Source organism: Burkholderia sp. AU4i (assembly GCF_000466765.1).
GTDB classification, from domain to species: Bacteria; Pseudomonadota; Gammaproteobacteria; order Burkholderiales; family Burkholderiaceae; genus Burkholderia; species Burkholderia cepacia.
Genome location: NZ_ASSI01000035.1, coordinates 1 through 55274 on the forward strand (window position 1 = coordinate 1; position 55274 = coordinate 55274).

The following is a 55274-nucleotide window of genomic DNA, read 5'->3' on the forward strand; positions in this document are numbered from 1 at the left end:
TTGACGATCTCGTCGGCAACGGTGTTCGCGCCGTCCTGGTTCAGGTCGGCGATCGCGACGGCCGCGCCCGCTTTCGCGAGCTCGAGTGCGATTTCCTTGCCGATGCCGCTCGCGGCGCCCGTGACGACTGCGGTCTTGCCATTCAGGTTGCTCATGTTCGAATTCCCGTGGTGAAAGGTTTGACAGGGAGAAAGGACTGCGGACGTGTTACTGAGCCAGGTAATCGTAGACGACTTCGCCGAGGCCGAGCGTCAAATCCGCGACGATGTGCCGGGCTTCGACGATTTCGAGCACGGGGAGGTCGGCTACCGGCGCGAGCGCGTGCGGCGCCAGCTCGAGCGATGCGGGGCCCGTCCACGCGCCCTTCATCTTGATGTCCTGCATGTAGTAGCGCACCAGTTCGCAGACGCGCGCGGTGCCGTCGACGTGCGGGATGATCTTCAGCAGGAAATTGGGGCCGGCAAGACGCTTGGTCTGCTCGTCGATGTCGAGTTCCTTGTGCTTGTAGCCCATCGTGCCGGTCGCGACGCGCACCTTGCCGTAGTCGAGCGTGCCGAGGAGGTGGTCGGTGTTCACGTGCAGCGTGGGCGATGCGAGTTTCTTCGGGAAGCCCCACAGTTCGCGGCCGCCGGCGATCGGCGGGTGATCGTCGAGATACATCGCGAGCGTATAGCCGCCCGGCTGGCCGTTGTATTCGACGGGAATGACCTGGCCGCTTTCGGTGTAATCGCCGAAGCCGGTCGAATCGGCCATGCGGATGAATTCGTAATGCACGAGCGGCTCGGTAACCTGCAGCGGCTCGGGGACGATTTCGCGGAGACGATCCGGATCGGTGCGATACGTGATGATCAGGAACTCACGATCGACGAAACGGTAAGGGCCCATCGGGAAGGCAGGGCTGGTCAACGGCATCGCAAACGCTTTCGATCGGACATCGCTGGGTTTCATGCGGACTCCTTGTTGTTGATCGCTTCGTGGATGAGTGCTCGTAAGCTCGTAATCCTATGCCTGTGCGTTGCCGTTGTGCGATGCCGCATATGGAATTAATTGTTGCCGATTTCGTAGAATTCGACGCGTAAATATTGAGATGAATGATGCAAACGGCCTGGACGGCACCCGGCGTCCCGATATTCGCATGCATCGATGACGTCACGATGTGAAAAAGGTGAGCCTTTCCGGGATGGTAGGTGAGCTTTTCCGGGAGGCTGTCGCTCGGGAATATGACAATTGTGTGAACTTGTGCTGCAGTGCAGGCTCTAAGTGCGTTCGCCGCGGCGGGCTTCGTCGCGTGCGTCTGCCGCATTAAGCATCGCTTAAGCGGGAGCGCCCTAGCATCGTTCGTATCAGGCCGGGCAACCGGCCGAGTTTTTACGCCCCACGCAACCGGATTCATGCAGACCCTCAATCTCACCCTTTTTTCCGCCATCAACGCCGGGGTTGCGCCGCAGCCGGGCGTTGCCCGCCTCGCCATCTTCGCCGCCGACTGGCTCGTCTATGCGCTGCCCGCGATGCTGCTGCTGACCTGGATCTTCGGCGCACGCACGACGCGGCGCCAGGCGATCGAAGCCGGCGTCGGCGTGTGCGTGGCGATCGCGCTCGCGCAGGTCATCGGGCATTTCTGGTTCTCGCCGCGTCCGTTCATGGCCGGCGTCGGCACGCAACTGATTCCGCATGCGCCGGACAGCTCGTTCCCGAGCGACCACATGACGTTCGCGTGGAGCATGGCAGTCGGGTTGATGCTCGGCGGCACGACCCGGCTCACCGGGTTCGTGATGGCCGCGTTGGCCGCGGCGATTGCATGGGGGCGTATCTATGCGGGCGTGCACTGGCCGTTCGACATGGCGGGCGGCGTACTGGTCGGCACGGCCGGCGCGCTGGCCGCGCACCTGTACGGACAACGCGCGACCGCGCTGCTCGAACGGCTCGGCGATTCGGTGCATGCAGTCGTGATGGGGCGCCGGCACGCGCCGTAAGCGGGGGGATCGGGCCGGACGCCGTCAGCCGGGTGTCCTGGCCGGTTCAGCCGATGCGGATGGTCCGCCGCCCGCATCGTGCAGTTCGGGCGTATCGGCCGGATGTTGCGCGGCGTCGCGGTCGAGCGCGCTTTCCTTCAGGATCGCGCACATCGCGACGAACAGCGCAAGTACCACCGCGGCAAGGCCGCAATAGCCGGCGATCTTCAGGTTGCGAAGGAAAGGCGAAGCGGGGCTTTCTTTTGTCATGACCGGACGCTCCTGGGCAGGCTGCGACGGCTGTCGCCCGACAGCGGCGTCGCACACACAGATATATACCAGTCGCGATAGCGGTGCCAAGCCCGCTGGTGCGCCGACGCGACGATTGTGTCATCCGCCGGTCAACCGGGTACGCCTTTGACGGCTACCCGCATCCGTCAGTCTTCCAGGGTTTCGTGCACGGCCGCCGCGCCGCGCTTCCAGTAGGCCGCCGCGCGGATGCGCGATTTGTCGACGCCGCGCTCGCCGGTCAGGTGCTGGCGTACCGCGCGTATCGACAGCGCTTCGCCTGCCGCCCACACGTAGCCGTCGCCGGACGGCGGCAGCGGCAGGTCGCGCACAGCATTCAGCAGTACGTCGCCGTTCGCGGCGTCGGCTTCGGCGCGGAAGCGCCAGATTTCATGCACGTCGGCGCGCGTGTCGAACGCGATCTGCGCGGTGCGATCCGCGACTTCCATCACGACGACCGCACGCGCACCGGCCGGCAATTCCTCGAGGCGCCGCGCGATAGCCGGCAGCGCCGTATCGTCGCCGATCAGCAGGTGCCAGTCGAAACCGGTCGGGACAACGAACGAACCGCGCGGGCCGCCGATGCCGAGCCATTGGCCGACGCGTGCCTGGGCGGCCCACTGCGACGCAGGGCCCGGATGGTTCAGCACGAATTCCAGGTCGAGTTCGCGGGCGGCGCGGTCGAAGCGGCGCGGCGTGAAGTCGCGCGCGACCGGCCTCGGTTCGCCTTCCGGAAACTCCGGACCGTTCGCGCCGAGCGTCGGCATCGCAGGCCGTTCGGCGCCGGGCGGCGGGAAAAATACCTTCACGTGATCGTCGAACGACGCGGATTCGAAATCCGCGAGATCGGGGCCGCCGAGCGTGACGCGCAGCAGGTGCGGCGTCACGGCATGCACGCGCAGGACCTGCAGCAAGCGGAACTTGAGGGTGTGGCGCACGCGGGTCACGGTGCGCTCGGATGTGTTCTGCATCAATCCGTTCTCCTGAGGTTTGACGGGGCGGCGCGGATCACGCGCCGGTGCCCCCTTCGATTTCGCCCGTCGCGCGGCGCAAGATGGTCGCGACGCGGCGCTGTTCATCCGGGCCGGCTGCGCTCTTGTGCAGCAACGCGCGCTTGAGTGCGAGGCGCGCCTCGACGAACTCCGGCAGCCAGCCTGCTTGCGTTTCGTCCTGCGTTTCGTTGCCCGCCGATTCCCCGGCGAACGCACGGCGCATGAACTCCATCTTGCGCGCGAGGTGCGTGAGGCGTGCGAACAGCGTGTCGACCCGTTCGCGCTGGGCGTCGAGATGGGTGCGGCCGGCGTCGGTCAGTGCATAACGCTTGCGGTTGCCTTCCGCCTGCGACGCGACGAAGCCGACTTCTTCGAGATACGTGAGCGCCGGATACACCATGCCGGGGCTCGGGCTGTAGAAACCGTTCGAACGCGTGTCGAGCGCCTTGATCAGCTCGTAACCGTGACTCGGCTGCTCGGCGACGAGCGCAAGCAACAGCAACTGGAGATCGTCGGAGCTGAACTGGCGGCCGCGTGGCATGCCGTCGTCGCCGAAATCGCCAAAGCCGCCGCGCCCGCCGCGGCCGCCGAACGGGCCGCCGCCACCGAACGGATCGTGGCCGCGACGGTGGCGGCCGATCGCGTACCAGAGACCGGCGAACCAGTCAGGGCGGGCATGCGCACCATGACCGTCGCTTCGGGCATGGCCGCGGGAAGGGTTGTGTCGCATGATCGTGTCCTATATGTCGGAAAACATATCTAAAGATATATATCGAAAGATAGGCCGTCAAGGGGATTTATTGGGGATGGATGGTGGGGGCCGGCTAAAAGGTGACCTCTTTTGTAGGTTGGCAAAAAAGGTGATCTCTTTTGCGGTATTTGAACAAAACTATCAAATTATTATTTTCAATAGTCTAAATTCGAGCGGGCGAGTCCGGTTGCCAAGGCATCGAACATCTGTCGATCCGCTTGCCTGTCTCGGTAGACGAGCGTGCCGACATAGTCGACTCGACGCTCTGAGCACGCTTGCTGGAGCAATCCACGATTAGGAGGGCCTATGCAGAATTGGGTGTTACGGTAAAGTTGCGAAGAGCAAATTCAGCCCCTCGGAAATGAGGGGATGCGCGATGATTGCATCGCGAACGGCCATATAAGGCAGTCCGCCGAGCATCGCCATTTGCACGGCTGTCGTCACGTCACCAGCGCCGGTACCCAGCATCGTGAATCCGAGGATCCTGCCGGTATCTGGCTCGACCAGCGCCTTCATGAAACCCCGAGTTTTTCCGTCGGTACGCGCGCGCGGCACCGACGTCATCGGCAGCTTCGCCACACGGACGTCGATCTTCAGGGCATCTGCTTCTGATTCGTTCAAGCCGACGCGGCCCAGTTCCGGATCGATAAACAGCGCATAGGGGATGATGCGCTTTTCGGTACTCGCCGGACGGCCTTCGATACCCGCCTTGAGAACGCGGTAGTCGTCGAACGACGCGTGCGTGAACATCGGCGTGCCGGCGACCTCGCCGATTGCCCAGGTGCGCTCGGCTGTGGTTGCAAGCCGGTGGTCGACCTTGATTAAGCCTCGTGCATCTGTCTCGACGCCCGCGAGATCCAGCCCGATCGCATCCGTCTGAGGCTTGCGCCCGGCGGCCACAAGCAGGTGCGTACCGGTCACGGAGCTTCCGTCGGCGAAATCAACCGTGACGCTCGCACCGCTTCTGCCGTGGACCGCAACAATCTTCGTGCCGAGCCTAAGCTCGATGCCGTCCTCGAGAAGCGTCTGCTGGATCACCACGCTGACATCCTCGTCTTCGCGCATCGCGACGCGCGGCGTATCGCTGAGCAGGGTGACCCGGCTGCCAAGACGACGAAACGCCTGGGCCATCTCGAGGCCGATGTAGCCGCCGCCCAGCACCACGAGGTGTTCGGGTAGCACGTCGAGGCGCAATGCTTCGACATGGGTGAGCGGATGCGCATCGCGCAGCCCGGTGATATCGGGCATGGCCGCCACGGTGCCGGTGTTGATGTAGACGTTTTCGCCTTTGTAGACGGTTTCGGCCCCGTCGTCGGACCGCACCACGATCGTACGCGGTCCGACAAAGCGGCCGGCGCCGATGACGAGGTCGAGGCCCGACTGCTCGAACGCGCGACGATTGATCTCGATCATGCCGCCCACCACGGACCTAACGCTTTCGGACACGCGCTCCATATTCGCCGACAACTCCGGTTGCTTCGAAGCTTCCCGCCACACCTGCATCGAGCGCGCCGCATGAATAAGCGCCTTGCTCGGGATACAGGCGACGTTGATGCAGGATCCCCCAATCATGCCGCGCTCGATTACCGCAACCCGTTTACCTTGGCGTGCCATATCCATCGCGAGCGATTTGCCGCCTTTTCCGCCACCGAGAAACAGATAGTCGTATCGTTTGGTTTCTGCCATTTCGAGATCCTTTTCGTTTCAATGAACGCTGGAGCGTGCGCGATCGAATCGGCAGATCGCCCGCACGCAGTTTCCGGTGTCCCGTGCCGGCGAAGCACGGACTTCCGCCGGCACGGAGTTGCCTCGCCGCATCAGCGCGAGCCGAGTTTCTCGATTGCGTCGCGAACGCCTGCCCCGTAGGCCGGGTCCACACGATGGAAGTGGTCGAGCTGGCGCTGGACGATTTCCACGGGAACGCCGGCGATATGCCGGGCGATGTTGTCGAACAGCCGCGCACGCTGCCCGGCATCGAACAGGCGGAAGAGCGCGGCCGGCTGGCTGTAGTAATCGTCGTCCTCGCGATGGTCGTAGCGGTCCACCGCGCCAGCCGCGAGCGGCGGCTCGGGCGCGTTGCGGTCCTGCGCGAATTCGCCGAAGCTGTTCGGCTCGTAGTTCACCGTGCTGCCCAAATTGCCGTCAACGCGCATCGCGCCGTCGCGATGAAACGAATGGACCGGGCACTTCGGCGCGTTCACCGGAATCTGATGGTGATTCACGCCCAGCCGGTAACGCTGCGTGTCGCCGTACGAAAAGAGGCGGCCCTGCAACAGCCGGTCGGGCGAGAAGCCGATGCCGGGCACCACGTTCGCCGGCGTGAACGCGGCCTGCTCCACGTCGGCGAAGTAGTTTTGTGGATTGCGGTTCAGCTCGATCACGCCGACGTCAATCAGCGGGTAGTCCGCATGCGGCCACACCTTCGTGATGTCGAACGGGTTGTACGGCACCTTAGCCGCATCGGCCTCGGGCATCACCTGGATACGGAACGCCCAGCGCGGGAAATTGCCATGATCGATGTTCTCGACGAGGTCGCGCTGTGCGCTCTCACGGTCGTGCGCGACGACCTGAGCAGCTTCGTTGTTCGTATAGTGCTCGACACCATTGAGCGACTTGAAATGGAACTTCACCCAGAAACGTTCGTCGTTCTCGTTGACGAGCGAATAGGTATGCGAGCCGAAGCCATGCATTTGCCGGTAGTTCTTCGGAATGCCGCGATCGCTCATCAGGATGGTGACCTGATGCAGTGACTCGGGGTGGCGCGACCAGAAATCCCACGCGGCGATGTTGCTGCGCAGGTTCGTGTGCGGGTCGCGTTTCTGTGTGTGGATGAAATCGGGAAACTTGAGCGGATCGCGAATGAAGAAGACCGGCGTGTTGTTGCCGACGACGTCCCAGTTCCCGTCTTCGGTGTAGAACTTGATCGAGAAGCCGCGCACGTCGCGCTCGGCATCGGCGGCGCCGCGTTCGCCGGCCACCGTGGAGAAACGGATGAACAGCGGTGTCTCGGTGCCGACTCGCGAAAACACCTTCGCCTTCGTGTATTGCGTGATGTCGCGCGTCACCGTGAGGGTGCCGAACGCGCCGGAGCCCTTTGCGTGCACGCGGCGCTCCGGGATCACCTCACGGTCGAAGTGGGCGAGCTTTTCAAGCAGCCATACGTCCTGGAGCATCACGGGGCCGCGCGAACCGGCGGTCATCGAGTTCTGGTTGTCCGCGACGGGCGAGCCGGCGGCATTCGTGAGAAGGTTGGAATTCATGATCCGATGTCGACGCGCAGGTCGAAGGAGAAGGTAGGAAAAGCTGGCCTACGCCGCGGGAGCGGCGTACCTGGCAGAGCGCCGTCGACGTCGTCGCGCGCCGGCCAAACGCCGCGTGTTACGACTGCAGGAAAGCGAGCAGGTCGGCGTTGACCTGATCCGCATTCACCACGCACATTCCGTGCGATCCGCCCGCGTAGACCTTCAGCGTCGCGTTCTTTACGATCCCGGCCGACAGCCGGCCCGAGTCTTCGATCGGCACAATCTGGTCGTCGTCGCCGTGCAGGATCAGCGTCGGCACGTCGATCTTCTTCAGGTCTTCGGTGTAATCCACTTCCGAAAACTCGCGGATGCACTGGTATTGGCCGTGAATGCCACCGGTCATGCCCTGCGCCCAGAACGCGTCGATTGTGCCTTGCGACACCTGGGCATCGGCGCGATTGAAGCCGAAGAACGGGATCGCGAGATCCTTGTAGAACTGTGAGCGGTTGTCGGCGACGCCCTTGCGGATTCCGTCGAATGCGTCGAGCGGCAGGCCGCCCGGATTCGCGTCGGTCTTCAGCATGATCGGCGGCACGGCACCGATCAGCACCGCCTTCGCGACGCGATTCGTGCCGTGCCTGCCGATGTAGTGAGCGACTTCCCCACCGCCCGTCGAATGGCCCACCAGCGTCGCTTCACGCAGATCCAGCGCGTCCAGCAGCGCGGCGAGATCGTCGGCGTAAGTGTCCATGTCGTTGCCTTGCGACGGCTGGTCCGAACGTCCGTGACCGCGGCGGTCGTGTGCGATCACGCGATACCCGTGTTGCAACAGGAACAGCATCTGCGCGTCCCACGCATCTGCGTTGAGCGGCCAGCCGTGGGAGAATACGACCGGACGGCCTGCGCCCCAGTCCTTGTAGAAAATTTGCGTGCCGTCTTGTGTGGTGATGGTGCTCATGGTCTTCCCGGAATGAGTGAGGAATGCGTCGAGGGGCCTCAGAAGCCTTCCAGCACGATCTTGCCCTTTGCGCGGCCGGCTTCGAGCAATGCGTGCGCACGGCGCAGGTTGGCGGCGTCGATCCTGCCGAGGTGTTCGCCGACGGTGCTCTTCAGCACGCCGTCGTCGATCAGCGTGGCGACGCGCTCGAGCAGCGCGTGCTGGCGAATCATGTCAGGCGTGCGATACATCGACCGCGTAAACATGAATTCCCAGTGGAGAGAAATCGACTTGCGCTTCAGCGGCATCGCATCGAGCGTCGCCGGATCGTCGATCAGCGCAAGCTGGCCTTCGGGCTTCAGGATCTCGACGATTTGCGCGTAGTACGTGTCGGTATGGGTGAGGCTGATCACGTGATCGACCTGCTCAATACCGGCTACGGCCAGTTGCGACTTGAGCGGCTTTGCATGGTCGATGACGTGATGCGCGCCTAGCCCGGCGACCCACGCCTGCGTTTCCGGCCGCGACGCCGTACCGACGACCGTCAGCGCGGTCAGCTTGCGCGCTAGCTGGATCAGGATCGAGCCGACGCCGCCGCCAGCACCGATCACGAGCAGGCTTTGCCCGGCTCCGCCGCCCTCCGCGACATGCAGGCGATCGAACAGCAACTCCCACGCGGTAATGGCGGTCAGCGGCAGCGCAGCAGCGTCGGCCGCCGATAGCGTAGCCGGCCGGCGGCTCGCGATGCGCTCGTCCACGAGGCCGTATTCCGCATAGCTGCCCGGCCGCGTGATGTCGCCCGCATACCAGACCCGGTCGCCCGGCGCGAACAGTTCGACGCTGCCGCCGACCGCCTCTACCGTGCCCGCCGCGTCCCACCCGAGAATCCGAGGCTCGCCCGGCTGCACGCCCTGACGCAGTTTCAGGTCGACGGGATTGACCGCGATGGCGTCGATCCGCACGAGCAGATCGCGGGGCCCCGGTTCCGGCTTGGGCAGTTCGGCTTCGTACAGCGACTGCGGATCATCGATCGGCAGGCCGGCCGTGGCGTAAACGATGGCTTTCATGAAGCAGTCCTCATGATGGAAGATGGGTGGCGGCGCTCATGCGCCATCCAGAAACACGCGCACGTGCGATACGTACGCAGATGCGTACTGAAACAGCGCGCCGTGGCCGGAATTCGGATAGACGATCAAGGTCGCATTCGGCAAGCCATCGGCGAGCAGGAGCGAGTTCTTCGTCGGAATCATGATGTCGTTGTCGCCGTTGGTCACGAGCACCGGATGCGCGATGCCCGCCAGTTTCCCGCGCACGTCGCCACGCCAGTTCGCCCAGGCGATCATCGCCTGCAGTTGTGCCGTAGCCACCCGAGCGCCCGCCGGCGTGTCGCGCTCGGTGCCGCGCGTCTCGAGGCGGTCGATAAACGCCGCGGCGGCGACCTGGGCGTCGGCGGTGGCGGGGAAGAACAGGCGCTTGAGCTTCTCGTTCATCGGCATGTCACCGTCCGTGTAGATCGCGACGAGCTCGGGGCGGTCCATGCCCGCGCCTTCTCCGCCTTCGGGTGCGCTGCCTGAAAGGATCAGGCGGCCGATGGCGGCCGGCCGCGCGAGCGCGATTTCCTGCGCGACGAAGCCGCCCAGCGAAAACCCGAGAATGTGCAGCCTCGTCAGGCCGATCGCGTCGATGAAACGCATCGCATGCTCGGCCATTCCGGCGACCGTCGTCGGCACTTCGCCGCCCGACGCGCCGACGCCTGCGTTGTCGAACAGGATCACCTCGCGATCCTCGGCGAGCGCATCGACGATCGCCGGATCCCAGTTGTCGAGCGTGCCCGTGAAGTGTTGCAGACAGAGGAGCGGCACGCGGCCGCTGCGACCAAACCGGCGAAACGCGTAGCGCACGCCCGCCGCGTCCACATATTGCGTCGGCGCGTTGGCGGCCCGAATCGTAGAATTCATGGTTGCAAGTCCTTTCGACGCGCGTCGCGCGTTCGTCGATGTCAAAGTAGCGTGATGTCGTGCAGGTCGATCGACACGACGAGCGGTTGCTCGACCGAGGTGCCGTCTTGCTGGCGTGGATAGATCCGCCGGCGGGTCGGGATGCGAATCCCGGAGACCGTGGTATAGCCGTCGACGTAGTGCGCGCCCGGTGTGCTGCCGGCAATCTCGACGTCGTAGTCGAGGCGCCGGACCAGATGGTCGGATCCGACGTAGATCGCCTGGACCTTGCTGAACACTTCGAGCGAAGCCGGATAACGCACGACGATCTTTCGCCAGGTCTCGCCGCGTTCATGCCATTGCCCTGCGTCCTCGGACTCGACGCCGTCCCAGGCAAGAAGAAACGGCGTGTTCAGATACGTCCACATCGCGCAGCCGGCGAAAAACGCGAGCTGCAATGCGTCCCAGCCGGTTTCCAGCACGTGGCCGGCGAACGACGCGCGGGGCTGGTCGCGTGCATCCAGGATGTGCTCGTTACCGTCGAGCAGCGCAACGTGCCCGCCCGTGAAATCGCTGCGTGCGGCGAGGGTTCCGAACGGCGCGTGCGAAGCCCACTGGCGGTCGGTCGCCACGGTCACGGACGTACGGTCAAGCACACCGGCTTGCCCCTTCAACGGCCACAGGACGCCGCCCTGCACCAGGTTCGCGCGAACGCGGGTGAACTTGCGCCACTGGGCCAGCCCGCCATGTGCGTCGATGATCGTTTGAGCGAGTGTGTTCATGCTGCGGCTCCGTTGGGTTCGTCATTCATCACGAGGACCGCGCGAAAGCGGACTTCCGCGCGCATCATCCGGTCATACGCCAGTTGTGCGTGGTCGAGCGGGAACGTTTCGACGAGCGGCCGCACGTTCTGCAGCTGCGCGAACGACAACGTCTCCTCGTTGTCGGCGACCGTGCCGGTCAACGCGCCCGCCACGGAGCGGCCGCCGAACACGAGATCGAGCGCGTTCAACGTGATCGGCTCGCCCGGTACCGCCACGACGACGAGCTTGCCGCGCGGTGACAGCCCTGGCACCACGTCAGACATGCCCTTGCCGGTCGGCGCGGTGCCCAGGATGACCTTGGCGCCACCTAGCGCGCGCAGCGCGCCCGGGACGTCTTCGACGCTCGCGTCGATATAGCGGCGCGCGCCGAGTTCCAGCGCAAGCGCGCGCTTGTCGGCACCGCGTGCAATCGCGACGGTATGAAAGCCCATGCGGTTCGCGAACTGGACCGCGAGATGCCCGAGCCCGCCGATTCCATGAATCGCGACGACGTCGCCCGCGCGGGCGCCCGCGTTGCGCAGTGCGTTGAACGTGGTCAACCCCGCGCACAGTAGTGGCGCGGCCTCTGCTGCATCCAGTTCCTCGGGCACGCGGACGAGACCGCGGGCCTCGGCCAGCATCATTTCGGCGTAGCCGCCATCGACCGTCATGCCCGTGATGACCGGATTCTCGCAATTGACGGCGTCGCCATGCCGGCACGACGGGCATACGCGATCCTCGCCACCGAGAAAGCCGACACCGACGCGCTGGCCGATTTCCCAGCCGGCAACGCCTTCACCGATCGCGTCGATGCGCCCGACGACTTCGTGGCCAGGCACGCGCTGAGCCGCACCGTCCTGCGTCGCACGCTCGACGGTCGCGCTGTCGGAATGACAGACGCCGCAAGCCTCGACGCGAATGCGAACCTGCCCATATGCCGGGCGCTGCACCAGCCGATCGACGATGCTCAATCGGCCGGGGCCCGTTACGACTGCGGCGCGGTAAGTCGTTTGCTGTTCCATGTGCCCTCCGTTATTCGAAGCGAAAATCGGACAGATCGACGCCGACGATCAACGGCTCGGGCAGCGCGACGTTCTCGGGCGTACGCGGGTAGATGCGAAAGCGGGTCGGCATCCGGATGCCCTGCACCTCGACGTAATCGCCGACGTAGCGAGCCGCGGCATTGCGCCCCTGGATGTCGACTTCATAGTCGTGACGGCGCAGCAGGCCGTCGGCATCGAAATAGAACGTCTGGGTCGCGCTGTGGGTCGCGATGGACGGCGCGAATTCGACTCGCAGCCGCCGCCACGTGAGCCCATCGACGGTCCACGGGTCGATTTCGTGCGCGTCGATACCGTCGTGTCGAAGCAGGAACGGCGACGTCAGGTAAGTCCACATCGTGTAGCCGGCGAAATAGGCGAGTTGCGGATTCGACCACGGTGTCTCCATCTCGTACCCGTCGAACGACGCGCGAGGCTGCTCGAGCGTCTCGATGACGCTCCCGTTCGGACGCCGGATCTCGACGCGAGACGGCGTATAGACGGAATGGGCGTCGGTCGGCGCGAACGGTTCGTGCGACACGCGCTGCTCGTGAAGATCGACCGTTACACGGCAATCGGTCAGCACACCGTCCCGTTGCTTCAGCGACCACAGCGCGCCGGTGTGATGGAGGCGGGCGGAGACTGTCCGGAAACCGAGAAAGCGGTCGAGCCCACCCGCGGCGTCCAGCGCCAGCTGGATCAAGCGATTCATTAAAGTGTCCTAATCGAAATATCGGGTTGTCGTATCGAAGCGACTGGCATCGTCATGTATTCGCGACGCTGGCGAGCGACGCCCGCGCCGCGGTCGATCGTGTCGCGTATGCGCGTGCTACGACGTCGCGCCGACGAATGCGGCGATATGCCGGGCGGTCGATCGCGGATGTTCGAGTTGCGGGCCGTGCCCGGCACGCGGGAACGTCACCAGATGCATCGTCGGCAACTGGCCGTTGAGCGCGTACCAGTTCTCGACCGGGAAGACGATGTCGTGGTCCCCGCCGATATGGAGAACGGGAATCGGTGTCGACTTCAGTGCGTCGAGCACCGCATCTGCCGGAAACGCGGGATTTTTCGGACCGTCTCCGAGCTGCTTCCCTGCCCATTCGTACGGTACCGGCGGGCTAGCATCCGCGCGCGGCTGCGCGAGTCGCTGCGCGGACGCTTCGGCCGCGGCGCGGCTCGCCGGCGAAGCCGGTTCGAAGAACAGTGAGACGAAGTCTTCGAAGTCGTTTTCGCGTTTCGCCATTTCGTAAAACAGCGGGTCTGCCGGCTTGACCAGCGGGCCCGGCGGCGTCGTCGCGATCAACACCGCGTGGCTGATCAATCGAGGCGCGGTGGCCAATACGATCTGCGCGACCATGCCGCCGATCGACCATCCGCCGATCACGACCTTGCCGAGTTCCAGCGCGGCGATCAAATCGATCGCGTCCTTGGCGAGCGACGCCGGACTATAGGTCGGCTCGCCGCTCGACTGGCCGAGACCGCTGTAGTCGAACGTCGTAACCTGGAAGCCTTGCTCGACCAGACTGTCCAGGAACAGGGAGTCCCACGAGTCCATCGTTCCGCGAAATCGCACGCAAAGCACCAGCGGTATTCCGCTTCCGAACGTGCGATACGCGAGACGCCGGCCTGCGACCTCGACAAATCGGGTCGTGGCATTCGTGCTTTGAGAAACATGAGCCATATATATGTCCGCTGTTTGAGCCAGTCATTCAGTAAATAAATTTCCTCGCTAAACGAGGCGCGGCAAATCATCTACTTGCCCGGATGCCGTAATCAGGACGCCTGCGGCATACACGTTCACGTCACCCCGTCGCGACGAAAACTTTCCGATCGCTGCGCAGGTGATTGCGGAATCCGGCCCGATAAATTCGATCAACGCGTTGACCTGCTCGCCGGAAAGCAGCGGGCAGCCATTTCCGTCCATGACGTTGACGACCAGAACGATGCTTGCATCCTGATCGATCTTCGCTCGGACGCCCGTCAGGTCGACGTCCGATCCGCCATCGACCACGACTACCTCGACGGCCCGGCGACAGCGCGTCGTCAGTTCGTCGGCCATCTCGTTGAGAAGCGGCCGAATCTCGTCGATCAGAACAAGGTCATAGCCGTTTTTCGCAAGATGCTCCGCGTAAGCGGCGCCTATGATCGACAGCGCCCTGCTTACGACGGCGGTTCCGCGACCCGGCGACATGGCTGTTTGCATGCTCGGCAGTGCGTTGAATCGAGTGCTTATCATCCGCGCGGTCAGCGTGCTTTTCCAACGACATTTATAATCATTTTTTCGGACACGACGGACGGTGGCGAGGATGCATCGGATTGGCTATTTGCTGACTGACGAATTTCAGGTCATGGCCATCGGCACGCAAACGATATTCGAGTTCGCGAATGTGCTAGCACGCGAACGTGTCTATCAGGTGACGAACTATTCGGTTTCCGGGGGGCCGATTCGCTCGTCCCTGGGTGTCTCGGTCGTAACCGAAGCGATGAACAGCCGGACTGCCGCGGACACGTGGATGATCAGTGGCGTGATCGATCCGACCAATCACGTCACGCCCGCCAGCGAGCTCGAATTGATCGTCGATGCTTCCGCGCGCTCGCGACGCATTGCGGGACTGTGCACCGGCGCGTTCGCACTGGCGGAAGCGGGCCTCCTCGACGGGCGACGTGCCACCACGCATTGGGCCTATGTGGAAGCGTTGAAAGCACGCTACCCTCTCACACAAGTCGAGGACGATCGCATCTTTATCGTCGACGAGTCCATCTGGACGTCAGCGGGACTTACCGCGGCGATGGACCTCGCGCTCGGCATGGTTGAGAAGGATCTCGGCCCGGATATCGCGACCTCGGTCGCGCGCGTGCTCGTCATGGAGCGTCGGCGCTCCGGCGGACAGCCGCAGCGGTCGCAACTGCTCGAACTCGCACCGAAGTCGGACAGAATCCAGATGGCGCTGGCGTATGCGCGTCAGAATCTGTCGAAGCCGCTGCGCGTCGATGATCTGGCAAAGGCCGCGCATCTCAGCACGCGGCAGTTCGGGCGCATTTTCCTCTCCGAGACTGGTCAGTCTCCGGCCAAGGCGATCGAGCAACTTCGTCTGGAGGTCGCGAGGAACATGGTGGAATGCAGCCGGCATTCCCTCGAGATCATCGCACGCGAGACCGGATTCCGTGACCGGCGCCATTTGCGTGAAGTGTTCGTACGCGGGTATGGAGTCAGCCCCCAATCACTGAGGCGAGATAGCCGCAGTCAAGCTGCCGGCGAGACCGTTTAGTAGTATTGGCGCGTCACTCTTAAGGTTTTGCGGGCACAGCCTGCGGCATGTCAGCAAAACTCTCTTGCCGTCGTCGGCAGCGCCCGGAGTAGCTCGGACCGATCGACGAGCTTGCTCGTGATTAGCTGCTATTTGGCAGACCCGCAACGGGTGTTCTCAATCTTATCCGGCGGCGCCTGCTTCAAGCGATGTGATATAGCGCAGCAAGTCCTCTGTACGTCCCTCCGATACAAGCTGTTCGGCAGTCTTGTAGTCAAAGATTGGCAACGGATCATTGCGATACCAGAAGAGCGCGCTCTGCACGTCACCTGAGATATCGGTTGCCGCCCGGATGATCCGAAGCGCCTCTCGAAGGAACTTCTGGACGCTCTCCGAGCCCTCCAGGCGGCTCACCGTGTTGCGGTGTACATGGGCCAGCCGCGCGAGCGTCTGCATATCGATGTGCAAGGCAACTGCGAAACGTCTTGCCGAGATGATCGGAGCGATGCTTATCGGCTCTCTCAATGACGCCATGAATTGGGCGAAATCGCCGGACCTGCCGGTAATGTCGGATTCCATGAGGGTGTCCGGTTGCACACCTAGACCGCTCAATTGCGCCATCGAGATTCAGAAGCGGTCGCCGCGGCCCCATCCCTCGTAGAACACATCATGAGCCGGCTGAAACCGGAATCGGTCGGATATCGCCAAGACTCGCTTGTGTGGGTGCCTCGCCCAGCCATTGCATGAATTCGCCCACATGCTGCGCCCAAAGATCGGGACGAGTCATCGTGAAATGGCCTGGCGATGACGGTGTGCCCTGCTGCACCAGATACCGGCCATGCTGAAGCGTCGGCACAAGTCGCTCGAGAACGCGCAGGGTGTCGGGGTTGAATTCGTCGTCGGAGAAATTCAGGGCAAACAGCTTGGCCCGAATCCTGGAAAGCCCTGGCTCGGGATCGTAGTCAAACGACGACTTGAGCGAATAAAGAATGTCGTTCGCGTCGACATGCTCCGCCTGGAAGCGCACGGTCGCGAGAAACTTGCTTGCCGCCGCGCCGTCCGGAATTTCCTGCTGTAGCGCGGGCGCACTGTCGATCATCATTCGCAACACACCGAAGCCTTGGACCCAGCCTCGGGGCGTTTGCGTGTACTGCCCGCTCTTCCAGTCGGGATCGGAACGGATCGCGTCGATCACCATGCGCCGCCACAGCAGATTGCGGCCCGAGACCGTAATCGGTAGTGAGACCACGGGCATGACGCCGTCCATCATGTCCGGATATGTTTCCGCCCATTGCCAGGCGTTCATGCCGCCCATCGACATGCCGAGAATCGCATGAAGATGCTCGATGCCCAAGGTTTCGGTCACCAGCTTGTGCTGGAGATCGACGATGTCGCCGTAATCGTAGTTTGGAAATTTCGCCCTTAACCCGTCACTCGGTTTGCTCGACTGGCCGTGGCCCACGTTGTCGGGAAAAATCAGGTAGTAGCGATTCGCGTCGAGTGGACGTCCCCGGTCGAACAGCGCTTTTGTGTAGGTCGGACTCAGCAGCGTTCGACTGTCCGCGCCGGTCCAGTGCAGGACCAGGACGGCGTTGTCAACGGCACCATGGGCATTGCGATGCGGCGTGCCGAGCGTTGCGTAGTGGATCCTCAGCCGGGGCAGCGTCTGGCCATCCCGGAACCGGTAGTTGTCGAACCAGGCATCGGCCTCGACGGCCGTCGGATTCGCGCGCGGGTCCCGCGGCGCCGTCGCTTCGCCGGCGGAGGCGGCCGACGGGATACCGGGCTGCGCCGACGCGGTGTCCTCAAACGTGGGGCCGCACAGCAGCAAGCCGAACAGCACGCTGGCTGCGGCACGGGTACGACGAAAGTTCACGATGATTTCCTTGTCCGATTGAAGAAGCGGTTTTGCACTGGGCGCGCTGGTGCTGTTGCTTCGGCAAGCTTCACCGCACGTTCGGGAGGCCCGGGCGGCGGCGCAGCAGGTCGAACGCCATGATGTGGCTCGCTCCTGAAATTCCGACACCGTAGAACGGAATCAATGCCATCGGCAGCGTCTGGATGCCGGACATGCGGGGATCGTTGAGCAGGAAATAGGTCAATCCCGTACCGACCGCCACGACGAAATCTGCGAACCCGAACAGGTGAAAGATCAGATACCGGTTGCGTGTTTTCGGCAGCATGGTGACGCCGAACGCCATCAACCCCGCGATGAGATCTCCCCATCCCGCGTTCCTGACGAATGCTTCCGGCAGGAGATCGTGCGCCCCGTACCAGAAGAAGACGAGCGCGGCCGCAATCCTCCAGATATGAAACGCCGTCAGCGTTCTTAGCCCGATGGTCGCGATGTATGTTCGAAAGCTCCGGGACATCGAATAAACGGCAACCGGCGCCACGATACCGAGGGCAATGAGGCAGGCGAGCCCCAGCGGGTAGATCGCTCGATAAACCCCCGCTTCGGCCGCCGCGGCAACGGCCAATCCCCAGACGATCAGCACACCCAGCAAGCCCGTCCCGCCGTTCTTCCGGATCTCGACGATCTGATTCATTTCCGGATCCAATTAGGTTAACTAAGCATTGATCGAATTACCGGTATCGACTGGACGTGACGCCGTAGATTAAAGCGCGCCTTTTCTGCCGTCTTCGGACACCTTCAGAAGCGGCACCGACTTGAGCAGGGTTTCCGGCTGCACCCGCTCCCAGAGACTTCCTTTGCCTTGCTGCCGGCCACGCTCGTCTTCGCGTCGAAGCCATTGCTCGACGGTCCGGATACGGTTCGGATGGATTTCGTCGAGTAGCGCGTAGTCGCGGCGGATGACGCCGTGCTTCCAGATGTTCCAGAATCCGGTGAAGTTGTCGCGGAAACTCATCGTGCTCTTGTCATTCGGGTCCGCGTTGTATCCGGCGGGCGAGCTCGCCGCCATCTTGAGCGGGCCGTTCCAGTAAGTATCCAGATCCGTGTCGATGTAGCGCGCCGGATGCCCCGTTACCCGCTCGAACGCCTCGGCCAGCTTCCCGTACTCGACGTGCTCGATGGCGACCTGGAGGTCCATGCCGTTCGCGCGCTCCGGGTGATCGAACAGCCAGCGCGCGTAGTAGCCGCAATCCTCCAGTGCGACATGCGGCACCGCGCCGTTGCCGAGCGGCACGCGCCAGGTGACGACTCCGTCCTCGACGAAGGGCATCATCGGCGTCTTCGCCGAAATGGCCATCTCCATGTATGGCCCGGTGGTGAACACGGCCGCGCCCATGCGGTCCCGGTTCGTCTGGTTCTGGAACAGGATCCATTCGCCTACGCGGCCTTTGCCGTCGTAGTGGCCAGCACGAAAGCGCGAATCGTAGCCGGCCTGTTTGAGCGCGTAGTCGAGGTTGCCATACACGAAGAACTCGATGCCTTCTTCCAGCGCGATTTCGTAGCAACGCATCGCCCAGTAGATCTCCGTTTTCTCGCCGGTGTTGAACCCGTCCAGATTGACGTATGCACCGTCGCAGCCGCGAAAGCCTGCCCGCAGAACGGCTTCGTCGGCAAACGTGCCTTTCAGGATCGACACGTTGCCGAGTGCGAGCAGCGCCTTGGCGCGCCGGGAATCGGGATCCCGGCTCAACGCGCGAACGGAATACTTGCCGTCCGCGACGAGCGCGCTGATGACAGGCAGGCCCTGCGCGCCTGTACCACCGATGACGAAGATTCTGGAAGGGGCGTGAGGAGGCATGATGGTTTCCTTGAGTTCGATGCTACGGACGCTCACTGACGACATCGGTCAACAAGTGGGACACTCACTCTTATAATAAGAGTGAGTGTCCCACAAGACAAGAATTTTTCGGCACTTGAACTGGGAAGGCGGCGGGCTCTTGGGCGGAAGCGTCCTGTCGACGTTTGCGCGACTCTTATAATGAGACTCACTCTCGGCGACGATCGCCGGGGCTAATCAGGGAAACGGCCATGCGCTCGAAGGGTTTTGACGGAATGGTGTGCCCGATTGCCGGCGTCATGGCGGCGATCGGCGACCGGTGGGGCTTGCTGATACTGCGCGACCTTGTCTGCGGGCTCAGCCGGTACGACGAGTTTCGCCAGTCGTCCGGCATCACCAACGCGACGCTCAGCGACCGGCTCAAGCATCTGGAGGCCAACGGCCTCGTTGAGCGTCGGCGCTATCAGGTGAATCCGGAGCGATTTGAGTATCTCCTGACTCACAAGGGCTGGCAGATCGCCCCGGTGATGCCGGTACTTGCCCAGATTGGGGACAGTCTGGACGTTTCCGGCGCATCGGCGCCTCCGATGAAGTTCGTGAATCGAAAGACAGGCGCCGAGGTGCGGTGGAGCTTTATCGATCAGGAGACGGGGGAGCAGACCAGCGCGGCGGATCTTGAGGTCCAGGAAGGTCCCGGTGCAGACGAGCTGGTCCGCTGGCGCCTGTCGTACGGTAACCGGCGTCGCCGAAAAGCAGATCCGCCAGGCGGACGAGCGCCTGCTTGATGGTCGCCCGGGTTTCTCCGTAGAACTTCATCAGGTCCTTCCCGGACACCTCGTCAGGCAGCATGCTGCGCCGGCGATCGTGGGCGATCCTGGCGAGCAGCGCATCCCCGGCCCTCGCCGAGTGTTTCGCTTGATCAGCTCGACATCTCGTGATGCCCGCCGACGTCGCCCGGCGTGCAGGCGCTGATCGAAACAGGCGGCGCCCTGTCGATTGATAACCTCGGTGCATCAATTCTTCCAAAAATCGCACTTATCGTTTGATCGACGCCGGGAGAACATTCCGGAAAACGACAATCGTCCCGCCCCGCATATTTCCGGATTTTCAGGAGACACCTCGATGCACCCCTCGTCCAGCCTTCCGGCCGAACGTTCGAAGGCCGCCGCGATCTTTCGCGTCACGGCCGGCAATTTTCTCGAGCAGTTCGACTTCTTCCTGTTCGGCTTCTACGCCACGCAGATCGCCAACGTCTTCTTCCCTGCGCAAAGCGAGTTCGCTTCGTTGATGATGACCTTCGCCGTGTTCGGCGCCGGCTTCCTGATGCGGCCGCTGGGCGCAATCGTGCTGGGCGCGTACATCGACGAGGTAGGCCGCCGCAAGGGCCTGATCGTCACGCTGTCCATCATGGCGAGCGGCACCATCCTGATTGCGTTCGTGCCGGGCTACGCGTCGATCGGGCTGCTGGCTCCCGTGCTCGTACTGATCGGGCGGCTGCTGCAGGGCTTCTCCGCAGGCGCCGAGCTGGGCGGTGTATCGGTCTATCTCGCCGAGCTGGCAACGCCCGGCCGCAAGGGCTTCTTCACCAGCTGGCAATCGGCCAGCCAGCAGGTTGCGATTGTCATCGCGGCGGGCCTCGGCTTTGCGCTCAATCAGTGGCTGAGCGCATCGCAGATCGCCACCTGGGGATGGCGCGTGCCGTTCTTCGTCGGCTGCATGATCGTGCCGTTCATCTTCATGCTGCGCCGCAACCTGGAGGAAACCCAGGAATTCAAGGCGCGCAAGCATCGCCCGGGCATGAAGGAAGTGTTCGGCACGCTGGTTCAGAACTGGGGCGTCGTGGTCGCCGGCATGATGCTGGTCGCGATGACCACCACGAGCTTCTATCTGATCACCGTCTACGCGCCGACCTTCGGCAAGACGGTGCTGCATCTGAGCACCGCCGACAGCCTGCTCGTGACGCTCTGCGTCGGCGTGTCGAACTTCGTGTGGCTGCCGATCGGCGGCGCGCTGTCCGATCGGTTCGGCCGTCGGCCGCTGCTGGTCGGCATGACGATGCTCACCGTCCTGACCGCCTATCCGGCGCTGTCGTTCCTCGCTCACGCGCCGTCGTTCGCCAACATGCTGCTCGTCCTGCTCTGGCTCTCGTTCATGTACGGGATCTATAACGGTGCGATGGTCGTCGCGCTCACCGAAGTGATGCCGGTGCAGGTGCGTGTCGCGGGCTTCTCGCTCGCCTACAGCCTCGCGACGGCCGTGTTCGGCGGCTTCACGCCGGCCATCTCGACCGGGCTCATTCACATGACGGGCGACAAGGCCGCACCCGGCTACTGGATGAGCTTCGCCGCGGTGTGCGCGCTGCTTGCGACGTTCGCGCTCTACCGTCACCGCACGGCGACGCTCACGCCGGCGCATTGATGTTCAGCCCATCCGAAACCTCACCCACCCACACGAATTCGCATGACCACGACCATGAGAAATCAGCTCCTGAAATTTTGCGCGACCGCGCTCGTCGCCACCGCGGCGTTTGCGGCCAACGTGCAGGCGGCCGAGCTCCACGTGATGAGCTCGGGTGGCTTCACGGCCGCCTATAAACTGCTCGGCCCGCGGTTCGCGTCCACGACCGGCAATACGCTCGACACCGCGCTCGGCCCGTCGATGGGCAAGTCGCCCGAAGCGATTCCGAACCGGCTCGCGCGCGGCGAGCCCGCCGACGCCGTCATCATGGTCGGTTACGCGCTGGACGAACTGATCAAGCAAGGCAAGGTCATCCCGGGATCCCGCGTCGAGCTGGCCGATTCGCGCATCGGCATGGTCGTGCGCGACGGCGCGGCAAAGCCCGACATCAGCACCACCGAAGGTCTCAAGCAGGTGCTGCTGCACGCGAAGTCGATCGCCTACTCGGACAGCGCGAGCGGCGTGTATATCGAACGCGAGTTGTTCAAGAAGCTCGGCATCGAGGAGCAGGTGAAGTCCAAGGCGAAGATGATCCCGCGGATTCCGGTGGCGTCTGTCGTCGCGAACGGCGACTACGAAATCGGCTTCCAGCAGGTCAGCGAGCTGCTGCCCGTCCACGGTGCGACCTTCGTCGGCAAGATTCCCGAATCGCTGCAGTCCGTCACGCGCTTCGCTGCCGGCATCCCCGTCGGCGCGCAGCATCCGAAGGAAGCGAAGGCGCTGCTCGATTATCTGGCGTCGCCCGACGTGCAGGCCGACGTGCAATCGACCGGGCTGGATTCCGCTTCTGCTCATTGAGCCTGATCGACGGGAAGGCTGGTGTCAGAACGCCTTCCCGTCACCGCCGCCGTTTCCCGCGACACCGTTTTCATCGGCCCCTTCCGGCGAGGCCGGCCCGCGCGCCGCGAGCCTCTGCGCAAGACGCGTACGATCGCACGCACCTTCCCACAGCGAAACGAAGATTACCGCGCACGCATTGCTGATCACGCTTGTCAGGGCACGCGCCTCCGACATGAAGCGATCGATGCCGACCAGCAGTGCGACGCCGGCGACGGGCAGGTCGGGCATGACGGCGAGTGTGGCGACCAGCGCGACCAGCCCGCTACCGGACACACCGGCCGCCCCCTTCGATGTGAGCAGCATGATGGCGAGCATCACCGCGATCTGCGACGCGGAGAGCGGCACGTCGCACGCCTGGGCGATGAACAATGCCGCGAGCGTCAGATAGATCGCGGTACCGTCCAGATTGAAGGAATAGCCCGCCGGCAGCACGAGCCCCACGATGCCCTTGTCGCAGCCGAGTGCCTCCAGCTTGACGATCAGACGCGGCAGAACCGGCTCCGTGGACGATGTCGCGAGGACGATGAGCAATTCTTCGCGCATGTAGCGCAGGAGCCGCCACAGCGCGAAACCGTGCAGTCGCGCGAGCGGTGCTAGCACCAGCGTGACGAACAGCACGCAGGCCACGTAGAAGGACGCCATCAACTTCGCGAGCGAGCCGACCGAACCGATGCCGAAACGGCCCACCGTGAACGCCATCGCGCCGAATGCGCCGAGCGGCGCGAGCCGCATGATCATCGCGAGCACGCGAAAGACGACCTGGGCGACACCGTCGATCAGCGCAAGAACGGGCCGGCCGGCCCGCGGGTGCGCATTCAGCGAGAAGCCGAACAACAGCGACAGCAGCAGCACCGGCAACACTTCGCCTTTGGCGAACGCGCCGAGCAGCGTGTCCGGAATCACGCTCAGCCCGAACGCCACAAGCCCTCGCGGCTCCGCATGCTTCGCATACGGAGCGAGGATGCCTGCATCCAGGTGGTGGACATCGACGTGCATGCCGGCGCCGGGCTGCAGCACATATGCGGTGACGAGTCCGAGCGCGAGCGCAGCGGCGGTCAACAGATAGAAGAGCGCCAGTGCCCGCACGATCGTGCGGCCGATCGCCTTCCCGTTCGCCAGCGACGTGATGCCCGAGACGATCGTGCAAAAGACGATCGGGGCGATGGTCATCTTGACCAGGCCGACGAACGCATCGCTGAGGGGCTTGAGCATCGTGCCCGCCGCGGGCCATGCGTGACCGATGCCCATGCCGAGCATCATCGCGAGCAGAACCTGCACGTAAAGCGATCCAAGCGGCCTGGCCAACCTCACTGTCCGGTCTTCCTTCGTGTTTCTCTGTCGTCGTTATGCCGATGCGCCACTGCTTGCGGTCCCGCCACGCTTCGCCTCGATGACCATCCGATGAAATGCCTCGGCGGCCGGTGTGAGCGGTCGTCGGCGCCGCTTCACGATTCCCACGCGCCGTTTGACGACCGGTTCGACGAGCGGCACGCTCGTGAGAATCGGGTGGTCATGCCCAGGCATCGCCATCGACGGGACCGCGGCGACGCCGAGCCCCGCTTCGATCAATCCGAGCAGGGTCGTCACGTGGCGTGTCTCGCAGACGCTCGGCGCGCGCGGCGCGACGGCGGTCAGCGCCTGGTCGAGCAGCAGACGGTTGCCGGAAGTCTTGTCGACCGACACATAATCGTGCTCGTAAAGCTCGTTCCAGGTCACGCGCCTCTTGCGCGCGAGCGGGTGGTCGCGGCGACAGGCGGCAACGAAGCGTTCCTGGAGCAGCACCTTGAACTCGATCTCAGCCTCCTGGCTGCCGATGAAGCTCACGCCGAAATCGGCCTCGCCGCTGATGACGGACCCGAGCACCTCGTTGGCGCTCGCATCGAGCAGCTTCACCCGGATGCGCGGAAAGCGCTGATGATAGCGCGCGACGATGGCGGGAAGAAAGTAGTAGGCGACCGACGGCACGCATGCGATCGTCACATGGCCCAGGCGGCTCGATGAAACGTCGCGAATGCCGAGCAGGGCGGCATCGAGATCGTCGAGCAGTTGTTCGGCACTCTGCGCGAACACGCGCCCGACCGTGGTGAGCGAGACGCTGCGCGTGGTGCGCTCGAACAGTCGCACGCCGAGCGCTTCCTCGAGCTTGTCGATACGACGGCTCAAGGCCGGCTGGGAAATGTTGACTGCGTCGGCGGCCTTTCGGAAGCTGCCCGTTTCCACGACGGCGCGAAATGCCTGCAAGTCGGTTAAATCGAAGTTGATCCCCACAGGCAAATCTCCGCCACTCAGATGCGGTGCATTGTGCATGATTCCGCCGGCGCCAGGCGCGTTGCGTTGCCTGAAACCGATGTCTTCGGGTTTGCCCGCCGTGGTTGCCCGAACCGCGCACGATAGTCTCGCGGCGATGCGCCGACGCCTGTTGCAAACGCACGCTGCAACGCGTCCACGCTTCCGGATCCCGATCGTTCGGCTATCCGTTCGAGCGGCCGGTCGGCCCGCTGCAGCCATGCCTTCGCACACCCGACCCGCGCAGCCGGCATGTAACGGGCCGGTGAGAGCCCGGTCTCTTTGAGGCGTGTGATCCTTGCGCGGCGGCAGATCGTCCGATCGTGGAAACCGAGGAGATTTCGAGGAGATTACCTGGCGACCAAGGTCGCGTGGATGACTTTGGGCAGCCACGCATACGCAATCGTTACCAGCGTCACACCGACGACGAGCATCGGCACAACCATCGGCCACGCGCCAGCTTGATAACGCGGATCGGCGAATCCCGCTGCCGTTTGTCCTACGCTGAACGCGAAAAACATCATGATGAAGCCGGACCAGGATACGGCGCGGCCTGCAAGTTGAGGCAGGCCGCTGACCGCCCCTGCCTGCCCGCACGGCTGATGGATTCCGTGGCCGAGGCAATACACGCCATGCCCGACGAGCAGCGGCCAGATGCTGCCGGGAAGCAGCGCGCACCCCAATGCCTGGATCACCGCGCCGCAGAGGCTCAGCGTTGCGCCTTGCCGCACCGTTCGCAACATGCTCTGACGGCGCAGCAGCACGCGGCAGCCGAACGTGCTCAGGACATAGACGAGCGTACCGCTTGCCGGTATCCAGCCATAACGCTGGGGCGAGATGCCGAACTGCCCGATGTAGATGGCCGGAGACAGCAGCAGAAAGCAGAACATGCCGGTGTACGTCGACGCGGCCAGCAGTGTCCATACCCTGAACGGGGCATTGCCGAATATCTCGCGCACCTCCCGGGTCGAGTTCCGGCTTGGCGCGCTTCGCGCGAAGCTTTCCTCGAAGCCGTACCAGCACATGACGAGCAACCCGAACGCATACACGCTCATCCCCGCGAGCACCCATCGCCATCCGGCTTGCTGTGCGACATACGCACCGAGGATCGGGGCGAGGAACGCCATCATTCCCATCCCCATGAAACCGCGCGCCATCACGTACGGGCCGTCGCCCGCCGAATACCGGTCGCGCACTGTCGCACGGGCGCATACCAGTATCGCGGCCATGGCCAGCCCCTGCATCGCGCGAGCGGCCACCAGCATTGCCGCGGTCGAGGCCAGCGCAGCGGCCAGTGCGGACAGTGCATAGAGTGCAAGGCCGGCCAGCAGGACGGGGCGGCGGCCGAACCGGTCGGAAAGGCTGCCCATCGGCAATTGCCCGACACCGAATATCAGCGCGAAAACCGTGAGGCTGACACTGGCGGAGCCCAGCGTGGCGGCGATTTCGGGCAGCGCCGGCAGGTAACTGTCGGTCGCCACCGGCTGGGCCGCCAGCAGAAGCGGCAACATGAGCGCGAAGTTCAGGCGAGCGGGTCGCGTGGAGTCCGGCATGGCGGTTTTCGACACGGTATCGGGCATCGTGCTTCGAGTAAGGGCTGCGGTTACGCCAGGTTGCTCGCCCGGCGAGGGCGGCCGCGGCGAGCTGAAGTGGCTGGGCGGCAGGGGCGCCGAACCCGACGCCCCGCCGAACGCCGGCTAGCTGCCGACGGATCCGGGCACGGGTTCGCGCGCGATGCGATCGTGCGACAGCGCCTCGGCGCGCAGCAGGTCGTATTCTGCCTTGCCGACCGGTTGCGCGTTCGCTCGGCCCAGGTCGTTCAAATGGACACGACTGGTCTCGCGTGCGCTCCAGGCCGCGAGCGACGCGATCACGGTGATGCCGAACGCGATCGCACCGACGATCAGCCAGACGTGATGGGCGCCGGGCGGCGCGACCGCGGTGAACAGCGCGGGCAGCATCGCCGTGGCCGCGGTACCGAGGTTCTGCGCGATGGCCATCGCCGAGACGCGCGTGCGGGTCGGGAAGAGTTCCGGGTAAAAGGCGGGAAATACCGCGTTGTAGCCCTGGTACACCACGCCCCACATCAGCATCGACATCACGAATGCGAGCGGCACGTTCCGGATGCTGATCGCATACAGGTACGCGAACGCGAGCAGCCCGGCGGCCAGCGAGCCGATGATGATCGGCGGCCGGCGGCCGACGCGGTCGGACAGGTTGCCGACGAACGGAATCACGATCATCGCAACGATGTTGCCGACCACCGTGATCCAGAGATAGACATCCTTCTGGAATCCGATTCCATATGCAGGCTGAACCGCATAGGCCGCGCCGAAGATCGTGGCGACGACCGGAATCACGTTCATCATCGACATGCAGGCCACGCGCAGCATGTCGGGAAAGTGGTGCCTGAAAGCGTCGGCCACCGGCGAGCCGGCTTGCGACCGGTTGCGTACCGCTTCGTCGAAGGCCGGCGACTCGTCGACCTCGCGGCGAATGATCAGTCCCGCCACGATGACCAGCGCACTCAGCAGGAACGGAATGCGCCAGCCCCAGCTATCGAATTGCGCGGACGGCATGTAGTAGGCGAGCGGCAGGAACACGGCGGCGGCCAGCACTTGCCCGGCCTGCACGCCCTGCAGCGTGAAGCTGACGAAGTAGCCGCGCCGGCCGAACGGCGCGTGTTCCAGGATCATCGAGCTCGCGCCGGTGATCTCGCCGGCCACGGCGAAACCCTGCAGCAGGCGCAGCGTGACCAGCAGGGCGGGCGCGATCAGCCCGGCTTGCTGATAGGTCGGCAGGAGGCCGACGCCGACGGTCGAGATGCCCATCAGGAACATGCAGAACAGCAGGACGGTTTTCCGTCCGCGCGTGTCGCCGAGGTGGCCCAGCACGAACGCGCCGATCGGGCGGGACACGTAGCCGACGCCGTAAGTGGCCAGCGACGCGATGATGGCCGTCGTGGGGCTCCCGTGCGGAAAGAATATCTGCGGGAAGATCAGCGCCGATGCCGTGGCGTAGATGAAGAAATCGTAGTATTCGAGCACCGATCCGATCCAGCCGCTGATCGCGGCTTTTCTCGATTGGTGCCTGCCCCTGGGCTCGTCTCGCAAGGTCGTGGTCATCGTCGTCTCCGGATATTGATATGTGTGCCGGGCAAGGCGGTGATGCGGGGAGTCGTCACTGCCCGATGTGTCGACCCCGTCGTGCGACCTGACCGCGGCCCGTCGATACGGCGCGCGGCGAGCACGCGCGGTGCGCAACGCCACGCCCTGGCGACGGCCGCGCATGCGCGTCGGTCCCGCATCGGCAGCCGATGCGGGAATCGGCTTATTCGTCGCCGAGCGCCGAAACCGCGGCCCTCAGCGCGAGCAGATAACTTTGGACACCGAAACCGCAAATCTGCCCGCTGACGATCTCGGCCAGGACGGAGTGATGCCGGAACGGCTCGCGTGCATGAATGTTGGACATGTGCAGTTCGACGATCGGGCACGTGAGGATCGCCAGGGCATCGCGAATGCCGTAGCTGTAATGCGTCCATGCGCCCGCGTTGATCAGCACCGCGTCCTGGTGTTCCTCGAAAGCGCGATGAATGCGCTCGCACATCGCGCCTTCGTGGTTCGTCTGGAACGATTCCACCTGCACACCCAGTTCCGTCGCCAGCCCTTGCAGCCGCGCATCGATCTGCGCGAGCGTGATCGTCCCGTACTGCGCCGGATCGCGCTTGCCGAACATGTTGTGATTGATGCCGTGCAGCATCAGGATCTTCTTCATGCGAATCTCCGTTGCGTGTTCAATCAAAGGGCACGGCCAGACGATCGATCACCGCGCTGGTCTGGGGGCGTACGCCGCGCCACCACGCGAACGCTTCGGCCGCCTGCTCGACCAGCATGCCGACGCCATCCGCGATTCCGTGTACGCCTGCGTTTTTCGCGAGCCGGAGAAACGGCGTCAGACGCTTGCCGTATGCCAGTTCGTAGGCCGTGCCGGCCGGACTGAACACGCTCGGCGGAACCGGCGGCAGGTCGCCGGTCAGGCTCGCCGACGTGGCATTGACGACCAGGTCGAAACGCCCCATGCGCGCGAGGTCCGCGTAACCGCTGGCAACGAGCGGGCCGCGTCCGGCAACCTGCGCGGCCAGTGCGCGCGCCTTGTCGATGTCGCGGTTCGCGATGACGAGTTCCGCCGGGCCGGCTTCGAGGAACGGCAGCAGCGCGCCGCGTGCCGCGCCGCCGGCACCGAGCACCAGGACACGCTTGCCGGCCATCGGCAGATTGAGGTTCGCTTCGATATCGCGCACCAGCCCGATGCCGTCGAAGTTGTCCGCCAGGATGCGGCCGCCTTCGAACTTGAGCGCGTTGGCCGCGCCCGCGAGCTGCGCGCGCTCGCTGCGTTCGTCCGACATCGCGAACGCGTCGAGCTTGAACGGCGCGGTGACGTTGATGCCCTTGCCGCCGCCGTCGAAAAACGTGCGAACCGCGTCAGCGAAGGCGCCTGCCGGTTCGATCGGCCCCTCGATCGCCGTATAGCCGAGGTCCTGCCGCGTCTCCTGCGCGAAGAGGCCGTGAATCAACGGGGATTTCGTGTGTCCGATCGGATTGCCGATCACCGCGTATTGGTCGGTCATCATTGGCTCGCTTTTGAGTAGAGGACGCCGTCGGCCTGCATCGCGTCGATTTCGGCCGAATCGAACCCGAGGGAGCGCGCGATCTCCGCGTTGTGCTGCCCGAGATCGGGCGCGACGTCGCGAATCGTCGTATCGCAATCGGAAAACCGGAACGGCAGGTTGGGCAGGCGCAGCGTCCCGTAGCGCGGATGCTGTTGCTCGACGACCATGCCTCTGGCCTGGATCTGCGGATCGTTCAACACCTCGTCGATGCGCTGCACCTTCGCGCACGGAACGTCGATGCCGTCCAGCAGATCCAGCACCGACGCGACGGAACGCGCGGCCACCCACGGCTCGACCACCGACAGAATCTCCGCGCGGTGCGCATTGCGGCCGGTGCTGTCGTGAAACCGCGTATCGGCGCCGAAGCCCGCCGGGCCGCCGTGCGTCGCGATCAGCTCGGCGAAGCGCTTCCACGCGTCGTCGACTTGTGCGGCGATCACGAGATCGCCGTCCGCGGCGCGGAACACGCCGTAGAGCGTCGAGGTCGGCATGTCGTGCCCGGTCTGCTCGGGCAGCACGCCCTGCAGCGTGTAGCACTGCACCGCGTATTCGTGCATCGATACCAGCGTGTCGTACAGCGCCATGTCGACGTGTTGCCCGCGGCCGCTCTTCACGCGCCCGAGCAGCGCGGCGTTGATGGCCGCGACCGCATGGATGCCGGTGTACATGTCGCCGAGCGAGATGCGCAGCAGCGGCGGCCGCTCGCCCGGCGTGCCGACCATCTGCATGATCCCGCTCTTGGCTTCCGCGATCAGCCCGAAGCCCGCGCGATGCGCGTCGGGGCCGGTATGCCCGTAGGCCGAAATCGAGCAGTAGACGAGGCCCGGATTGCGCGCGGACAGTTCGGCATAACCGAGCCCGAGCTTGTCCAGCGCGCCCGGCCGATAGTTCTCGATGAACACGTCGGCGGAGTCGCACAGCCGCTGCATGAACGCCTTGCCGCGCGCGTCCTTCATGTTGACGCTCACGCCGCGCTTGCCCATGTTGAGCTGCAGGAAGTAGCCGCTTTGCTGGTCGTCGAGCACGGTCGCGTGCTGCCGTCCGGCGTCGCCTGACCCGGGCCGTTCGACCTTGATGACTTCGGCGCCGAGCGCCGCGAGACAGCGCCCGACATACGGCCCGGCAAGGAAGTGGCTGTAGTCGACGACGCGAATGCCTTCGAGTGGGCGAGCCTGCATTACAGTGCCTCCGGGCGGCGCGGCACCATCAGGCGATGCTCGCCGCGTTGAACGACCTGACCGTCCTGATTGATCAGCTCCGACGGCAGCACGACGATGCCCCAGTCCGGGCGGCTCTTGCTGGCCCGCATCGAGCCGACGCGGAACTTCACGTGCAGCACGTCGCCGACCTTGATCGGCAGCAGGAAATCCCAGGTCCAGCCGAGCGACATGCCCGGCAGAAAGCGATAGTCGCTCTGCGTTTTCAGGCCGTCGGCGATGGACAGGCCGAACAGCCCGTGCGCGACGAGGCACCCGAAATGGCTCGCGTTCGCGTATTCCTCGTCGACGTGGACGGGCGTATGGTCGCCGGTGAGGTCGGCGTACGCGAGAATGCGCTCCTTGGTCACGATGTAGTTCGGGCTCGTGCACGTGTCACCCTCGCGGGCGTCGTCCCAGTATTTTTCGACGATCGTCATGGTCACGCCTCCGCGCGCGGGTTGATTGCCAGCGCTTGTGCGACGCAGGAAGCCGGCCGGGCCTGGATCAGTTCGACGGCGAGCCCGTCGGGCAGGCGAAGCCAGTTGCGCCCCTGCGGCATTTCCGTCACGCCGAATCGTTGGGCTGCGGCCAGCGCGGCCTCCAGGTCTTCGCACATCACGCCGAGATGGGCGAGGCGGCCTTCCGGGCCTGCGTATTCCGGCGCGTGAATGAACTGCAGGCCGCCGAGCGTCCAGTACTGCCGCGGCGCGTCGAGCGTGCCGTCGATTTCGCGCAGCGTCATGCCGAGCACGTCCTCGAAGAAACGGATGTGCCAGCGGATGTCCTTCACCCAGATCGCAACGTGTTCGAGATAGGCTTTCGTGGCGCTCATGCGGCGGCCTCCTCGCGTTGGCGGTCGGCCATCGCACGTTCCAGCCCCTTGATGCAGGCGACGAGCGTTGCATTCACCGGGGTCGGCACGCCGTAGCGCTGGCCCCAGCGCACGACCGAACCGTTGATGAAGTCGATCTCGGTGATCGAGCCCTTCTCCAGGCTTTGCAGCATCGACGTCTTGAAGGTCGCGGGCAGCCCCTCGGCGGCCAGAGTCCATGCCTGTTCGGGATCGGTCATCGACAGCTTCACGCCCGCAGCCTGCGCCGCCGCGATCGCCTCGGCCACGGCCGCGAGCGACGTCGCCTTCAGCAGCGGCTCGTCGTAAAGCTGCCCGTAGGTGAGGCCGGTCAGGCCCGTCAGCGCACCCGTCGCGACGTTCACCAGCAGCTTGTCCCACATCGTGCCGACGATGTTGTCGCTGATCGTCGTGGCGAGGCCGGCGGCATTGAACGCCGCGGCGATCGCCTCGACACGCGGTGTGATGCGGCCGTCGAGTTCGCCGATGTAGGTGTATTTGCCGATCACGCCGGATTCGATATGGCCCGCGCCGCGCAGCACGCCGCCGACGTAGGTCTTGCCCGCGAGGACGCGCTCGCGGCCGACGACGTCGATCAGGATGTCCTCGTGTCCGAGGCCGTTCTGCAGCGACAGCACGGCGGTATCCGGCCCCACCAGCGATTGGGCGCCGCGGATGGCCGCATCGGTGTGGAACGACTTGACCAGCACCACCACCAGGTCGGCCACGCCGACATCGGCAGCCCGGGTCGTCGCGTGGACGCGCACGTGGCGGGTGCCGCCGGCATCGTCGACGCGCAGGCCGTCGCGGCTCATCGCATCGACGTGCGCGGGCGAGCGGTCGATCAGCCAGGTCTCATGGCCGCCTTGGGTGAGGGAGGCGCCGATCGCGCAGCCCAGTGCGCCGGCGCCCAGAATTGCTATTTTCAATGGATTCTCCTGTGTCGACCGGAGTTGGCGCTTTGGCGCCTTACCCCGGTCCCATGCAAAGCTGACGTATGGCCTCACGATAGGCGTTGCCGCTCATGTCGCCAATGCAATGGATACAATGGCGTCATTGCCATCGACAATAACGCCGCGATGCCCGCCGACCTGCCCGACCTGAAGCTGCTTCAGCTTTTCGATCTCCTGTACGACGTGCGCAGCGTCACGCGCGTAGCCGAGCAACTGGGTCAGAGCCAGCCGACGGTCAGCATCTGGCTCGGGCACTTGCGGGAACACCTGCACGATCCGCTTTTCATCCGGACGCCCGGCGGCATGGCGCCGACACCGCAAGCCGACGCGCTGATCGGGCCATGCCGGGAAATTCTCGAATCCCTGCGGCGCTTCACCGCGTGGGAGATCGCGTTCGATCCGGCGACGGCCCAGCGACGGTTTCGCATCTGCATGACCGACGCGAGCCACATCACGCTGCTTCCGCGGCTGCTGGCCCATGTCCGGGCGCAGGCGCCCGGCGTCCGGCTGGAAGCCGCACGGATCGACGGCAATACGGAGCGCGCGCTCGAATCCGGCGAAGCCGATCTCGCGATCGGCTATGTGCCGTGGCTCGGCGGCGGCATTTATCAGCAGAAGCTGTACGACCAGGACTGGGTATGCCTGGCCAACCGGCATCACCCGAGGATTCGCGGTCGCCTCGGGGCGAAGCAGTATCGTTCCGAAGGACATGTCGCCATTACGGCGGGAACGGGCGCGCAACTCCTCGAGCAGGCGCTGCGGCAGGCGCGCATCGAGCGCGACGTCGTGCTGGAGCTGCCGGGTTTTCTGGGGCTGGGGGCGATCGTCCAGACGACCGACCTGATTACGACGCTACCCCGTCATATCGGCCAGACACTGGCTCAGGCGAGCGATCTGGCGGTTCATGCGTGCCCGATCCCGGTCGACGGGTTTGCGGTACGGCAGCATTGGCATGCGCGATATCACCATGAGGCGGGCAATCGATGGCTGCGTGGTGTCGTGATTCAACTGTTCGGTGCATCGGATTGACCTGCGGGTTTGGCGTTCGCGACGGATGCCGGACTGGCCGGCGTCGGGTTGGATGAGAAACGTCCAGAAAGCCGTATTTTTCGACGTTTTACGTCGATGTTCGATTCGGTTGAGATTTTTTCAGTCGCATCGAGGCGATATGATTTCTCCAGCCCCAACACCGTCGGCCGATCCATGAAGCGCGCCAGCATCGCTGCGACGCGGCCCCGCAAGCACGAGAGAGTTGTATGCCGGACACGCCAATCGTCATCGTTGAACACGCCCGCAGGCGAACCGCCCAAGTCCGGTCCGGCGACGTCCCCGCCGCCTTGCAGGAGGGTCCCAAGTGGGTGTGCCGTATCGTTCCGGATCACGCACAGCGGTCCTGCGAAGGGCGCCGATCCGCTGCAAGCGCGGCTGAAATGCTCGGCCGACTGAAGCCTGCGAACGTCGTGTTGACGGACTCCGTGCCGAGCGCCGGCGGCTGGCTGGCGCGCGCTTCGACCGACGAGGCGGGCCGGTGTCGCGCCTATGCGCATCTCGGTGCGGACCAGGTCCTCGAGATGGTCGGCATGCCGGGCGTCGGCCCGTGGCTCGACGAGCACGACACCTGGTGGCCCGGCGCGTACGAGCTGCCGTTGCTCGAACAGTTGTCCGCGAACGAGTCGCCCCTGCGCAACCTGCTTGGCGCGACTGCGCCCGCCCATCTGTTGATGAGCCTGACCGAAGTCGACGGCACCGCACTCGTGACCGAATCGGACGATGGCATCGAGCGCCCGTTCCGTATTCCTGCAGGAGTGGACACGATCCATTTCGAACCCGTATGCATCCGCGGGCCAGTCGCGCAGTGGCGCGAAACGCTGGTTACCGCGTTCGACCGTGTCCGGCATCTGGTCGGGCTCAGGTCGGCCCGCCCTTTTTATCTTTGACGCAAGTACCCGTTCTCCGGCAGGCCACGCCATGACCGACGCACTCGACTCCTTCGACCGCAAGATCCTGAATATCGTCCAGCGCGATTGCACCGCGACGGCGGACGCCATTGCCGAACGGATCGGCCTGTCCACCTCGGCCGTGCAGAAGCGCCTGAAGCGCATGCGCACCGAAAAGATCATTTCGCCGGAAATCGCGGTGGTCGATCGCGCGGCGGTCGGCAGGCCGATGACGTTCATTGCGGCAATCGAGATCGAACGCGAAAACTACGAGACGGTCGCCAGGTTCCGCGAGTGGTCGAAGGCGCATGACGAAATCCAGCAGATCTACTACGTGACCGGCTCCGTCGACCTGATCGCGATCATCACCGCGCACGACGTCGAGGCGTACGACCGGCTGTCTGCGCGGATCATGCAGAGCAACCCGATGATCCGCCGGATCAACACGAATGTCGTGCTGAGTGCGGTCAAGGTCGGGCTGTTCGTGCCGGTCGACAAGGACGGCGACGACGAACCGCCGGCCACCTGACGTACCTGTTTCGTGCGGGAACGGGCGATCCGTCCGTCCCGCATGACAAACCGCAATGGATGACGACCTGAATCGGGCGAAACGACTAATTTGAAAATCGATTCGCATAACTAACCTGTGTCGTGTGGTCAATGAACAGGAGATGATCGAGATGGAACTCAAACTGGCACTGGTCGGTTTCGGCGGAGTCAATCAGGGACTGGTCGAACTGCTCAAAAAGAAGCGCGGGATGCTGGGGGCGGCGGGACTCGACGTATCGGTAACGATGGTCGCCGACCTGCGGCTCGGGATCGCGACGAATCCTCGCGGTATCGCGCTGGATGTCCTCGACGAAACCGCGCGGCGGGGCGTCGATGCGGAAGCGCTGCGCCGCGATCCCGGCACGCTGGTGTCGCCGGACGTCGGCCTCGGTGCGGTGCTGAAGGCCATCGCGTCGGATCACGTGGATGTCGTCATCGAGGCGACCTTCACGGATCCGAACACCGGCGAGCCTGCGCTGTCGCATTGCCGGACCGCGCTCGAATGCGGCAAGCACGTGATCACGACCAACAAGGGGCCGATCGCGCTCGCGCAGCCGGCACTGGCGCGGATCGCCGCGCAATCGGGTGCCTGCGTGATGTACGAGGGCACGGTGATGAGCGGCACGCCGGTGCTGCGGCAGCTCGCGACCTCGCTGCGCGGCTGCGACATCAACGGTTTCGCCGGCATCCTGAACGGCACGTCGAATTACGTGCTCGGTGAGGTCGAGGCCGGCGCGAGCTTCGATGCGGCGATCCGGGATGCGCAGCAGCGCGGCTATGCGGAGGCGAATCCGGCGGCCGACGTCAACGGTTCGGACGTACAGCTGAAAGTCGTGATTCTGGCGAACGCGCTGTGGAATGCCGGCCTCAAGCGGGGCGACGTGACGTGCCGCGGCATCGTGGAATTGACCGAGCACGACGTGCGCGCGGCGGCGGCGGAGCGCATGTCGTGGCGGTTGATCGGTTCTGCCGTCCGTCATCCGGACGGCACCGTGACCGCGAGCGTCGAACCGCGCAAGCTCCCGGCCGGCCATCCGCTGCTTGCCGCGAGCGGCGTGACGAACGCGATCACGTTCGACACCGACGTGCTCGGCGGCGTGACGATCAGCGGGCCGGGGGCCGGCCGTGAGGAAACGGCGTTCGCGATTCTCTCCGACCTGATCGAACTCGCGGACAGAATCGGCGCAGCCTCGCACGAGGTGGCGGCATGAGCGCGCGCGATGCGGTGATGGCCGACTGCACGGGAGCCGGCGTGGCCGATGTTCGGTCGCCCTATGACGGCTCGATCGTCGGCCAGGTTCGACTGTCGCGAGCCGATGCGGCACCGGCCCTTGTCGAGCGCGCGCTCGACGGCGCGCGCTCGGCCGCAACCCTGCCACGCAGCCGGCGGGCCGACATCCTGTTTCGCGCGGCCGCGAGCGTGGAAGCACAAGCGGAGACATTTGCACGCACGATCGCGCTCGAAGCGGGCAAGCCGCTGCGGCAGGCCCGCAAGGAAGTCGCGCGCTGCGTGAACACGCTGCGCCTGTCGGGCGAGGAAGCGAAACGACTGGCCGGCGAGACGATCCCGTTCGACGGGTATCCCGGCTCCGAGGATCGCAGCGGCTACTACACGCTGGAGCCGCTGGGCGTGATTCTCGCGATCACGCCCTTCAACGACCCGCTGAACCTCGTTGCCCACAAGCTCGGGCCGGCGCTCGCGACCGGCAATGCGGTCATCCTGAAGCCCTCGTTGCTCGCGCCGCTGTCGGCGCAGGCGCTCGTCGAGGTTCTGTGGGAAGCCGGGGCGTCGCGCGACGCGCTGCAGATCGTGCATGGCGGCGCGGATATCGCGTCGGCTCTGGTGCGCGACCGGCGGATCAGGATGGTGACCTTTACCGGCGGCCCGCAGACCGGCGAAGCCATCACGCGCGATGCGGGGCTCAAGAAGGTTGCGATGGATCTCGGTGGAAATGCGCCGGTGATCGTCATGGCCGACTGCGACCTGAAGGATGCCGCCGAATCCTGCGTGTCGGGTGCGTTCTGGGCAGCGGGACAGAACTGCATCGGCACGCAGCGAATCTTCGTCGCCGAGGCGGCATACGAGCCGTTCGTCCGGTATTTCGTCGAGCTGACCGGCAGGATGGTTGTCGGCGATCCACTGGACGATGCGACCGACATGGGGCCGATGATCGGCGAGGAACAGGCGATCCGCGTCGAACGCTGGGTCGACGAAGCGGTGTCGCGCGGTGCGACGGTGCTGACCGGCCATCGGCGGCGCGGGGCGCTGTACGAACCGACGGTGTTGGCGGATGTGCCGCACGACGCGCGCGTATGGACCGACGAGGTGTTCGCGCCGGTCGTGACGATCGAGAAATTCACCGACCTGCAGCAAGCGCTCGACGCGGCCAACGCGTCGGAGAGCGCCCTGCATGCTGGCGTGTTCACCAGCCGGCTGGAGGTGGCGCTCGGCGCGGCCGAGCGACTCCAGGCGGGCGGCGTGATGATCAACGATTCGTCCGATTACCGCTTCGACGGCATGCCGTTCGGCGGATTCAAGCATGGGTCGCTGGGCCGCGAAGGCGTTCGGTTCGCGATGACGGAAATGACGCAGCCGAAGGTGGTGTGCTTCAGGCGCAACCGGCGGCTGTCGAGCTGATGCGCAAGCGCCGGCGCCTGGCGGGCCGGCGCGAACCGGAGCGGTGTGGTGAGCAACGTATCGAAGAAGGAGTCGAGGATGCCAGCAGCAATTCCTGCATGCAAACCGGCGGCGGACGCGCTGGTGGTCGAGGATATTCACAAGTCGTTCGGCGGTGTCGAGGTGCTGAAAGGCATCTCGCTGACCGCGAGGAATCACGAGGTCGTATCGATCCTCGGCAGCAGCGGGTCGGGCAAGAGTACGTTCCTCAGATGCATCAACCTGCTGGAAATGCCGGACCGCGGCCGGATCTGCGTGAACGGCGAAACGCTCGCGCTGAAGCCGGCGGGCCGCGACGGCGCGCTCGTCGCGGCCGACGCTCAGCAGGTGATGCGCGTGCGCCGCAAGCTCGCGATGGTGTTCCAGCAGTTCAATCTCTGGGCGCACATGACCGTGCTGCAGAACGTGATGTTCGTGCCGGCGCGCGTGCTCGGCGTGCCGAAGCGCGACGCACGCGACAAGGCGATCGCGATGCTCGAACGGGTCGGGCTCGCCGGCAAGTGCGAACACTATCCGAACCAGCTGTCGGGCGGCCAGCAGCAGCGCGTCGCGATTGCACGTGCACTCGCGACCGACCCCGACGTGATGCTGTTCGACGAGCCGACGTCCGCGCTCGATCCCGAGCTCGTCGGCGAAGTATTGAAGGTAATGCGCTCGCTGGCCGACGAGGGACGCACGATGCTCGTCGTCACGCACGAGATGGGATTTGCGCGCGAAGTCGCGAACCGCGTCGTGTTCGTCCACCAGGGAAGAATCGAGGAAGACGGCAGTCCCGATGAGGTGTTCGCGAGCCAGAAATCGCCGCGTTTCCAGAAGTTTCTGTCCAGCATCATCTGATGCGGATTCGTTGTCAACGGGAGAGGAAACCATGAAGAAGCTGCTTCAGTCGCTGTGCGTGGGCGCGGCATTGCTCGGATCGGTCGCGCATGCCGAGCAGGTCGTGCGGATCGGTACGCTCGCCGATTACGCGCCGTTCGAATACAAGGATGCATCCGGCAAGCTGCAGGGCATGGAGATCGACATCGGCAAGAAGATGTGCGACACGATGAAGGTCAAGTGCCAGTGGGTGACGATGGATTTCGACGCGCTGATTCCGGCGCTCAAGGCGAAACAGATCGATGCGGTGCTCGCGCAGATGTCGAAGACGCCGGAGCGCGAGCAGTCGGTGGACTTCACGCGCATTTTCACGACGGCACCCGTGCAACTCGTCGCGAAGCAGGGCTCGGGCATCACGGACAACGCCGCCACGTTGCGCGGCAAGACGATCGGCGTTCAGACGGCCTCGACGCACGAATCCTATCTGCGCCGCCGCTTGCCGGCGGGCAAGTCGGGGGTCAACGTGAAGGTCTATCAGACGCTCGACGAGGCCTGGCTCGATCTCGAGGCCGGGCGCGTCGATGCGGTGTTCGCCGACAACACGGTCGCGTACGACTGGCTGACGAAGGCCGGCAGGAAGGAAGGCTTCGACTTCGTCGGCAAGCCGATTGCCGATGCGGAGATCTTCGGCGACGGTACGGCGATCGCGGTACGCAAGGGCGACGCGCCGCTGAAGGCGCTGTTCGACAAAGGCATCGCGCAGGTGCAGGCCGATGGCACGTTCGCCGCAGCCAACAAGCGCTATTTCCCGTTCAGCATCGCGCCGCAATAACCGCGCATCGGGGCCGCGCGGTCGCCGGACGGCGGCCCGCGCGAATCGGGCTCACAAGGAGCGATATAACGATGGACATCTTGGTGAACTACGGCGCGCAGATCGCGGCTGGCGCGCTCGTCACGCTGGAGCTCGCGGTCGCCGCGCTGTGCGTCGGCATGCTGCTCGGCATCGCCGGCGCATCGGCAAAGCTGTCGAGCCTGGGGTGGCTCAGACATGCGACCTATGCGCTGACCAATTTCCTGCGCGGCATTCCCGAGTTCCTGATCCTGCTGATCTGCTACTTCGGGCTGTCGCATCTGCTCAACGCGCAATTCGATGGCGCCATCGTCATCAGCCCGTTTTCCGCCGGCGTGATCGCGCTCGCCGTGGTGTTCGGCGCCTACGCGTCGGAGATGTTCCGCGGCGCCTTCATCGCGGTGCCGGCCGGACAGATCGAGGCGGCGCGCGCGTATGGAATGTCACGCCTGCAGACACTGTGGCATGTGCGCCTGCCGCAGGCGTGGCGCATCTGCCTGCCGAGCCTGAACAACATGTGGCAGAACCTGCTGAAGGACACCTCGCTGGTGTCGATCGTCGGGCTCGAGGACATGCTGCGCAAGGCCAACATCGCCGCGCAGTTCACCAAGCAGCCATTCGTCTTCTACGTGACGGTCGGCATCGTCTATTTCGGCTTTCTCGCCGCATCCAACCCCGTGTTCGCGTGGCTCGAGCGCATCGCGGGCCGCGGTTACGCAAAACGCACCTGAGGAGGGCCATGCGATGAACGACTTTCTTTCCCTCATCGTGCAGTCCGGCCCGGATATCGCGCGCGGCATATGGATCACGCTCGAACTGCTGGTGCTGTCGTGCACGCTTGCATTCGCGCTCGCGGTGCCGCTGGCGGTCGCGCGCACGTCGGCACGCCCGTGGCTGTCGACACCGAGCCGCCTGTTCATGTCGGTGTTTCGCGGCACGCCGCTGCTGGTGCAGATTTTCGTGCTGTATTACGGGCTTGCCCAGTTCTCGGTCGTGCGTGCGTCGCCTCTGTGGCTGCTGGTCGGCGGATCGTTCTCGTGTGCGTTGTGCGCGCTGACGCTCAATCTCGCGGCGTACATGGCTGAAGACATCCGGGGCGGGATTGCCGGCGTCCCCGCCGGCGAGAAGGAAGCCGCGCTCGCGTTCGGGATGAGCCGCTTCATGCTCACCTGGTTCGTGATCGTGCCGCGAGCGATCGGCATCGTCGCGCCGACGCTCGGCAACGAGATCGTGCTGCAACTGAAGTCGACCGCGCTGGCCAGCACGATCACCGTGCTCGACCTGACCGGTGTCGCGCGCCGCATCTCCATCGAAACCTATACGACCGACGCGCTGATGCTGGCCGGCATCGTGTACGTCGGTATCACTGCGGTACTTTCGACCGTACTCAAACGTGTCGAAGGTCTGCTGAATCGCCATCTGGGCAGCGCGCGTGCGTGACGGACGCTGCATAACGCGACACAACGAACGATCCGAGGACGACATGGGATACAAGCTTGAAACGCTGGCGCTGGCTGCGGACCGCGACGTGACCGACGAGAAGTCGGTCGCGCCGGCGATTCACTATTCGGCGGTGTTCAAGGCAGCCGGCAGCGAGGAGTTTGCGGAGATGTCGAGCGTGCCGCAGCATCCGCGCAACTACACCCGCTACGGCAATCCGGTTCACGAGCGCGTGAAGGCGGTCATGGCGGAGCTCGAAGGCACCGAGACCGCGCTCGTCACCGCATCCGGAATGGGCGCGATCGCGACCGCGATCCTCAGTGTCGTGAAGGCCGGCGATCACGTCGTCGGCCAGACGCGTCATTACATGAGCACCACGAAAATGCTCGACGACATGCTGCGCCGGTTCGGCGTCGAGGTGACGTTCGTCGACCAGACCGATGTGAGCGCGTTCGATCGTGCGATCCGGCCGAACACGCGGCTGATCGTGCTCGAGTCGCCGGTCAATCCGCTGCTGCTCGTGACCGACATCGCCGCGGTGACGGAAATCGCAAGGGCGCGCGGCATCCTGACGCTCGCGGACAACACGTTCGCGTCGCCGGTCAACCAGCAGCCGCACCGGCTCGGGGTCGACATCGTCGTGCACAGCGCGACCAAGTATCTGGGCGGCCATCACGACCTGACCGGCGGCGTGATCTGTACGAGCCGCGTGCTCGCCGAGCAGATCTGGCATACGCACATCACGCTCGGCTCGGTGCTGTCCCCGATGGACGCGTGGCTGCTGCTGCGCGGGCTGCGCACGCTGCCGATGCGGGTCGAGCGGATCAACGCGAACGCCCAGGCGCTCGCCGAATTCCTCGAGGCGCACGCGAAGATCGAACGCGTGTTTTATCCGGGCCTGCGCAGCCATCCGCAGCACGCACTCGCATGCCGGCAGATGCGCGGCTTCGGCGGTGTGGTGGCGTTCGGCGTGCGAGGAGGCTACGGCGAAGCGCAGCGCTTTGTCGAGGCGCTGCGCTTGCCCCTGAATGCAGGCAATCTCGGCGGCGTCGATTCGCTCGCGATCCATACGGCATCCATGTGGGCGGGCACGATGTCGGCGGAGCAAATGCGCGCTGCCGACATTCCGCTCAATTTCATCCGCTATTCGGTCGGCATCGAGCACATCGACGACCTGAAAAGCGATGTCGCGCAAGCATTGGAGCAGATCTGACACGGACCAGCGCGCACGCTCGATCGACGACTCGTGTGCGTCGCGCCGACCTTTGAATCGATTCGGGCACGAGATGCGCGGATTGCAACGACGGAGCACGGACTATGCATGACATCACAGTACTCGACGGCGGCATGGGGCGCGAACTGGCGCGGATGGGAGCGCCGTTCAGGCAGCCGGAGTGGTCGGCGCTCGCGCTGATGGAGGCGCCCCATTACGTCGGCCTTGCGCACGACGCATTCGTCGCGGCGGGTGCCGACGTGATCACCGCGAACAGCTATGCGGTCGTACCGTTCCATATCGGTGAGGAGCGGTTTCGTCGCGACGGGGCCGCGCTCGCGGCCCTTGCCGGGCAACTCGCGCGGCAAGCGGCGGACCGCGCAGGGCGGCCCGTGCGCGTAGCAGGATCGCTTCCGCCGACGGGCGGTTCCTACCGCCCCGACCTGTTCGACGCGGCGCGCGCCGATGCAATCTTGGCGACGCTCGTCGATGGGCTCGATCCGTACGTCGACCTGTGGCTGGCCGAGACGCAGAGCCTGACCGACGAGATCGGCGCGGTCCGGCGAGCGCTGGGTGAGAATCCGAAGCCGCTCTGGGTCTCGTTCACGCTGCGCGATGACGTCGAAGCAGGCGCCACGCCGGTATTGCGATCGGGGCAGACGCTCGACGAAGCGATCGACGCCGCCGTGTCCGCGCGCGCGACCGCGTTGCTGTTCAATTGCAGCCAGCCGGAGGCGATGGGTGCGGCGATCGAGACGGTGCAGCGCACGCTTGCGCGAACGGGGACGTCGCTCGTGATCGGTGCCTATGCGAACGCGTTTCCGCCTCAGCGCGCCGATGCGCGTGCGAACGAGGAACTCCACGGTTTGCGCGGCGACGTCGATCCGCCCGGCTATGCAAGATGGGCGGAGCAGTGGCTTGCGCTGGGCGCGCAGATCGTCGGCGGATGCTGCGGAATCGGCCCCGACCACATCGCGGCATTACGCGACGCGGTCGATGCACGCAGCGCCCGGCATACCGGGTTCGGCGAATGAAGATCGACGGCCTGGACCAGAAGATAATCGACGCGTTGTGTGCCGATGCGCGGATTCCGCTCGCGGTGCTGGCCGACAGGATCGGTCTGTCCAGGCAGGCGGTCCGGAACCGGATCGACCGGCTCGAAGCGCTGAACATCATTGCAGGCTATACGGTGCGGCTCGCATTGCCCGACGAGGTCGTGCCGGTGCGCGCCGTGATGCTGGTTTACCGCAAGGACCGGATGCGCGGTGCGGACGTGCTTGCCGCACTCGAGCGGATCGCCGAGGTGCGTGATTGCGCGGTGCTCAGCGGCGAGGTCGATTTGCTCGTACAGATAGAGGCCGCCACACACGAGCGCATCAGCGACATCTGGGCGACGATCAGTGCGATGGACGGTGTGCAGAACATGACGACCAGCTTCGTGCTCGACTCGGTTGTCCACAAGCGTTGACCAAACCGGCGCGACGGGAAAAGAGCAGGTCAGTCTTCTCGCGCAAGCCGCAGCAAGATGTCGGCGAGGGCTCGAATTTTCGGTTGTGCCGCACGTTGGGACGGATATACGAGGAAGTAGGAAAGGCCGTCGTGAACCACGTCCTCAAACGGCGTCACCAGCGATCCGGCACGGAGCCGGTCTCGTGCCATTCGTGGGTCGCCGATGGCAATTCCGTGTCCTTCCGCCGATGCCGCGAGCGTCAATTCGAGGGTATCGAATACAAGTCCACGGTCCGCATCGATCTGGAGCGCCCCAACATGATCGAGCCAGCATCTCCACTCCGCGTGGCTGGGCCCGGGATGGAGCAAATCGACATGCGCAAGGTCGGCAACGGATCGCAGTGATGTTGTCAATGCGGGCGCGCACATCGGCGTGAGCGTCTCGGAAAACAGCGGTAGCACTTCCATACCGGTCCACTGTCCCGTGCCTCGCACAATGATCGCATCGACGTCGGACGTAGTGAAATCTGGCGTATCGTCCGCGGATGTCGAAATACGAAGCTCCGTGCCGCTCATGGCGCGATGAATGTCCGGCAGCCGCGGGAGCAACCAGCGAATGGCGAACGTGGACGGCAACGTCAAGGTGAGAACCGAGGTCGTCCGTGCATGGATGTCCGCGTGCTGAACCAATTGCGTGAGCACGTTGACCGCGACCGTCAGCAGTCCATTTCCTTCCGCCGTCAACGTCAGCCCCGATACATGGCGCACAAAGAGCGCGCATCGATAATGTGTTTCGAGCTGCTGTATCTGGCGGCTCACCGCGCCTTGCGTACGGCATAGATGAGCCGCGGCCTTGCTGACGCTGCCAAGCTGCGCCGCGGCGACGAATGACTGAATCGCTGCCAGCGGTGGGAGGGGCCGCGTCAGGTCAGCCAGCGGATATGCATGCGCTGCATACCCGGATTGCATATTTTTCGATTGTTCGGTCATCGGTGCGTCGCTATCGTGCGTCTACCGGATGCCCTGTTCTTGAGAATGAACGGGGTTGTCGACGAATGATCGGAGGATAATTTTGGACTCAACGTCGGGATCACTATATACGGAACAGGTTCGCGCGTACCTTCGGGAACTGGAGCGAGGCGATGTCGGTGCCATCTGCGCGCTATTTACGCCGGACGCGCAGATTTTCTCGCCATTTCTCGGCTGGATGCACCCTGAGCCCTTCTTTTCGAAGGTCGCTGCGGCGTCGGGAGAAAGCAAGATTACACCGATCGATATCTGCGTCAGCGCGAGCGGGGCTCGACGTGCGACAGGTTACTTCATCTACGACTGGGGCCTGAAAGACGGCTCGGCGGCGCGCTTCGAGTGCGTCGACGTGTTCGAGTTCGACATCGCGGGGCTCATCGAACGGATGATCATCGTCTACGACACCCATCCGATTCGTAGTACGGTCGGCGACAAGTACGCGTAGCGGAATCGATGTCGCGCAATACCGAAGGCTGGTTTATGGGGAGGTTGCCGACAAGCTTCCGGCGGCCCTCGGCCGGCCGTTCAGCCGTTCGGTGTGGAGCGAGCAGTATTTGCTGGACGAGCTGGCGCGCGACCCGAACAACATGATGCGCAAGTATCGTGCGGCTTTTGCTCAAGGGCGAGGTGTCGCTTGGGACGGCGACTTGCTGGCATGCGGAGCACGCCTGATCGCGAGCCAGGATCAGACCGGCGGCTAACGGAAATACGGGGCACGCGGGCGGTGCGCCGGTCAAGCCGGGCCGGCCTCGCCCGATCGTGCCCGTGACGCTCAGATCACGAATTCCATCGGCTTCGTGCCGCATTGGGCATCGGGCAACGGCTCGCCACGCTGCGCCGCGGCCAACAACCGGCCGATCGCAATGTGGACCACATCGGCGCGCACGCTCGACGGGGTGAAGCCTGCGGCGTTGTCGAGTCCCTCGCGGTGCGCACGCATGATTCGCACGTCTTGCTGGATCACGGAATGCGTGTAGAGGTGCAGCAGTGGTTTCAGCGCACGCAGCACCGCAGCGGGCAACGCAAAGCGATAGGCGATGTACGTATAGACACGCGATCGACGCGTGTCGAGCGGCGTGATCTGGCTGACGATCAGAAAACTCGATCGGCTGCCCCAGTGATAGTCGCACCGCGTGACGTTCGGTGCATAAAAATGATCGGTGTGCCGAAGCGGTTCCCCGGACGGATTGGTCAGCCAGTCCAGCATGCCGATCTTGTCGCCGTCATCGTGATACGTGACCTCGACGCTCTGCTGCTTGAGTTCGACGGATGCCCGTAGTCGCCGTCCAGTGGATGAGCGGAAGATCCGGTCGTGCACGAACACCGTATGCGGGACGTCCATGAAGTTCTCGACCAGCGCACCGAGGTCGCCATCGAACGTATTGACCATGTAGTACGACTGCCACGGCCGTTCGCCGTAGTGCGGCATGTCGAACGGCCGCTTCAGCGCTGGATCGTCTCGCCCGCGATAGACCCAGACGAGGCCGTGCCGAGTCAGCACCGGTAACCTGCGCTGACGATACGGGTAGGTCGTACCGGGCGGTGCGGCGCTCGCGCCGTCGATGCTGGGAATTCGGGTGACGCTGCCGTGCTGGTCATAGTGCCAGCCGTGATACGGACAGACGAGGCAGCCGTCGATGACCTTCCCGGCCGACAACCGGGTGCCGCGATGCACGCATTGATCGACGAGCGCGACGATCTCGCCGCCGGCCGTCCGGAACAGCACGATGCCGAGGCCGAGTACCCGCGTGCCGAACGGCTTGTCGCGCTTGACGTCGGCTTCGGTGCCCGCGACGTACCATTGCTCGACCAGCGCGCCGAAGGCTTCGCCATTGGCGTCCGGCACGGATTCGTCGCACGGGGGATGCGTCGATGCGATCGATATGTTCAACATGAGCACGTGTCCTCGATGAAGGCGCGGAGTGCGTTCGCCACGGCGGGCTTGGCCACCAGGGCGCGGGGTTTGACATCGCCGGCGCGGATGCCTGCACGCTCGTGGGCTCGCTGGACGAGATCCGCCAGCTGGGCGGCGCCTCCGGGCACGCGAACCGCGCGCAACGGGCCGAGCTGGCCGACCGTGCGTGCGTGCCGGTAGTGAAAAGCGCGGGCGAGAGCCTGTTCCAGCGCATCGCGCAAGGCGGCGACGTCCTGCGTACCGCTGGCAAGCAACAGCAGGTAATGGGGCGGATCAGCGTCTGCGCACGGAATCACGCAACCTTCATCGCCCGGTTGCAGCACGTCGGAAAGCGACGCAGCCAGATAGGCTTCGTCCAGCTTTTCACCGACCAGATCGCTTTGCGTGCCAGCCCGCCCGACGAAGGCCACGCATGGCGTCCGTCCCGCATATCCGGTCACACGGACCCGATCGCCGAGCCGATAGCGGTACAGGCCGCCTCCCGTCGTCACGACGACCTCGACGGTATCGCCCGGCTTCAGTTCTTCGACGCCAATCGCGGTTCCGTCGTCGAGCAGAAACTCCAGGAAGTGGCTGCAGACGGCGAGGGGGCAGCCGGTCGTATCGCCGAACGGCAGGCTGACCACCGCCTCGGTGGAAAACAAGCCTTTCGGAAGCCATGCCGCCTGAGGAAACAAGGTGCGGGCATGAGTGGCGTAGCCTTTGCTTGGACCGTCCATCCAGCAACTCACTGCCGCGAGCTGCGGCCACAGCCGGCCGCAGTGGCCATCGTCGAGTGCGCGTCGCAGCGCTGCCATACGGATCGACGGCAGCGAATCGAACAGGAAGGTGAGCGTATCGCGGCGCTGCGGCTCGGCGTGGTCGAACAGCGGACGAAGCAGACTGGTCAGGAAGGTCGGGCTCCATACGCTGATGAAGGCGAGATCGTCGGCGGCGATAAGCGCGCGTAACGTTTCGTTGCGCCACGCCCGACCATTACCCGACAGCGACGGGGCGACGAGCGTCGGCAGTAGATCGACGAGCGGGCTGCCAGCCAGGTAATCGAGATCGCTGTCCGATCCGATCATGATGCCGTTGGGGGCGCGTTCGCGCGCTTGCATTGGCGGCGACATCGACCAGTACGCGCGCCCGGCCGCGACGCCGGGCACGGTGCGATGCAGATCGGCGAGCCAGACGATCAGCGCGAACTGCAATTCTTCGAGAAAGGCTGGCGTGTAGGGAATGAGCTTTTGCTGCTCGCCGCCGCCGCTGGTGCGCTCGAAGAAGCGTGGCGCCTGGGCGGTCAGGATCGGAGCGGACTCCTGGAGGGCACGATCGATCCATCGGGACATGCCGGCGTAGGAGGTTGCCGGCACGCGCTCGCGAAATTGTGCTGGATCCGCGATATCGGCAAACCCGTTGGCCATGCCGAACGCCGTGTTCCGATTCGCGGCGAGCAAGCGTGACAGAACGGTTGCCTGCGCGTCGCCCGGCGCATCGAGCGCGGTGAGCCACGCGTGACGGAAGGGTTCTGCAGCAGCGCTAAACGCGGCCCACGCATCTTGTGCACGCACGTGCATCCTCTCGTCAGAAATAGGTCTTTTCGAGCTGTGTCAGATCGCCGGGCAAGCGCCGGGGCGCGTCGAACACATGCAGCCAACCGTACCACAGCGGTCGCGTCTCCGCCGCGTCGGAGCAGGCATGAAGCTCCTGCCAGCGCAGGCTCGGATGCCGGTGATGCGTCAGGTTGTAGTTGAAGTTGAGGAATGCCCAGCGGATCAGTGTGGGGGCGCGCATGTTGTATGTGCCCTCGACAACGTCGAGCGGCGTGTGCATGTGATACACCCACTGAAGCGACGACCACGAAAAAGCGAATGCGAGATAGGCAAGCGCGATATCGAGCACGCGCCAGTCCAGCAATGCGCCCAGTGCGATCCACGCGGCCACGCCTGCGAGGGTTTCGTATCGAATTCGTCGAAAATCGGCCTGGTCGAAGTCTTTGAACGCAGCCGCATACGTGTTGTCGCGTCCGTACTTCGCCCAGCCATACGGGACGCGACTCGGAAGCACGGCCAGGACGAAGCTGCCCGCGAAACTCGCGAACCAGATGCCGCCGACGATCGCCGCGTAGTATTCGATTCGCTTGCGCCACAGCGAAGCGTCCGGCTCGACGAAGTCCACCCGCTCCGCGAGCGTTCGATTCCGCACGTGGTGGCCGAGATGATTCACGTGGATCAGCGTCGCGGCCGCGCCGAACATCGCCGATGCCCACCACATCATCAGGTAGTTGACTGCTCCGCGCCGATGCCCGAAACCGTGGAAAGTTTCGTGCATCATCGAAAACACACCTTGCATGATCAGGCAGAACGGTACGAGCGACACCCAGCGCAAGGGGCTCGTACCGTGCGACAGCCACGTCAGGATGCCGGCCCATGCAACGCTCTGCAACGCGAGCACGCAGAGATTCAGCCGATCGAACCGTCGCGAACATTTATCTATGGCGCTTGCATTGGCAACGAACATACAATTCGGACATGGATGGTGGCGGCGACGCAGAGCATACCTTCGATCGCCATCATCGAACAATACGCCCGCCTGCGCTGATCTTGCGCGTTACGCCGCGATCGACCGCGACCATGTCCGCCAAACGAACCGACGATTCCATGCATGAGCGCTGCAACGACGCGGCAGACATCCGTCGGCGCAATCCGCGTTTTTGTTTTGCCGACCACATTCCGCGCTATTGGTATCGTGACAAACGCCTCGTGACGCGCTTTTTCGACGCGTTCTCGATCATGTTTCCGCTCGGCGAGAAGTTTTTTGTCGATAGCGTGAGGCAGTACCGCGACGCGTTGCCGGTCGATGGCACACTCGCCGCTCAAGTGGATGCTTTCCTGTACCAGGAGGCCGCCCACATCCGCGAGCATCGCGCGTATAACCGGCGCCTGGCTCGCCAGGGCATGCCGGTCGACGCACTCGAGGCGCTCATGCGGAGACGGCAGCAACAATGCCGGCGTGTCGCGTCGCCGCTGCTTCAATTGACCTTCACGGCATGTCTTGAGCACTACACGGCCATTCTGGCCGATCTGCTGTTGCGCGATCCGGCCATTCTTGACGGCGTCGACCGGTCGATGGCCGTGATCTGGCGATGGCATGCGATCGAGGAAACCGAACACAAGGCCGTCGCGTTCGACGTATTTCGTGCTTGCGGCGGCGGCGCGATCAAGCGCTATTTCATACGGACGGCGGCGATGCTCGGCGTCACGGCATGCTTCATCGTCGATCTGGGCTATTTCATCGTTCGTCTCGCGCGTGCCGACCGCGGCGCCGGCAATTGGCGAAGCTGGGCACAGCTTGGCTGGTGGCTGTTCGGCGCGCCGGGCATCGTTACCCGCGTGCTGCCCGCGTGGCTGGTTTGGTTCTCGCCGCGTTTTCACCCTGCGCGAATCGGGAATCCGGCCACGCTGGCTGCTGCCCGTGCGGCACTCGCTGCCGATGGCGTGACAACGGAGCCGGCATGAACGCACGGCGTCCGGCATGGTCGCCGTCCGGCTTCGACGAGTGGCGGCAACACTACCCATCGACGCCGTTCGAACCGGCGCCCGCAGCAATCGACTGGACCGGGCACTTCATCGAATGCTGGCATGCGCACGGCACCCACGCATGCCCGGAGACCGTCGTCGTGCTGATTGCGGGACTCTATTCCGAGTGGATACCTGCCTGCTTCCGGCATGCCGTGCGGGCGTTGCGTGCCGCGCGGTACCCAATCCTGCGTGTGCCGGTCCGCTCGTCGCGCGCGGTTGCCGAGCAGGGCGCGCATATCGTGCGCTACCTGCATGCGCGCCTGCCTGCTGATCGCCGCTTTATTGTCCTCACCCATAGCAAGGGCGGGCTCGATGCATTGGCGGCGCTGCATGCGGATTCAGGGCTTCGTGCTCGCTGCGACGGTATCGCACTCGTTCAGCCGCCGGTCGGCCCGAGTGCGATCGTCGACGGGCTGCTCGGGCAACGTGGGGCGCGCATCGATCCCGCATGGCTGGGTCGAGCCGCCGGGAGATTGTTGCGCACACGCTGGCTGCATGCAGGCTCGCGCGATATCGGCAGCGAGCGCGACGCCGGCATCGCGAATCTGCTGTCTGCGGTGCCCGGTGACCTGCACTGCGTGCATGTCGTGAGCTGGTCGATCGAACGCACGTCCCGGTTCGACGCACATCACTCACGCCTCGACCGCTACCGTCCCGGTTGTGCGCATGACGGACAGTTCTACCTGGACCACCAGACGATTCGCGGCATGCCTCAAGTATGCGTGCCGCATCTCGACCATGGCCAGCCAGTACTCGGCGGCGCCGGTTTCGATGCGGGGCGTTTCTGGCTTGCACTCGTTGCGCTCCTGAATGACACGCGAGCGGCAGCGGTCGCGAGCGGTCAGACGAGATAGATCTCGAATCCCGGGATCGCTTCGGTGCCGCCCGGATCGAGTGCGGTCGCGCCGGGCGTCGATAGCGTATACAGATCCATCGGCAGCGCGGTGTACCGATAGCCGCGCAACGCGGACCATAGCGGATCGTGATCGTACAGGCAAAGCTGCAGCAACGCATAGCGGCTCCGCTCTCGTTGCCAGACTGCATCGAGCAGCGCCTGTGCAATGCCCGGGTCGCGTCCGCTCACATGCAGATGAGTCAGGTAGATGTCCTGAAGCGGCTGGCCGGGTGCTGCGATGGGAGGGCGTCCGAGCAACGGCGCGATGGCGTTGACGCCGTGACGCAACGCACCGAGTGAGCGCGGCAGACGTTCCAGGACGATGCGCTTGATACGTCCCGCATCCCACGGAGCAACGCAGCCCACGATACGCCCCTGTGCGTTGCGTGCGACCAGAAAGCGCTCGATTCCGAAGTCGGGCCAGGCGTTCAGGCGGCGCGCGAATTCGTCCGCTGTAAAGACGCAGCCGAAGGGTTGGGAGCGCGACTCCTGGTCCAGGAATGCGCGGAGCGCGTCGGCATCGCTGGACGACGCGTTCGTGATCCTGACGGAGTCGGCGCGCCGCGCAGCAATACGTCGCGCATAGATCGATACGTTACTGTAGCCGCGCCAATGTCGAAATCCGAGCCGGGTCCGCTTGCCTGCCCTGAATAGCGATTGCGTTGCGATCCGGTTGTCGCGTATGACGCAGCAGTACGTATGCTGCACATCTTCGTGCCGGGCGAGATCAGCGAGGCGATCGACGACATAATCGACCCACGTGCGTGCCAGTTCGCGATCGGGTGCGATGCGCAAGTCGCCGAGATAAGCGATGCGCTGCTTCTCGCCGGCGAGGTAGCCGTCGCGAACGACCATGCTGGCCATTCCCTTGACGTGCCCGGCGCTGTCCTCCGCAAGCCAGGTTCGATAGTCGTTCGAATGACAACGATGCAGTGCGAAGTAATCCGGTGAGCGATCGAAGCGAAGCGGCATCCCGCCGAGCATCGCGTAACGTGTTTGAAACGCGAGAAGCCGTTCGTTGTCGGACGCTGTGGCTGGCCGGATCCGCGTCATTGGCTCATTCACCGGTGAAGATGCGTCTTGCCATCGGGCGCAGGTTTTCCGGCGTCAGTTCACACAGGCAGACGAGCTCGTTTCCGTGCGCGTATTCTGGATTGCGCTCCAGAAAATAGGCGACATCCGGCAGCCGCCGATGCGCGTCCGGCACTTCGGCGAGGGCTGGAGCAAGGCGGCCTTGCGGTGTGGGGAAATTGAGCACGCCGGACGTGGCGTCGTATGCGTGCCCGAAGCGCTCGACAGCCAGATGATCGAGCAGTGCCTGACGCAAGGGCTCAGCCGGTCGGTCGAATCGCGGGGTGAAATCATGCGCGAACGCTCGCAAGTAGCGGTACGTGCGATGCCCTTTGCAGATCAGGAACCAGTATAGTGCCCGGTCAGGCGAGTTGCGTTTGAGCTCACCGGCGAGTCGAATCCAGCAAAACGCGAGTTGCTGGCTGCCCCAGCAGGCCGGATCCACGATCGTGTCGCCGGAAAACAGGATGCGCAGTGTGGTGTCGCCCCACTGCTGTTCGTATAGTTTCAACGTGGAGAAGCCGCGCAGCTTGCCGGTGTCATCCCGCATGATGACGCAATGTGTCTTGTCGTCGAGATCGTGTTCGAAGCGTGCCTGTTCCGTATCCCGGTAACAGGTCGAGTAGAGCGCGTACATGTGTGCAACGTCGACGTCGCGCAGCTGCGCACGTGTCATGGAACTGGCTCGAAGCGGCATAGCGTCGTTATTCATGCGAGCTGAAACGATTTATCATGATACGCGATCGAGCCGCTCCATTTTTCACATGCGCGCCATACCTTCTGTTTCCCTCTCCTATATACCGTCAGCGTTCGATGCGTGGCGGTGGCTCGCAATCTATGTCGTCGTGTCGGGCGCACTCTACTTCTGGGTTACGCACGCGCCGATGGCGCCCGTGGTGGTGCTGCGTCCGGAGCCGTACGATGCAGTTATTCCGCGCGTGTCCGCCAGCGTGCCGCTTTATTTGAGTTACGCGCTCGTGATGCCGTCGATTGTCTGGTTCGGCCGAGACCGCAATTGGCTGCTGCCCGCATTTTTCGCCGGTGCGCTTGCCGCAGGCCTGTGCATCGTCAGTCATCTGTTCTGGCCGACTGCCGTGAGCCGGTCGCCGGCTGTGTCGGGATGGATCGCATGGCTGTATCGGATCGACACCCCACTTGCCGCGAGTCCATGCGGGCATGTTGCGTTGCCTGTGGCGGTAACCGTGGTATTGGCTGCGCTACGTGTCCGCGCAGCGCGCTATTACGCGGCGTGGAGCGCAATACTCGCGCTCACGGTCTTGACGACCGGGCAGCATCTGCTCGCGGACATGCTCGCGGGGCTCGCACTCGGCGTCGGCGTTGGCGGTGCGACGACCGCGCTCATTCGTCTCGATGTCGACCTGCGTACGGCTGCGGCACTGCTGCTTGAATGGCTATGTATCGTAGTTACGCTACGAGTTGCGTTGTCGGTGGGCCATTGGGGCGGTTACCTCGTCGCCGCCGTCATTGTCGCGACGCGGCAACACGCGTTGTTCATTCTGTATCACGACGCGACACACTACCATTTGACCCGCCGCCGTTTCGCGAACGACTTTCTGATCAACCTGGCAATCGGCGTACCGGGGCTCGTGCCCATCGAATTCTATCGCCCGTTGCATCTTGCACACCATCGACACGTCGGGACTGCAGACGATCCTGAGCGGAATTATCTGTACCACGCGCAGCCATGGAAATTCGAGCCACTCGACACACTCCCGCTCATCCGGCAACTGCTCGGTGACCTGTTCGTGGTCAACATGGTGAAAAACATGCGCGCATATCGGCGAGCGAACGGGCGTGGTGCGCCCATGTCACTGCCGCTGCTCGCTGCGATATCGACATGGGGCATCCTGCTCGTGCCGCTCGTGCATGCCTGCACGGTACGCGAACTGTTGACGCTGGCGGCGCTTTGGTTCGTGCCTCTCGTGACAATTGGCGCGCTGGTGCAGAAGATCCGTAGCATTGCCGAGCACAGCGGCGGGCCGGGTGTCACGGCCGGCTGGAATGACTGGACTTATTCGTGGCGTGTCGGGTTACTGGGACGCTTCTTTATTTGGCCGTACAACATCAACTACCACCAACAGCATCATCGTGAACCCGGCGTGGCGTGGCATCGCTTGCCCGGATTGCGTGCGACCGACGAGCCGGTTCTGTCTTCGCGGCAATTGCCTGCATTGCTCTGGTCGGGCGCCTCGCGTCGTGGTAGTCGAAGATAGAAAATCCCTTTCAAGACACGATGAAGTGCCCCATCGATCCAGGAGCGAAAGATCGGCACGGCCCGTTGCGATCCGTCTGACCCGTGCCGCGCAACCCCGATCGTGCATTGAGCGCAGCCATTGTCTTGACGCGCTGGGGATTCATCGACCGTAGCGCGAGGCCTTGTCCGGAACGACGGGGTCAATTCCACGCCAATGCGCAGCGGTATGGCGGCCTCCACGCGCACGCGGCCCGGATGAATACCCATGCGGATTGTCTTGGTATCGAGAGGCGTCACACCGCCAGATCTCGGCGGCTTCGTGTGCTAATCCCTCACGCCCTGCGCCGAGCTCATGAAGTTGACGCTGATCCGCGTGCCGTCGATTTCCGGTTCCTTGGGCACGCAGTGCACCCAGTCTTGCTGCGCGCGCCCTCCCATCACCACCAAGTCGCCGGAAGACGGCTTGAAGGTCATGGAGCGGCCGCCCTTGATCGGCTTGATCAGGAACCGGCGTATCGTGCCGAGCGTCAGGACGGGCACGATGCAGTCGAGCTTCCGGCACGAGCCGTGGTCGCGATGCCAGCCTATACTGTCTTGCCCGTTGCGATAGAGGTTCATCCACAGGCCGTCGTATTCCACGCCGTAGTGACGCGATAGCGCGCGCACAGCCTGCAGCAGGCGCGCGTCGGGCACGTCGGCGACATGCTTGTAGACCGCCGTCATGCGCGGCTCGCGGAACACCTGGTTGAACATGCGCCGATCGTGCTCGAGCCACGGAACGCTATTGCGCAACTGCTCATAGAGCAGCGAAGCCCCCGAAATCCATCCGGGCACGATGTCGATCCAGGAATGGGCGTCGAGATCGAAACGCCTTGCCGATCGAAAGGACTCGTCTATCGAGAATTCGGCGTCGCTGCTTCCGAACAAATCGCTCTGAGCAGGTACCGTGCTCGGGATCCGTGTGATTGAATTCATCGTGCAAGTTGATCGCTTCCGGTGTGACGAGTCACGCGGCCGGGAAAGATGTCGATATGAGTCGTTGTCAGGCAGAAGCACCGTGATTCATCGCATACCACGCACGCAGCACCGAATAGCCGCGCCAGGGCCGCCATTTCTCGGCGGCTTGTGCCGCGGCACGGGCGCTACCTACACCCAGGGCTTTTTGCAACGCGACGTCGCCGGCGGGAAAGGCGTCGGGCCAGCGCAGCGCGCGCATGGCGATGTACTGCGCCGTCCAGTCGCCGATGCCGGGCAGTGCACACAATTCGGCGCAAGTCGCAGTGACGTCTACGCCGGGATGCAAAGCGATGCGCCCGTCCAGCACGGCATGCGCCAGCGCATGCAGCGCGGTCTGGCGTTGCCGCGTGATGCCCAGGCGGCCGAGCTCATCGCCGGTGGCGGCCGCCAGGGCAGCAGGCGTGGGAAAGAGACGGTCCAGACCCGCGACAGGCGTTTCGATCGGATCGCCGAAGGCCGCAACCAGTCGCGCGCCCAGTGTGCGTGCAGCGGCCACGGTGACCTG

The 55274-nt window shown here is 64.4% G+C and carries 59 protein-coding genes and 2 pseudogenes (1 of these 61 running past the window's edge); 22 read left to right on the plus strand and 39 right to left on the minus strand.

The features are described from left to right. Positions 1-155 (minus strand): SDR family NAD(P)-dependent oxidoreductase (locus L810_RS06225; RefSeq protein ID WP_042973515.1); only part of this gene is annotated, 155 nt, incomplete at its 3' end. 52 nt (positions 156-207) lie between these two features. Further along, positions 208-948 carry an acetoacetate decarboxylase gene (locus L810_RS06230; protein ID WP_021157498.1) on the minus strand — a complete coding sequence of 247 codons (741 nt, stop codon included), beginning with the start codon at positions 946-948 and terminating at the stop codon, positions 208-210. A 443-nt stretch (positions 949-1391) separates the two neighbouring features. On the opposite strand from L810_RS06230, the gene L810_RS06235 reads away from it, so the two are divergent. Then, positions 1392-1973 (plus strand): undecaprenyl-diphosphatase, encoded by a 582-nt coding sequence (locus L810_RS06235; RefSeq protein ID WP_021157499.1) that lies wholly within the window; start codon positions 1392-1394, stop codon positions 1971-1973. 24 nt (positions 1974-1997) lie between these two features. Here L810_RS06235 and L810_RS06240 read toward each other — a convergent pair whose 3' ends face one another. The 13 genes from L810_RS06240 to L810_RS06300 form a co-directional block, all read right to left on the minus strand. Then, complete coding sequence (locus L810_RS06240) at positions 1998-2222, minus strand: hypothetical protein (RefSeq protein ID WP_021157500.1); 225 nt, start codon at positions 2220-2222, stop codon at positions 1998-2000. 167 nt (positions 2223-2389) lie between these two features. Beyond that, complete coding sequence (locus L810_RS06245; RefSeq protein WP_021157501.1) at positions 2390-3211, minus strand: siderophore-interacting protein; 822 nt, start codon at positions 3209-3211, stop codon at positions 2390-2392. 37 nt (positions 3212-3248) lie between these two features. Continuing rightward, positions 3249-3962, minus strand: a complete 714-nt coding sequence (locus tag L810_RS06250) for a PadR family transcriptional regulator (RefSeq protein WP_021157502.1) — start codon at positions 3960-3962, stop codon at positions 3249-3251. Between the two features lie 342 nt (positions 3963-4304). Then, positions 4305-5669, minus strand: a complete 1365-nt coding sequence (locus L810_RS06255; RefSeq protein WP_021157503.1) for an FAD-dependent oxidoreductase — start codon at positions 5667-5669, stop codon at positions 4305-4307. Positions 5670-5800: 131 nt separating this feature from the next. Further along, positions 5801-7243, minus strand: a complete 1443-nt coding sequence (locus tag L810_RS06260) for a catalase (protein ID WP_021157504.1) — start codon at positions 7241-7243, stop codon at positions 5801-5803. A 118-nt stretch (positions 7244-7361) separates the two neighbouring features. Then, positions 7362-8183, minus strand: coding sequence for an alpha/beta fold hydrolase (locus L810_RS06265; protein WP_021157505.1), 822 nt, complete (start codon positions 8181-8183; stop codon positions 7362-7364). A 38-nt stretch (positions 8184-8221) separates the two neighbouring features. After that, entirely contained in the window at positions 8222-9229 is a 1008-nt protein-coding gene (locus L810_RS06270) for a zinc-binding alcohol dehydrogenase family protein (RefSeq protein WP_021157506.1), read from the minus strand. A gap of 36 nt (positions 9230-9265) precedes the next feature. Then, positions 9266-10120, minus strand: a complete 855-nt coding sequence (locus L810_RS06275) for an alpha/beta fold hydrolase (RefSeq protein ID WP_021157507.1) — start codon at positions 10118-10120, stop codon at positions 9266-9268. Positions 10121-10161: 41 nt separating this feature from the next. Beyond that, the gene (locus L810_RS06280; protein WP_021157508.1) at positions 10162-10881 is read right to left on the minus strand and encodes a hypothetical protein; all 720 of its coding nucleotides are present in this window, start codon (positions 10879-10881) and stop codon (positions 10162-10164) included. Then, on the minus strand, positions 10878-11924 hold the full coding sequence (locus tag L810_RS06285) for an alcohol dehydrogenase (RefSeq protein ID WP_021157509.1): 1047 nt from the start codon (positions 11922-11924) through the stop codon (positions 10878-10880). The genes L810_RS06280 and L810_RS06285 overlap by 4 nt, the downstream gene beginning before the upstream one ends. A gap of 10 nt (positions 11925-11934) precedes the next feature. Then, a complete protein-coding gene (locus L810_RS06290) occupies positions 11935-12654 on the minus strand; it encodes a hypothetical protein (protein ID WP_021157510.1) in 720 nt (239 codons plus the stop codon). 117 nt (positions 12655-12771) lie between these two features. Continuing rightward, the gene (locus L810_RS06295) at positions 12772-13623 is read right to left on the minus strand and encodes an alpha/beta fold hydrolase (protein ID WP_021157511.1); all 852 of its coding nucleotides are present in this window, start codon (positions 13621-13623) and stop codon (positions 12772-12774) included. Positions 13624-13671: 48 nt separating this feature from the next. Beyond that, positions 13672-14145 (minus strand): hypothetical protein, encoded by a 474-nt coding sequence (locus L810_RS06300; RefSeq protein ID WP_059503516.1) that lies wholly within the window; start codon positions 14143-14145, stop codon positions 13672-13674. A gap of 103 nt (positions 14146-14248) precedes the next feature. On the opposite strand from L810_RS06300, the gene L810_RS06305 reads away from it, so the two are divergent. Then, positions 14249-15211 (plus strand): GlxA family transcriptional regulator, encoded by a 963-nt coding sequence (locus tag L810_RS06305; RefSeq protein ID WP_042973518.1) that lies wholly within the window; start codon positions 14249-14251, stop codon positions 15209-15211. 162 nt (positions 15212-15373) lie between these two features. Here the strand turns inward: L810_RS06305 and L810_RS06310 are convergent, their stop codons facing one another. The 4 genes from L810_RS06310 to L810_RS06325 all read right to left on the minus strand — a co-directional run bounded on the left by L810_RS06310 (position 15374) and on the right by L810_RS06325 (position 18903). Further along, positions 15374-15769 (minus strand): hypothetical protein, encoded by a 396-nt coding sequence (locus tag L810_RS06310; RefSeq protein ID WP_042973520.1) that lies wholly within the window; start codon positions 15767-15769, stop codon positions 15374-15376. Positions 15770-15857: 88 nt separating this feature from the next. Next, entirely contained in the window at positions 15858-17066 is a 1209-nt protein-coding gene (locus tag L810_RS06315; protein WP_021157514.1) for an alpha/beta fold hydrolase, read from the minus strand. A gap of 70 nt (positions 17067-17136) precedes the next feature. Next, on the minus strand, positions 17137-17739 hold the full coding sequence (locus L810_RS06320) for a hypothetical protein (protein ID WP_051392163.1): 603 nt from the start codon (positions 17737-17739) through the stop codon (positions 17137-17139). 69 nt (positions 17740-17808) lie between these two features. Then, positions 17809-18903 carry an NmrA family NAD(P)-binding protein gene (locus L810_RS06325; RefSeq protein WP_021157516.1) on the minus strand — a complete coding sequence of 365 codons (1095 nt, stop codon included), beginning with the start codon at positions 18901-18903 and terminating at the stop codon, positions 17809-17811. 230 nt (positions 18904-19133) lie between these two features. On the opposite strand from L810_RS06325, the gene L810_RS06330 reads away from it, so the two are divergent. The 3 genes from L810_RS06330 to L810_RS06340 all read left to right on the plus strand — a co-directional run bounded on the left by L810_RS06330 (position 19134) and on the right by L810_RS06340 (position 22137). Then, on the plus strand, positions 19134-19667 hold the full coding sequence (locus L810_RS06330) for a winged helix-turn-helix transcriptional regulator (RefSeq protein ID WP_021157517.1): 534 nt from the start codon (positions 19134-19136) through the stop codon (positions 19665-19667). Positions 19668-20004: 337 nt separating this feature from the next. Beyond that, complete coding sequence (locus L810_RS06335; RefSeq protein ID WP_027790157.1) at positions 20005-21300, plus strand: MFS transporter; 1296 nt, start codon at positions 20005-20007, stop codon at positions 21298-21300. A gap of 54 nt (positions 21301-21354) precedes the next feature. Further along, positions 21355-22137: a substrate-binding domain-containing protein gene (locus L810_RS06340; protein ID WP_042973569.1), complete on the plus strand. Its 783-nt coding sequence runs from the start codon at positions 21355-21357 to the stop codon at positions 22135-22137. Between the two features lie 24 nt (positions 22138-22161). On the opposite strand, the gene dctA is transcribed toward L810_RS06340, so the two are convergent. The 11 genes and pseudogenes from dctA to L810_RS06390 form a co-directional block, all read right to left on the minus strand. Continuing rightward, positions 22162-23490, minus strand: coding sequence for a C4-dicarboxylate transporter DctA (gene dctA / locus L810_RS06345; RefSeq protein ID WP_021157520.1), 1329 nt, complete (start codon positions 23488-23490; stop codon positions 22162-22164). Between the two features lie 33 nt (positions 23491-23523). Next, complete coding sequence (locus tag L810_RS06350) at positions 23524-24447, minus strand: LysR family transcriptional regulator (protein WP_021157521.1); 924 nt, start codon at positions 24445-24447, stop codon at positions 23524-23526. Between the two features lie 17 nt (positions 24448-24464). After that, positions 24465-24752, minus strand: a pseudogene (locus L810_RS44745) (helix-turn-helix domain-containing protein); the annotation flags it as partial. A 63-nt stretch (positions 24753-24815) separates the two neighbouring features. After that, a complete protein-coding gene (locus tag L810_RS06355) occupies positions 24816-26018 on the minus strand; it encodes an MFS transporter (RefSeq protein ID WP_042973572.1) in 1203 nt (400 codons plus the stop codon). A 144-nt stretch (positions 26019-26162) separates the two neighbouring features. After that, positions 26163-27590, minus strand: coding sequence for an MFS transporter (locus L810_RS06360; protein WP_042973526.1), 1428 nt, complete (start codon positions 27588-27590; stop codon positions 26163-26165). Between the two features lie 205 nt (positions 27591-27795). Next, positions 27796-28239, minus strand: a complete 444-nt coding sequence (gene aroQ / locus L810_RS06365) for a type II 3-dehydroquinate dehydratase (RefSeq protein WP_021157525.1) — start codon at positions 28237-28239, stop codon at positions 27796-27798. Positions 28240-28258: 19 nt separating this feature from the next. After that, entirely contained in the window at positions 28259-29092 is an 834-nt protein-coding gene (gene aroE, locus L810_RS06370) for a shikimate dehydrogenase (RefSeq protein WP_042973575.1), read from the minus strand. Beyond that, positions 29092-30312, minus strand: coding sequence for a CaiB/BaiF CoA transferase family protein (locus L810_RS06375; protein WP_021157527.1), 1221 nt, complete (start codon positions 30310-30312; stop codon positions 29092-29094). The genes aroE and L810_RS06375 overlap by 1 nt, the downstream gene beginning before the upstream one ends. Further along, positions 30312-30770, minus strand: a complete 459-nt coding sequence (locus tag L810_RS06380) for a MaoC family dehydratase (protein WP_021157528.1) — start codon at positions 30768-30770, stop codon at positions 30312-30314. Before L810_RS06380 ends, L810_RS06375 begins: the two co-directional genes overlap by 1 nt. Positions 30771-30772: 2 nt before the next feature. Further along, entirely contained in the window at positions 30773-31165 is a 393-nt protein-coding gene (locus L810_RS06385) for a VOC family protein (RefSeq protein ID WP_021157529.1), read from the minus strand. After that, positions 31162-32112 (minus strand): ketopantoate reductase family protein, encoded by a 951-nt coding sequence (locus L810_RS06390; RefSeq protein ID WP_021157530.1) that lies wholly within the window; start codon positions 32110-32112, stop codon positions 31162-31164. Before L810_RS06390 ends, L810_RS06385 begins: the two co-directional genes overlap by 4 nt. Before the next feature lie 132 nt (positions 32113-32244). On the opposite strand from L810_RS06390, the gene L810_RS06395 reads away from it, so the two are divergent. Then, positions 32245-33165, plus strand: coding sequence for a LysR family transcriptional regulator (locus L810_RS06395; RefSeq protein WP_042973576.1), 921 nt, complete (start codon positions 32245-32247; stop codon positions 33163-33165). Here L810_RS06395 and L810_RS46910 read toward each other — a convergent pair. Next, on the minus strand, positions 33141-33356 hold the full coding sequence (locus L810_RS46910; RefSeq protein ID WP_021157532.1) for a hypothetical protein: 216 nt from the start codon (positions 33354-33356) through the stop codon (positions 33141-33143). The genes L810_RS06395 and L810_RS46910 overlap by 25 nt on opposite strands. 36 nt (positions 33357-33392) lie before the next feature. Between L810_RS46910 and L810_RS06400 the strand changes: the two genes are divergently transcribed. From L810_RS06400 to L810_RS06450, 11 genes are all read left to right on the plus strand, one after another. After that, the gene (locus tag L810_RS06400) at positions 33393-34073 is read left to right on the plus strand and encodes a hypothetical protein (protein WP_042973529.1); all 681 of its coding nucleotides are present in this window, start codon (positions 33393-33395) and stop codon (positions 34071-34073) included. A gap of 31 nt (positions 34074-34104) precedes the next feature. Beyond that, positions 34105-34602 (plus strand): Lrp/AsnC family transcriptional regulator, encoded by a 498-nt coding sequence (locus L810_RS06405; RefSeq protein ID WP_021157534.1) that lies wholly within the window; start codon positions 34105-34107, stop codon positions 34600-34602. A gap of 151 nt (positions 34603-34753) precedes the next feature. Continuing rightward, complete coding sequence (locus tag L810_RS06410) at positions 34754-35833, plus strand: homoserine dehydrogenase (protein WP_042973579.1); 1080 nt, start codon at positions 34754-34756, stop codon at positions 35831-35833. Next, a complete protein-coding gene (locus L810_RS06415; RefSeq protein WP_021157536.1) occupies positions 35830-37260 on the plus strand; it encodes an aldehyde dehydrogenase family protein in 1431 nt (476 codons plus the stop codon). Before L810_RS06410 ends, L810_RS06415 begins: the two co-directional genes overlap by 4 nt. A gap of 78 nt (positions 37261-37338) precedes the next feature. After that, positions 37339-38136, plus strand: a complete 798-nt coding sequence (locus L810_RS06420) for an ABC transporter ATP-binding protein (RefSeq protein WP_021157537.1) — start codon at positions 37339-37341, stop codon at positions 38134-38136. Positions 38137-38167: 31 nt separating this feature from the next. After that, a complete protein-coding gene (locus L810_RS06425; RefSeq protein ID WP_021157538.1) occupies positions 38168-38947 on the plus strand; it encodes a transporter substrate-binding domain-containing protein in 780 nt (259 codons plus the stop codon). Positions 38948-39018: 71 nt separating this feature from the next. After that, positions 39019-39696, plus strand: coding sequence for an ABC transporter permease (locus tag L810_RS06430; RefSeq protein ID WP_021157539.1), 678 nt, complete (start codon positions 39019-39021; stop codon positions 39694-39696). Positions 39697-39709: 13 nt separating this feature from the next. Then, complete coding sequence (locus tag L810_RS06435) at positions 39710-40405, plus strand: ABC transporter permease (RefSeq protein WP_021157540.1); 696 nt, start codon at positions 39710-39712, stop codon at positions 40403-40405. A 43-nt stretch (positions 40406-40448) separates the two neighbouring features. Then, complete coding sequence (locus L810_RS06440) at positions 40449-41618, plus strand: trans-sulfuration enzyme family protein (protein WP_021157541.1); 1170 nt, start codon at positions 40449-40451, stop codon at positions 41616-41618. Positions 41619-41722: 104 nt separating this feature from the next. Continuing rightward, positions 41723-42652 carry a homocysteine S-methyltransferase family protein gene (locus L810_RS06445; protein ID WP_021157542.1) on the plus strand — a complete coding sequence of 310 codons (930 nt, stop codon included), beginning with the start codon at positions 41723-41725 and terminating at the stop codon, positions 42650-42652. Then, positions 42649-43086: an Lrp/AsnC family transcriptional regulator gene (locus tag L810_RS06450; RefSeq protein ID WP_021157543.1), complete on the plus strand. Its 438-nt coding sequence runs from the start codon at positions 42649-42651 to the stop codon at positions 43084-43086. Before L810_RS06445 ends, L810_RS06450 begins: the two co-directional genes overlap by 4 nt. Positions 43087-43115: 29 nt before the next feature. On the opposite strand, the gene L810_RS06455 is transcribed toward L810_RS06450, so the two are convergent. Further along, a complete protein-coding gene (locus tag L810_RS06455; protein ID WP_021157544.1) occupies positions 43116-44057 on the minus strand; it encodes a LysR substrate-binding domain-containing protein in 942 nt (313 codons plus the stop codon). An 82-nt stretch (positions 44058-44139) separates the two neighbouring features. Here L810_RS06455 and L810_RS06460 point away from each other — a divergent pair, with 82 nt between their 5' ends. After that, the gene (locus L810_RS06460; protein WP_021157545.1) at positions 44140-44538 is read left to right on the plus strand and encodes a nuclear transport factor 2 family protein; all 399 of its coding nucleotides are present in this window, start codon (positions 44140-44142) and stop codon (positions 44536-44538) included. A gap of 28 nt (positions 44539-44566) precedes the next feature. After that, positions 44567-44734, plus strand: a pseudogene (locus L810_RS44750) (aromatic alcohol reductase); the annotation flags it as partial. A 131-nt stretch (positions 44735-44865) separates the two neighbouring features. On the opposite strand, the gene L810_RS06465 reads toward L810_RS44750, so the two are convergent. From L810_RS06465 to L810_RS06475, 3 genes are read right to left on the minus strand one after another with little or no spacing between them, the layout of a single operon-like run. Then, positions 44866-45987 (minus strand): aromatic ring-hydroxylating oxygenase subunit alpha, encoded by a 1122-nt coding sequence (locus L810_RS06465; protein ID WP_021157547.1) that lies wholly within the window; start codon positions 45985-45987, stop codon positions 44866-44868. After that, positions 45981-47561: a GH3 family domain-containing protein gene (locus L810_RS06470; protein ID WP_081712807.1), complete on the minus strand. Its 1581-nt coding sequence runs from the start codon at positions 47559-47561 to the stop codon at positions 45981-45983. Before L810_RS06470 ends, L810_RS06465 begins: the two co-directional genes overlap by 7 nt. Positions 47562-47574: 13 nt before the next feature. Further along, positions 47575-48444, minus strand: coding sequence for a fatty acid desaturase family protein (locus tag L810_RS06475; protein WP_230953725.1), 870 nt, complete (start codon positions 48442-48444; stop codon positions 47575-47577). A gap of 77 nt (positions 48445-48521) precedes the next feature. Here L810_RS06475 and L810_RS06480 point away from each other — a divergent pair, with 77 nt between their 5' ends. Further along, on the plus strand, positions 48522-49508 hold the full coding sequence (locus L810_RS06480; protein ID WP_257008801.1) for a metal-dependent hydrolase: 987 nt from the start codon (positions 48522-48524) through the stop codon (positions 49506-49508). After that, complete coding sequence (locus tag L810_RS06485; protein WP_021157551.1) at positions 49505-50425, plus strand: hypothetical protein; 921 nt, start codon at positions 49505-49507, stop codon at positions 50423-50425. The genes L810_RS06480 and L810_RS06485 overlap by 4 nt, the downstream gene beginning before the upstream one ends. On the opposite strand, the gene L810_RS06490 is transcribed toward L810_RS06485, so the two are convergent. Together L810_RS06490 and L810_RS06495 are read right to left on the minus strand one after the other, a co-directional pair. Continuing rightward, complete coding sequence (locus tag L810_RS06490; RefSeq protein ID WP_021157552.1) at positions 50413-51519, minus strand: hypothetical protein; 1107 nt, start codon at positions 51517-51519, stop codon at positions 50413-50415. The two genes, L810_RS06485 and L810_RS06490, sit on opposite strands and share 13 nt — an antisense overlap. A 4-nt stretch (positions 51520-51523) precedes the next feature. After that, positions 51524-52213 carry a hypothetical protein gene (locus L810_RS06495; protein ID WP_021157553.1) on the minus strand — a complete coding sequence of 230 codons (690 nt, stop codon included), beginning with the start codon at positions 52211-52213 and terminating at the stop codon, positions 51524-51526. On the opposite strand from L810_RS06495, the gene L810_RS06500 reads away from it, so the two are divergent. Beyond that, on the plus strand, positions 52212-53771 hold the full coding sequence (locus tag L810_RS06500; protein WP_257008802.1) for a fatty acid desaturase family protein: 1560 nt from the start codon (positions 52212-52214) through the stop codon (positions 53769-53771). The genes L810_RS06495 and L810_RS06500 overlap by 2 nt on opposite strands. A 305-nt stretch (positions 53772-54076) precedes the next feature. Here L810_RS06500 and L810_RS06505 read toward each other — a convergent pair whose 3' ends face one another. Both L810_RS06505 and L810_RS06510 read right to left on the minus strand, forming a co-directional pair. Further along, positions 54077-54679: an alpha-ketoglutarate-dependent dioxygenase AlkB gene (locus L810_RS06505; RefSeq protein ID WP_021157555.1), complete on the minus strand. Its 603-nt coding sequence runs from the start codon at positions 54677-54679 to the stop codon at positions 54077-54079. 115 nt (positions 54680-54794) lie between these two features. Beyond that, on the minus strand, positions 54795-55274 hold the 3' end of the coding sequence (locus tag L810_RS06510; protein ID WP_021157556.1) for a DNA-3-methyladenine glycosylase 2 family protein. Its footprint extends 1032 nt past the window's final position; 480 of the gene's 1512 nt are visible here — the last part of the coding sequence; its start codon lies beyond the right edge, outside the window; it ends in the stop codon at positions 54795-54797.

Bases quoted from the DNA above. Each gene is read 5' to 3' on its own strand.
- L810_RS06230 (WP_021157498.1), bottom strand. From the start codon at position 948: ATGAAACCCAGCGATGTCCGATCGAAAGCGTTTGCGATGCCGTTGACC.
- L810_RS06235 (WP_021157499.1), top strand. From the start codon at position 1,392: ATGCAGACCCTCAATCTCACCCTTTTTTCCGCCATCAACGCCGGGGTT.
- L810_RS06240 (WP_021157500.1), bottom strand. From the start codon at position 2,222: ATGACAAAAGAAAGCCCCGCTTCGCCTTTCCTTCGCAACCTGAAGATC.
- L810_RS06245 (WP_021157501.1), bottom strand. From the start codon at position 3,211: ATGCAGAACACATCCGAGCGCACCGTGACCCGCGTGCGCCACACCCTC.
- L810_RS06250 (WP_021157502.1), bottom strand. From the start codon at position 3,962: ATGCGACACAACCCTTCCCGCGGCCATGCCCGAAGCGACGGTCATGGT.
- L810_RS06255 (WP_021157503.1), bottom strand. From the start codon at position 5,669: ATGGCAGAAACCAAACGATACGACTATCTGTTTCTCGGTGGCGGAAAA.
- L810_RS06260 (WP_021157504.1), bottom strand. From the start codon at position 7,243: ATGAATTCCAACCTTCTCACGAATGCCGCCGGCTCGCCCGTCGCGGAC.
- L810_RS06265 (WP_021157505.1), bottom strand. From the start codon at position 8,183: ATGAGCACCATCACCACACAAGACGGCACGCAAATTTTCTACAAGGAC.
- L810_RS06270 (WP_021157506.1), bottom strand. From the start codon at position 9,229: ATGAAAGCCATCGTTTACGCCACGGCCGGCCTGCCGATCGATGATCCG.
- L810_RS06275 (WP_021157507.1), bottom strand. From the start codon at position 10,120: ATGAATTCTACGATTCGGGCCGCCAACGCGCCGACGCAATATGTGGAC.
- L810_RS06280 (WP_021157508.1), bottom strand. From the start codon at position 10,881: ATGAACACACTCGCTCAAACGATCATCGACGCACATGGCGGGCTGGCC.
- L810_RS06285 (WP_021157509.1), bottom strand. From the start codon at position 11,924: ATGGAACAGCAAACGACTTACCGCGCCGCAGTCGTAACGGGCCCCGGC.
- L810_RS06290 (WP_021157510.1), bottom strand. From the start codon at position 12,654: ATGAATCGCTTGATCCAGCTGGCGCTGGACGCCGCGGGTGGGCTCGAC.
- L810_RS06295 (WP_021157511.1), bottom strand. From the start codon at position 13,623: ATGGCTCATGTTTCTCAAAGCACGAATGCCACGACCCGATTTGTCGAG.
- L810_RS06300 (WP_059503516.1), bottom strand. From the start codon at position 14,145: ATGCAAACAGCCATGTCGCCGGGTCGCGGAACCGCCGTCGTAAGCAGG.
- L810_RS06305 (WP_042973518.1), top strand. From the start codon at position 14,249: ATGCATCGGATTGGCTATTTGCTGACTGACGAATTTCAGGTCATGGCC.
- L810_RS06310 (WP_042973520.1), bottom strand. From the start codon at position 15,769: ATGGAATCCGACATTACCGGCAGGTCCGGCGATTTCGCCCAATTCATG.
- L810_RS06320 (WP_051392163.1), bottom strand. From the start codon at position 17,739: ATGAATCAGATCGTCGAGATCCGGAAGAACGGCGGGACGGGCTTGCTG.
- L810_RS06325 (WP_021157516.1), bottom strand. From the start codon at position 18,903: ATGCCTCCTCACGCCCCTTCCAGAATCTTCGTCATCGGTGGTACAGGC.
- L810_RS06330 (WP_021157517.1), top strand. From the start codon at position 19,134: ATGCGCTCGAAGGGTTTTGACGGAATGGTGTGCCCGATTGCCGGCGTC.
- L810_RS06335 (WP_027790157.1), top strand. From the start codon at position 20,005: ATGCACCCCTCGTCCAGCCTTCCGGCCGAACGTTCGAAGGCCGCCGCG.
- L810_RS06340 (WP_042973569.1), top strand. From the start codon at position 21,355: ATGAGAAATCAGCTCCTGAAATTTTGCGCGACCGCGCTCGTCGCCACC.
- L810_RS06355 (WP_042973572.1), bottom strand. From the start codon at position 26,018: ATGCCGGACTCCACGCGACCCGCTCGCCTGAACTTCGCGCTCATGTTG.
- L810_RS06360 (WP_042973526.1), bottom strand. From the start codon at position 27,590: ATGACCACGACCTTGCGAGACGAGCCCAGGGGCAGGCACCAATCGAGA.
- aroQ (WP_021157525.1), bottom strand. From the start codon at position 28,239: ATGAAGAAGATCCTGATGCTGCACGGCATCAATCACAACATGTTCGGC.
- aroE (WP_042973575.1), bottom strand. From the start codon at position 29,092: ATGACCGACCAATACGCGGTGATCGGCAATCCGATCGGACACACGAAA.
- L810_RS06375 (WP_021157527.1), bottom strand. From the start codon at position 30,312: ATGCAGGCTCGCCCACTCGAAGGCATTCGCGTCGTCGACTACAGCCAC.
- L810_RS06380 (WP_021157528.1), bottom strand. From the start codon at position 30,770: ATGACGATCGTCGAAAAATACTGGGACGACGCCCGCGAGGGTGACACG.
- L810_RS06385 (WP_021157529.1), bottom strand. From the start codon at position 31,165: ATGAGCGCCACGAAAGCCTATCTCGAACACGTTGCGATCTGGGTGAAG.
- L810_RS46910 (WP_021157532.1), bottom strand. From the start codon at position 33,356: ATGCTGGCGCGCTTCATGGATCGGCCGACGGTGTTGGGGCTGGAGAAA.
- L810_RS06400 (WP_042973529.1), top strand. From the start codon at position 33,393: ATGCCGGACACGCCAATCGTCATCGTTGAACACGCCCGCAGGCGAACC.
- L810_RS06405 (WP_021157534.1), top strand. From the start codon at position 34,105: ATGACCGACGCACTCGACTCCTTCGACCGCAAGATCCTGAATATCGTC.
- L810_RS06410 (WP_042973579.1), top strand. From the start codon at position 34,754: ATGGAACTCAAACTGGCACTGGTCGGTTTCGGCGGAGTCAATCAGGGA.
- L810_RS06415 (WP_021157536.1), top strand. From the start codon at position 35,830: ATGAGCGCGCGCGATGCGGTGATGGCCGACTGCACGGGAGCCGGCGTG.
- L810_RS06420 (WP_021157537.1), top strand. From the start codon at position 37,339: ATGCCAGCAGCAATTCCTGCATGCAAACCGGCGGCGGACGCGCTGGTG.
- L810_RS06425 (WP_021157538.1), top strand. From the start codon at position 38,168: ATGAAGAAGCTGCTTCAGTCGCTGTGCGTGGGCGCGGCATTGCTCGGA.
- L810_RS06430 (WP_021157539.1), top strand. From the start codon at position 39,019: ATGGACATCTTGGTGAACTACGGCGCGCAGATCGCGGCTGGCGCGCTC.
- L810_RS06435 (WP_021157540.1), top strand. From the start codon at position 39,710: ATGAACGACTTTCTTTCCCTCATCGTGCAGTCCGGCCCGGATATCGCG.
- L810_RS06440 (WP_021157541.1), top strand. From the start codon at position 40,449: ATGGGATACAAGCTTGAAACGCTGGCGCTGGCTGCGGACCGCGACGTG.
- L810_RS06445 (WP_021157542.1), top strand. From the start codon at position 41,723: ATGCATGACATCACAGTACTCGACGGCGGCATGGGGCGCGAACTGGCG.
- L810_RS06450 (WP_021157543.1), top strand. From the start codon at position 42,649: ATGAAGATCGACGGCCTGGACCAGAAGATAATCGACGCGTTGTGTGCC.
- L810_RS06455 (WP_021157544.1), bottom strand. From the start codon at position 44,057: ATGACCGAACAATCGAAAAATATGCAATCCGGGTATGCAGCGCATGCA.
- L810_RS06465 (WP_021157547.1), bottom strand. From the start codon at position 45,987: ATGTTGAACATATCGATCGCATCGACGCATCCCCCGTGCGACGAATCC.
- L810_RS06480 (WP_257008801.1), top strand. From the start codon at position 48,522: ATGGATGGTGGCGGCGACGCAGAGCATACCTTCGATCGCCATCATCGA.
- L810_RS06485 (WP_021157551.1), top strand. From the start codon at position 49,505: ATGAACGCACGGCGTCCGGCATGGTCGCCGTCCGGCTTCGACGAGTGG.
- L810_RS06490 (WP_021157552.1), bottom strand. From the start codon at position 51,519: ATGACGCGGATCCGGCCAGCCACAGCGTCCGACAACGAACGGCTTCTC.
- L810_RS06500 (WP_257008802.1), top strand. From the start codon at position 52,212: ATGGAACTGGCTCGAAGCGGCATAGCGTCGTTATTCATGCGAGCTGAA.
- L810_RS06495 (WP_021157553.1), bottom strand. From the start codon at position 52,213: ATGACACGTGCGCAGCTGCGCGACGTCGACGTTGCACACATGTACGCG.